The sequence below is a fragment of the Succinimonas amylolytica DSM 2873 genome, assembly GCF_000378405.1.
GTDB lineage: Bacteria > Pseudomonadota > Gammaproteobacteria > Enterobacterales > Succinivibrionaceae > Succinimonas > Succinimonas amylolytica.
Genome location: NZ_KB899636.1, coordinates 1,850,083 through 1,898,534 on the forward strand (window position 1 = coordinate 1,850,083; position 48,452 = coordinate 1,898,534).

At 51.7% G+C, this 48,452-nt stretch carries 29 protein-coding genes, 2 tRNA genes and 1 pseudogene; 24 read left to right on the forward strand and 8 right to left on the reverse strand.

From position 1 onward, the window contains the following. A pseudogene (locus F557_RS22960) lies at positions 1-224 on the reverse strand (hypothetical protein); the annotation flags it as partial. Positions 225-1,144: 920 nt separating this feature from the next. Between F557_RS22960 and glk the strand changes: the two are divergent. Together glk and F557_RS0108270 are read left to right on the forward strand one after the other, a co-directional pair. Beyond that, complete coding sequence (gene glk, locus F557_RS0108265) at positions 1,145-2,119, forward strand: glucokinase (RefSeq protein ID WP_019001768.1); 975 nt, start codon at positions 1,145-1,147, stop codon at positions 2,117-2,119. 386 nt (positions 2,120-2,505) lie between these two features. After that, on the forward strand, positions 2,506-6,000 hold the full coding sequence (locus F557_RS0108270; protein ID WP_019001769.1) for a mechanosensitive ion channel domain-containing protein: 3,495 nt from the start codon (positions 2,506-2,508) through the stop codon (positions 5,998-6,000). Between the two features lie 81 nt (positions 6,001-6,081). Here the strand turns inward: F557_RS0108270 and F557_RS22240 are convergent, their stop codons facing one another. After that, a complete protein-coding gene (locus F557_RS22240; protein WP_157617793.1) occupies positions 6,082-6,354 on the reverse strand; it encodes a hypothetical protein in 273 nt (90 codons plus the stop codon). Here F557_RS22240 and carA point away from each other — a divergent pair. The 10 genes from carA to F557_RS0108350 all read left to right on the forward strand — a co-directional run bounded on the left by carA (position 6,346) and on the right by F557_RS0108350 (position 25,534). After that, on the forward strand, positions 6,346-7,491 hold the full coding sequence (gene carA / locus F557_RS0108280; RefSeq protein ID WP_026297823.1) for a glutamine-hydrolyzing carbamoyl-phosphate synthase small subunit: 1,146 nt from the start codon (positions 6,346-6,348) through the stop codon (positions 7,489-7,491). The two genes, F557_RS22240 and carA, sit on opposite strands and share 9 nt — an antisense overlap. Further along, positions 7,492-10,719 (forward strand): carbamoyl-phosphate synthase large subunit, encoded by a 3,228-nt coding sequence (carB, locus tag F557_RS0108285; protein WP_019001772.1) that lies wholly within the window; start codon positions 7,492-7,494, stop codon positions 10,717-10,719. A 490-nt stretch (positions 10,720-11,209) separates the two neighbouring features. Continuing rightward, positions 11,210-11,716 (forward strand): hypothetical protein, encoded by a 507-nt coding sequence (locus F557_RS0108300; RefSeq protein ID WP_019001775.1) that lies wholly within the window; start codon positions 11,210-11,212, stop codon positions 11,714-11,716. Positions 11,717-11,799: 83 nt separating this feature from the next. Continuing rightward, complete coding sequence (locus F557_RS0108305) at positions 11,800-13,146, forward strand: CHASE2 domain-containing protein (RefSeq protein ID WP_019001776.1); 1,347 nt, start codon at positions 11,800-11,802, stop codon at positions 13,144-13,146. Positions 13,147-13,398: 252 nt separating this feature from the next. Then, positions 13,399-15,222 carry an autotransporter assembly complex protein TamA gene (locus F557_RS0108310; RefSeq protein ID WP_157617794.1) on the forward strand — a complete coding sequence of 608 codons (1,824 nt, stop codon included), beginning with the start codon at positions 13,399-13,401 and terminating at the stop codon, positions 15,220-15,222. 9 nt (positions 15,223-15,231) lie between these two features. After that, positions 15,232-19,305, forward strand: a complete 4,074-nt coding sequence (locus tag F557_RS0108315) for a translocation/assembly module TamB domain-containing protein (RefSeq protein ID WP_019001778.1) — start codon at positions 15,232-15,234, stop codon at positions 19,303-19,305. 329 nt (positions 19,306-19,634) lie between these two features. After that, positions 19,635-22,289, forward strand: a complete 2,655-nt coding sequence (gene pepN / locus F557_RS0108325; protein ID WP_019001780.1) for an aminopeptidase N — start codon at positions 19,635-19,637, stop codon at positions 22,287-22,289. Continuing rightward, complete coding sequence (locus F557_RS0108330; RefSeq protein ID WP_019001781.1) at positions 22,290-22,517, forward strand: DUF2835 family protein; 228 nt, start codon at positions 22,290-22,292, stop codon at positions 22,515-22,517. An 85-nt stretch (positions 22,518-22,602) separates the two neighbouring features. Further along, a complete protein-coding gene (gene pyrD / locus F557_RS0108335) occupies positions 22,603-23,616 on the forward strand; it encodes a quinone-dependent dihydroorotate dehydrogenase (protein WP_026297825.1) in 1,014 nt (337 codons plus the stop codon). 391 nt (positions 23,617-24,007) lie between these two features. Beyond that, positions 24,008-25,534 carry a fumarate hydratase gene (locus F557_RS0108350; protein ID WP_019001785.1) on the forward strand — a complete coding sequence of 509 codons (1,527 nt, stop codon included), beginning with the start codon at positions 24,008-24,010 and terminating at the stop codon, positions 25,532-25,534. A 351-nt stretch (positions 25,535-25,885) separates the two neighbouring features. Here the strand turns inward: F557_RS0108350 and F557_RS0108365 are convergent. From F557_RS0108365 to F557_RS0108380, 3 genes are all read right to left on the reverse strand, one after another. Further along, positions 25,886-25,977, reverse strand: a tRNA-Ser gene (locus F557_RS0108365). 405 nt (positions 25,978-26,382) lie between these two features. Further along, positions 26,383-26,649: a hypothetical protein gene (locus tag F557_RS0108370; RefSeq protein WP_019001787.1), complete on the reverse strand. Its 267-nt coding sequence runs from the start codon at positions 26,647-26,649 to the stop codon at positions 26,383-26,385. A gap of 320 nt (positions 26,650-26,969) precedes the next feature. Next, positions 26,970-27,061 (reverse strand) — tRNA-Ser (locus F557_RS0108380). Positions 27,062-27,251: 190 nt separating this feature from the next. On the opposite strand from F557_RS0108380, the gene F557_RS0108385 reads away from it, so the two are divergent. Then, positions 27,252-28,802: a TFIIB-type zinc ribbon-containing protein gene (locus tag F557_RS0108385; RefSeq protein ID WP_019001789.1), complete on the forward strand. Its 1,551-nt coding sequence runs from the start codon at positions 27,252-27,254 to the stop codon at positions 28,800-28,802. A 142-nt stretch (positions 28,803-28,944) separates the two neighbouring features. On the opposite strand, the gene ybaK is transcribed toward F557_RS0108385, so the two are convergent. After that, positions 28,945-29,433 (reverse strand): Cys-tRNA(Pro) deacylase, encoded by a 489-nt coding sequence (ybaK, locus tag F557_RS0108390; protein WP_245539391.1) that lies wholly within the window; start codon positions 29,431-29,433, stop codon positions 28,945-28,947. Between the two features lie 210 nt (positions 29,434-29,643). Continuing rightward, on the reverse strand, positions 29,644-30,060 hold the full coding sequence (locus F557_RS0108400) for a hypothetical protein (protein ID WP_019001792.1): 417 nt from the start codon (positions 30,058-30,060) through the stop codon (positions 29,644-29,646). A 502-nt stretch (positions 30,061-30,562) separates the two neighbouring features. On the opposite strand from F557_RS0108400, the gene F557_RS0108410 reads away from it, so the two are divergent. The 10 genes from F557_RS0108410 (at position 30,563) to F557_RS0108460 (ending at position 43,381) form a co-directional block, all read left to right on the forward strand. Beyond that, on the forward strand, positions 30,563-31,552 hold the full coding sequence (locus tag F557_RS0108410; protein WP_019001794.1) for an LpxL/LpxP family acyltransferase: 990 nt from the start codon (positions 30,563-30,565) through the stop codon (positions 31,550-31,552). A gap of 172 nt (positions 31,553-31,724) precedes the next feature. Continuing rightward, positions 31,725-32,921 (forward strand): amino acid aminotransferase, encoded by a 1,197-nt coding sequence (locus F557_RS0108415; RefSeq protein WP_019001795.1) that lies wholly within the window; start codon positions 31,725-31,727, stop codon positions 32,919-32,921. 416 nt (positions 32,922-33,337) lie between these two features. Further along, a complete protein-coding gene (locus F557_RS0108420) occupies positions 33,338-34,279 on the forward strand; it encodes a flagellin N-terminal helical domain-containing protein (RefSeq protein ID WP_019001796.1) in 942 nt (313 codons plus the stop codon). Positions 34,280-34,560: 281 nt separating this feature from the next. Next, positions 34,561-35,505 (forward strand): flagellin N-terminal helical domain-containing protein, encoded by a 945-nt coding sequence (locus tag F557_RS0108425; RefSeq protein ID WP_026297827.1) that lies wholly within the window; start codon positions 34,561-34,563, stop codon positions 35,503-35,505. A 433-nt stretch (positions 35,506-35,938) separates the two neighbouring features. Further along, positions 35,939-36,844 (forward strand): flagellin N-terminal helical domain-containing protein, encoded by a 906-nt coding sequence (locus F557_RS0108430; protein WP_019001798.1) that lies wholly within the window; start codon positions 35,939-35,941, stop codon positions 36,842-36,844. 294 nt (positions 36,845-37,138) lie between these two features. Then, entirely contained in the window at positions 37,139-38,152 is a 1,014-nt protein-coding gene (locus tag F557_RS0108435) for a flagellin N-terminal helical domain-containing protein (protein WP_019001799.1), read from the forward strand. 294 nt (positions 38,153-38,446) lie between these two features. After that, positions 38,447-39,460 carry a flagellin N-terminal helical domain-containing protein gene (locus tag F557_RS0108440; RefSeq protein ID WP_019001799.1) on the forward strand — a complete coding sequence of 338 codons (1,014 nt, stop codon included), beginning with the start codon at positions 38,447-38,449 and terminating at the stop codon, positions 39,458-39,460. A gap of 307 nt (positions 39,461-39,767) precedes the next feature. Continuing rightward, a complete protein-coding gene (locus tag F557_RS0108445; protein ID WP_019001800.1) occupies positions 39,768-40,664 on the forward strand; it encodes a flagellin N-terminal helical domain-containing protein in 897 nt (298 codons plus the stop codon). Positions 40,665-41,071: 407 nt separating this feature from the next. Beyond that, positions 41,072-42,097 (forward strand): alpha/beta hydrolase, encoded by a 1,026-nt coding sequence (locus F557_RS0108450; RefSeq protein WP_026297828.1) that lies wholly within the window; start codon positions 41,072-41,074, stop codon positions 42,095-42,097. 342 nt (positions 42,098-42,439) lie between these two features. Then, positions 42,440-43,381 (forward strand): flagellin N-terminal helical domain-containing protein, encoded by a 942-nt coding sequence (locus F557_RS0108460; protein ID WP_019001803.1) that lies wholly within the window; start codon positions 42,440-42,442, stop codon positions 43,379-43,381. 132 nt (positions 43,382-43,513) lie between these two features. Here F557_RS0108460 and F557_RS0108470 read toward each other — a convergent pair whose 3' ends face one another. Then, positions 43,514-44,425, reverse strand: coding sequence for a recombination-associated protein RdgC (locus tag F557_RS0108470; protein ID WP_026297829.1), 912 nt, complete (start codon positions 44,423-44,425; stop codon positions 43,514-43,516). A gap of 507 nt (positions 44,426-44,932) precedes the next feature. On the opposite strand from F557_RS0108470, the gene gyrA reads away from it, so the two are divergent. Then, on the forward strand, positions 44,933-47,917 hold the full coding sequence (gyrA, locus tag F557_RS19345; protein WP_019001806.1) for a DNA gyrase subunit A: 2,985 nt from the start codon (positions 44,933-44,935) through the stop codon (positions 47,915-47,917). Positions 47,918-48,452 lie beyond the last annotated feature (535 nt).

The window sequence follows — 48,452 nt, forward strand, 5'->3', positions numbered from 1 at the left end:
GTCTGCTTCTGAATGGTTGAAGTCTGCTTCTGAATGGTTGAAGTCTGCTTCTGAATGGTTGAGGTCTGCTCTTGAATGGTTGAGGTCTGCTCTTGAATGGTTGAGGTCTGCTCTTGAATGGTTGATGTAAGTTTTTCGATTAACGAATAAAGGTTGTCCAGTTTGGAAGTGTCAGTATCGTGCTGATTAGCAGGAAGATTGTTATTTGTGATCTTCGCTTCCATTGCAAATTCCTTCAGCACATCCCGATTTTTGTGTGCGATATGGTACGGATTCACCAGCACTTTTGTCAAGAATCCCCGAAGCCATAAAAAGAAGGTTTAAGACCTAATACAAAAATTCATCAATCAGTCCTCTTAACTCTCATTTGTCAGGGGTTTTGTTTCAGGTATGACAGTATTATCTGAAACAAAACTACAGCCTTTCTGCATTTTTATCAGCTTGATTTCTTTGTGCCGGCCGTGCGGTTACAGGACGTTCTGGCTAAATTTTGAGCGTTCTGAAAAGGTTCTCGCGGCACTTTTATATTGTACCACGGCAATAGAAAACGGTTTCATCTTTTTGAAGAAAATTTGCTGTTTGTGGCACATCTTTGTAATTTTTTTTCGGATGGCGCTGGAAGTTTTTATAAAAATGCTGAAATTTTGATAACGCCGCACAGTGAAATGAAAACATAAAAGGGAACCCGTGCATTAAATTCCACGGCGGTCAGAGTTTTTTCCGCGTATTGTTCCGATTAGAGTGTTTAGCAGCTCTTTCTGATTCCGGCGTGCCTGCCCCGGGGGAAAATCCGTCTTTGAAGATCCGGGGGCATGCAGATAAATCTGCCGGCGGCAATAATGGTTCTGTTTATGTCCGGTACCTGCTTTGCAGTTTCCTGAGAAAGCATTTGGGGTTGAAAATGTTTTCAGAATATCCGAGTCTGCAGCATCACCTGCAATCTCACAAAAAAGCTATAAAAATTTCATTACTTTTTGCCGTTTATGTAACATAATAAGCAGAATTAACGAAGAGATTCTCTGTTTTCCTTGCGGTATGCCGTGCCAGTTTTTCAGCCGGCTCAGAAGCAAGAGCAGAAGTGAGTCCTGAATGAATTTTTTTTGCAGTCCGGTTTTATTAAGTTGAGATTTGGGAGTTTATAAAAATGGCAAATTTTGCTCTGGTTGGAGATGTAGGCGGTACCAATGCCCGCCTGGCATTTTGCAATCTTGAAAACGGTGAGATTAGCAATGTTGAGGTATTTTCCGCTCTGGAAAACTCCAGCCTTGAGGATGTAATCAGGCTGTACTTTGGCAATCATGCCGATATCAAGGTCAAGGACGCCTGTATTGCCATTGCCTGTCCCATTACCGGCGATCATGTGGTGATGACCAACAATCCCTGGGAATTCTATATTTCTGAGATGAAGGCCAATCTGAAGCTGGATCATCTGGAGATCATCAACGATTTCACCGGCCAGTCCATGGCTATTCCGGTGCTGGGCAGCGATGACCTGGTGAAGATTGGCGGTGAGGAGCCCCTGAAGGACAAGCCGGTGGTGGTATACGGTGCGGGTACCGGTCTTGGCGTGGCACATCTTTTCAATTTTAAGGATACCTGGGTAAGCGTTCCGGGTGAGGGCGGCCATGTGGATTTTGCACCCAACAGCGAGGAGGAGGATTCTCTCCTGGCTGTGCTTCGCGAGGAGATCGGACATGTTTCCTTTGAGAGGCTGCTTTCCGGCATGGGCCTGGTGAATATTTACCGGGCTATTGTCATTTCTGACAACAGACAGCCGGAAGCACTGGAACCGAAGGATGTAACTGAAAGAGCTCTCCGTGACGATCCTGATACCGACTGCCACCGTGCTCTCAGCCTTTTCTGCGTTATGATGGGACGTTTTGGCGGTAACCTCGCTCTTAACATGGGTGCCTTTGGCGGTGTTTATATTGCCGGCGGCATTGTGCCTCGCTTCCTGGAGTTCTTTAAGAATTCCGGCTTCCGGGTGGCCTTTGAGGACAAGGGGCGCTTCAAGAAGTACCTTTCTCAGATTCCGGTATATGTCATTACCCAGAAGTATTGCGGACTTATCGGTGCCGGTGCCTACCTGAGACAGGCTCTGGGGATCAGAATTTCCTGATTCCGGGGCTCGTTTTAGCGGAAGAGAGGCCTCGCAGCAGCTTTTCCGGAGAATGAACTAATCAAAAGGGGGGCTGTCTGTGACAGTTCCTCTTTTTTGTGTGTCCGGTGCTCCGCATTAGCGATTCCTATCCCCCGGGAGTGTTACGGACGCGGCTCTGCTGCTGGCGGAAGGCTTGATGACCGGATAAAGCGGTCTCACCGCGTTTTTTTTTCGGTGTCTTTGCTGCGGCCGCCTTCCGGGAATTATTTCCGGCGGGACAGGTGTATTTTGCGGTTTCGATATGCTATATTTCAGTCAGATTCCGGGCGGGGAATCGGTGGCCCCGGCTTTCTCCCGGACTAATCCCGAAACTCTGAGACACTGTTTGTTACGTTTTTTGCTTTATGTCCAAGATTAAATTTTTCAGATATGCCGCAGTGCTGGCACTAACCATAATTGTCTGTCTGTCTGCTGTTCCTTTAGAATCCTTTGCCGCCGGCACCAGACCTGCAAAGACGAAAAAAGACCCGGAGCATGCGGCACTCTCTATTGATGCTGCTGATCGTGCCGGAGATGTTCCCGGAAGCAAAAAAGATAAAAACATTTCGGTTGTCGCCAGTGATGTCGATCCGAATGATCCCTCCAAAATAGGGGTTTCTGTCGGGGAGATCGATAAAATTATCCGGAATCTTCAGGAAAAGGAGAAAGACGGCAGCATAACTCCGGAGCAGCTTCAGAGTCTCGAGGATTATCAGGAAATCAGAAAATACAATCAGGAGATTCTGAGTGATGTAAAAACCATGGAGTGGGTCTATACCTTTATCAACATGGATCCGAAGAACAACCGTTATCTCAGGGAAAACAAAGAGTTCTTTAAGGAGCTTGAAGCCGATAAGAAGCTCCTTAACAATAAGATTTCCGACGCTGATCTGGCCCTTTTGATTGCCAAGTACACTTCCAAGAAGGAAAGTGCGCAGACTGCCTACAGCAGGGTGAAGAACTTTTATGACAATTCCAGCAGCTATATAGAGGTCTCTACTGCAAAAATCGGAGAGCTGGGCAATCAGATCCAGGAAAACACCAATCTGCTCAGAGAGCTGGATCGCAATGCCTACCCGTCCCGCTATCTCAGACTGAAGGCTCAGAATGCCAGCTGTTCGTCAAAGATCAACGTTACCCAGTTTATTCTTAATAATTACGAGATTTCCTATAAAAATCTGGCTATCGGGGTTAACTATCGTCAGGAAATTCTGGCCGCGGCCACTGAGTTTCTGGAAAAGACTAAGTCTTTCCATGCCGAAATGCGGCGGAAGCAGCTCAGCTCTACCATGGTAGAGGCCAGTGAAGAGGTTTCGGGAGCCAAGGATTATCCGGTGGTAGCACGGCTGGCGGAAATGAACCGCCGGATTCAGGAGGATATCGAGCTAGTAAACCGGGAGAATACTGTCTACGAGGCGGATAACGCCACACTCTCCCAGATGATTGCCGAGGCCAAGAGCTTTGACGAGGATCTTAAGAATCAGATTGCCTACTTCAAGGGAACGGTGAATCTGGCCCGGATTCTGCTGACCCAGACCAATTATTACCGGAAGATAGATTTTCCGGAGAATTTTACCGACAATCTTTCAGACCGCCGGATGATGATATACAACAACCGCAACGATCTTAACGGACTGGATGCCTTAAGAAAGAAAATCTACGCGGAGAATCAGGCGGAATTTATAAAGAATCCCGAAATTGAGAATCTGGTAAAGAAGCATCTGGACATCAGGATGAAGCTTCTTTCGGAGCTTAATGTTCTTCTCAATACCAATACCCGCAATGCCACCAATCTGCAGATTAATCACGATATCTATGAAAGAATCCGCTCCGGTCTCAACCAGCAGATCAAGAGCGCCCTGTTCTGGAATCCCTCCAACGTCAGTCTGGGCCGCAAATGGATCCAGAACTTTAAGGAAAAGGTTGAAAACAGGGATTTCATGCTGATGAACTATATTGTGAACGTCAGACTGATTGCTCCTTCCGTGCCATCCTGCATTAATTTGGGTTTTCTGATTCTCGCTTTTATCGTGTCTTTCTGGGCGGGATGGAAGCTGAACACCCGCAAGGCTGAGATTCTTGCCAATCTGGTAAAACCCAGAAAGGCCGGCTACGGCGATGCGCCACTGGCCGTTCTGGCAGATTTTATGCAAGCGCTTCTGGTATTTCTTATTACTGCTATCGCTGGCTATGCGCTTCTTTCGGTAACGGAATTCCGGGATGAGGTTACCCAGGAGCTTCTGGGCGGCCATAATTTTTATGAAACGCTCTGGGGGCTGGCGCTTTTGATTGCGGGAGCGACATTTTTTCTCAGAATATACCGCAAGGGCGGCCTCAACGAAAGGCTCTTCAATATTTCCTATGACCGGAGATTCTACTGCGGATACCGGAATATTTTTATCTGCGTATGTGCCATCTGGATTACCGTGCAGTGGCGGATCAATACCCAGAATATATTTACCTCCGATGTTACGGGACAGCTGATTCTGTTTCTGATATCAGCCTATCTGTCCTGTGAATTCCTGCGTCTCGTGATCATAAGCCTGAGAAGGAAGGAGGTGCTTTTCCGGAAGAAGTTTATTATCGCGGTGGCTCTGGTGCTGTGCGTTACCCAGATGGTGATAACCTTTATGGGGTATTACTATTCCGCGGTGCTGCTTTGCGAAAGGATAATCGTCTCTCTCTTCATTATTATGGGGTACGATCTTTTAAGAAGCCTGGTGAAGAGAACCTTCCGGGTGTATACCATAAAGAATCGTCTGAGACAGTGGAATGAGGAGCGCCTCAGACGGAGGGCCGGCGGAGATGAGAGTCCGGATGACGATGATGAGGACTCCCTGTTTATGGTGCAGAAGGATGAAATCAGTGCCTATCAGGTAAGTCAGCAGACCGTAACCATTGTGGATCACATATTCCTGCTCCTCCTGGTGGTTATTCTGCTCAGCTTCTGGGGAGATCTTTTCACCGTAACAAATTATCTGAAAAACTTCACCGTATACAGTATCGGAGTCGGCGAGGCCATAAAGGCGGTTACGGCCTTTGATATTCTGCTGGTAATATATGCTCTGGGTATCGGCACCATCGTCATAAAGAACCTGCCCGGAGTAATGGAGGTGCTTCTTTTCAATCACTGGGAGCTTCTCAGGAAGTACAATTATTCCATTACCACTATTATCACCTATCTGCTGATAGCGGTGGATGCTTCCTTTGTCTGTACCACACTGGGACTTAGCTGGGATAAGGTGCAGTGGCTGGTGGCGGCTCTTTCGGTAGGTCTGGGCTTCGGTCTTCAGGAGATTTTTGCCAATTTTGTTTCCGGTCTTATTCTGCTGTTTGAAAGACCGGTACGCATCGGGGATATCATTACTATCAATGATCATAGCGGTACTGTCAGCAGGATTCGTATCCGCGCTACCACCATTATGGATTTTGATCACAAGGAATATGTAGTGCCAAACCGCGCGCTCATAACGAGCGCTCTCACCAACTGGACCCTGATGGACACTGTTACCAGGGTGGCAGTCAAAGTGGGAGTGGGATACGATTCCGACATGGATCAGGTGCGGAGTCTTCTCATGGACATTGCCCGGAGAAATCCCTATGTCATGCGGGATCCGGAGCCGAAAATGTATTTCATGAGCTTCGGGGACAGCAATCTGAACGTGGAATTCTATGTCTTCACCAGAAAAACCGGGGACCGCTACCCGTGCATCGATACCATGAACAGCGATATTCTGAAAACCTTCAGAGAGCACAATATCGAAATCGCCTTTAATCAGGTCGACGTTTATGTCAAGAATGTAAAGGATGGCCAGGAGATCCGGATTGACAGTCTGGAGTCTGCAAAAGGCAGAACCTGAGTTTCGGAAGGTGCTGTTATTACCGGGCGGACGGCGGTGGTCCGGACAGCAGGGGAAGCGAGGTCCGGATCTGGTTCCGGTTCATTTTCCCGCAGTCTCCGTCCCGATTTTTTGTGCCTGCCGGAGGATGGAACAGCTGATTTTCGGAAAGCGGAATTCTGTTTTTGGAAGAAAAGCTAAAAAATCAATTAAAAGCTGTCGGCAGGATCTCATTTTGTGATATTTCTTGATAATTTTTGCCGATAGTATAAAATGCTCAAAATTTAACTTTGATTTTGCGTGTGTTTTTTCATGCAAAATCATGCCTTGCAGTTTTCCGTAAAAATAGTAATTCTGGAGGTCATCTTGACTCATTCTGCATTACTGGTGTTAGAAGATGGCACAGTATTCAGAGGTGTTTCATTTGGCGCTAAGGGCTGTGCTGTCGGTGAGGTTGTTTTTAATACCGCTATGACCGGTTATCAGGAAATCCTCACTGATCCATCCTATTCCAAGCAAATCGTAACACTTACATATCCTCATATTGGCAATTATGGCTGTAATTCCGAAGATGAAGAATCGCCTGATATTCAGGTTCAGGGGCTGGTAATCAGAGATTTGCCGCTTCTGGCTTCTAATTTCCGCAGCCAGACTCCTCTTTCCGACTATCTCACCAATCACGGCGTTGTCGGTATCTGCGACATTGATACCCGCAAGCTTACCCGTATCCTGCGGGAAAAGGGTGCCCAGAACGGCTGCATTATGGCCGGAGAGAATCTTGACGAGGAAGAGGCTCTCAGAAGGGCACGGGAGTTCCCCGGCCTCAAGGGCATGGACCTGGCCAAAGAGGTTACCTGCAAGGAAAAGTACGAGTGGACTGAAGGCTCCTGGAGTCTCGGTTCCGGATACAAAAAGCAGAATCCCGAGGATCTTCCCTACCATGTAGTGGCCTATGATTTTGGGGTGAAGCGCAATATTCTCCGCATGATTGCCGATCGCGGCTGCCGTATTACCGTGGTTCCGGCCACTACTCCCGCGTCAGAGGTTCTGGCTATGAATCCTGACGGGGTGTTTCTCTCCAACGGCCCCGGGGATCCGGAGCCCTGCACCTACGCTCAGGAGGCCATCAGAGAAATTCTGGATCGCGGTGTTCCGGTATTCGGGATCTGTCTCGGGCACCAGCTCCTTGGACTGGCTTCCGGTGCCAAAACCATTAAGACCAAGTTCGGGCAGCACGGTGCCAATCAGCCGGTGCAGAATGTGTTTGACAAAACCGTAGCCATCACGTCCCAGAACCATGGCTTTGCCGTGGACATGGACACCCTGCCGGACTGCCTCGAGGTAACCCATATCGCGCTGTTTGACGGCACTCTGCAGGGAATGCGCCGCAAGGACAAGCCGGCCTTCAGCTTCCAGGGACATCCGGAAGCCAGCCCGGGGCCTCATGATGTCGCCGGTCTTTTTGATCACTTTGTCGAGCTTATCAAACAATATCGTGAGGGGCAGAATTAAATGACCAAGCGTACAGATCTCAAGAGTATTCTTATTCTGGGGGCCGGTCCTATCGTAATCGGTCAGGCCTGCGAATTTGACTATTCGGGAGCCCAGGCGTGCAAGGCTCTTCGCGAGGAAGGCTACCGTGTTATTCTGGTAAACTCCAACCCCGCCACCATAATGACAGATCCGGAGATGGCCGACGCTACCTATATCGAGCCTATAAACTGGCAGGTAGTGGAGCGTATCATCGATAAGGAACGTCCCGATGCCATTCTGCCCACCATGGGCGGCCAGACGGCTCTTAACTGCGCCCTGGATCTGGCAACCCACGGAGTGCTGGAGAAGTACCACGTGGAGATGATCGGCGCCACCGCCGATGCCATCGACAAGGCCGAAAACAGAGACCGTTTCGACGAGGCTATGAAAAAGATTGGCCTGAGCTGCCCGAAGGCCGGTATTGCCCACAGCATGGAAGAGGCCTGGAAGGTGCAGAGCGTGGTAGGTTTCCCCTGCATTATCCGTCCCTCCTTCACCATGGGCGGCTCCGGCGGCGGTATTGCCTACAATCCTGAGGAATTCGAGGAGATCTGCAACCGCGGTTTGGATCTGTCTCCAACTCACGAGCTGCTCATTGACGAATCCCTGATCGGGTGGAAGGAATATGAGATGGAGGTGGTCCGGGACAAGAATGATAACTGCATTATCGTCTGCTCCATCGAAAACTTTGACCCCATGGGTATTCACACCGGCGATTCCATTACTGTGGCTCCGGCACAGACCCTTACCGACAAGGAGTACCAGATAATGCGCGATGCCGCTATGGCGGTGCTGCGCGAGATCGGAGTGGAGACCGGCGGATCCAACGTGCAGTTCGGTATTGATCCCCGGACCGGCCGCATGGTTATTATCGAGATGAACCCCCGGGTTTCCCGCTCCTCAGCTCTGGCTTCCAAGGCTACCGGTTTCCCGATTGCCAAGATTGCCGCCAAGCTGGCCGTGGGCTACACCCTGGACGAGCTTCGCAATGACATTACCGGCGACCGTACCCCGGCCTCCTTCGAACCGACCCTGGACTATGTGGTTACCAAGATCCCCCGGTTTAATTTTGAGAAGTTCCCGCAGGCCAATGATCGTCTCACTACCCAGATGAAGTCCGTCGGTGAGGTTATGGCCATCGGCCGCAACTTCCAGGAATCTCTGCAGAAGGCTCTCCGCGGTCTTGAAATCGGGAAGAGCGGTCTGGATCCGGAAATTGATCTTAAGGCCCCGGATGCCAAGGCCCGTATTGAACACGAGCTTCAGGATGCCGGAGCTGCCCGCATCTGGTATCTGGCCGATGCCTTCCGTGCCGGTATGAGTCTTGATGATGTTCACGAACTCACCGATATCGATCCCTGGTTCCTGGTACAGGTGGAGGAGCTGGTAAAAATCGAACACCAGATTTCCGAAACCGGCTTCTCCGGTCTTGACGAGGAGTTCATGCGCTTTATCAAGAAGAAGGGCTTCTCTGACATCCGCATCAGCCGGCTGGTAGGTGTTTCCGAGCGTGAGGTTCGCAAGCTGCGCAACCGCCTGGGCGTGCTTCCGGTATACAAGAGGGTTGATACCTGCGCCGCCGAGTTCGCCACCACCACTGCTTATATGTATTCCTCATATGACGAGGAATCCGAGGTTGCGGAAACCACCAAGAAGAAGATCATGATTCTTGGCGGCGGCCCGAACCGTATAGGTCAGGGTATTGAGTTTGACTATTGCTGTGTTCATGCCGCCATGGCGCTTCGCGAGGACGGCTATGAGACTATTATGGTCAACTGCAACCCGGAAACCGTATCCACCGACTACGATACCTCTGACAGACTGTATTTCGAGCCGGTAACCCTGGAGGATGTGCTGGAAATCGTCCGCGTGGAGAATCCTGAGGGCGTTATTGTTCAGTTCGGCGGTCAGACCCCGCTGAAGCTGGCACTGCCGCTGGAAAAGGCTGGCGTTCCTATCATCGGCACCAGTCCTGATTCCATTGACCGGGCCGAGGATCGTGAAAGATTCCAGCAGGCCGTTAACCGTCTCCATCTCCTGCAGCCTAAGAATGCCACCACCTTCTCCCTGGAGGAAGCGGTGCGCGAGGCCCAGGAAATCACCTATCCTCTGGTGGTGCGTCCTTCCTACGTGCTGGGTGGCCGGGCCATGGAGGTTGTTTATGATGAAATCGATCTCCGCCGCTACTTCAAGGAGGCCGTAAAGGTTTCCAACGAGTCTCCGGTGCTTCTGGACAAGTTCCTGGACAATGCCACCGAGGTAGATGTGGATGCGGTCTGCGACGGCAGGCACTGTGTTATCGGCGGCATTATGGAGCATATCGAGCAGTGCGGCATTCACTCCGGTGACTCCAGCTGTTCCCTCCCGCCGTATCACCTGTCGGAAAAACTGCAGAATGAAATCAGAAGACAGACTGAAAAGCTGGCCTTTGAGCTCAATGTATGCGGTTTAATGAACATTCAGTTCGCAGTTAAGGATGAGCAGGTTTATCTCATCGAGGTAAACCCCCGTGCTGCCCGTACCGTTCCCTTTGTGTCCAAGGCCACTGGTGTTCCTCTGGCCAAGGTGGCTGCCAGGATTATGACCGGCAAGTCTCTTGAAGAGCAGGGACTGACGGCCCAGGTTATCCCGCCGTACTATTCCGTGAAGGAAGTGGTGCTGCCGTTTAACAAGTTCCCGGGAGTGGATCCGCTCCTCGGACCGGAAATGCGTTCCACCGGTGAGGTTATGGGCGTGGGCAAGACCTTCCCTGAAGCTTTTGCCAAGGCTGAGATGGGCGCTAACAGCAGAATCGTCAAGGGCGGCAGGGTTCTTCTCTCCGTACGTGATTCCGACAAGTATCTCCTGCCGGATCTGGGAAGAAGGCTCATTAATGAAGGCTTTGAGCTTGATGCCACCCACGGTACTGCTCAGGTGCTGACTGCAGCCGGAGTGCCGTGCCGTCCTGTGAAGAAGGTATACCAGGGCCGTCCGAACATTCTGGACTACATGAAGAGCGGTGTTTATAACTATATTATCAACACCACCGAGGGACGTCAGGCTATCGAGGATTCCAAGACTCTGCGCCGCGGCGCTCTGCAGTTCAAGGTGGCCTACACCACTACCATCAAGGCTGCTCTGGCCTGTGCCGACGCCGTCGACAACAATGTTGACGAGACCCGTGAGGTGCATAGCATTCAGGAGCTGCACGCTCTTGTTAAAAGATAAGCGCTGATTTCTTTTCATCAGGGCCGTTTCCGGAAGGGAACGGCCCTTTTTAATTGCCGGGCATTTTCTGCTTTCTCCGCCCGGATACGTTTCAGAATCCGGAATTTCAGGCCCCGCCGGAAGACAGCCTTCCGGGACTTTCTCCGGAATATGAGACTCATGGAATTGCTGACAGAATTTTCTTTTCCGGGGGCTTTTGTCAGGTTTAAAATGAAGAATACTCTCCGGCCTTTTTTGGTGCCCCAGCTGACAGCCTGCAGACGAAAACTGGGCACTTTGCATGGCAGGGAGCTCCGGTCGGAATCAGGCACGAGTTTCCTATTCTGAAACCGCTGACAGTTTCAGCTGCCGTCTTTTTATTTTTCAGACTTCCTTCCGGGTGGCAGACGGTAGTGTTTTCGGGATTTCCGGGGTGCTGTAAATACCATGTTTCCGTGGGTGACGGATAATAAAACGCCGGTATTGTGAATAATCCGGCAGGAGAAGTGGCATGAACATAAATTCAGGATCTGGCGTTTCTTTTTTAGGTATGGGACTTTTTCTGGTTCTGCTGGGGGCTGCCAGTGCCGCTTCTTCAGAAAAAGCGTTTGGCTATGTCGAGCACCTGAAGGGGGGCTTTGACGGAAACGACAAATGTCTCTACCGGATTAATCGTAATGGCACGGTTTTATGTCCCCCGGAATTTCAGTCGTATGTTTATCTCGGAGATGTGGTGATTCCGGCCAGGGGGGCTGTTCTCAGGTTTGTGCCGCTTTCTCCCGATGGCCAGGAATTTGAATTTTCCGATCCGGTGCGGATCTCGAAACAGAAACCGGGAAGCCGGAAAGAGAGTCTGTCTGTAACAGACGCGATTAATGTGCCGGCCTCCCTGACAACAAACCGTAACCCCGGGCATGCAAAAGAACCTTCAAAAGACCCCGGAAACAGCGGAACCGGCAGTGCGGAAAAGGACACTGTTCTCATGGACCGTTCCGTCCCCCGCCTCCCCGGCCCCTGATTTCAGGACGGGGGAGGTTTGGCTGGCGGGGAAAATTCGGAGACTTTGAATAGCGGCACTGACAGATTGCCGGATGGAAGACTATGAAACTGCTTAGGTATATAAAGCTGCTGTTCGTGCATTTCTTTTTTTCAGAGAAGGTATTCCTGAGACGCACAATTTTTTATGTAAACGTTTTTCTGATGTCGGTGATCAGTATCTGCTTCCTTTTTCCCGAACGGTTCGATTTTGTCGGTTATTCCCTGGACAGCTCCTATGACCGGCTGACTGAAAATAACTACCGGTGGGCGATTCTTGAGGGAAACGAAGCGCAATCATTTTCTTCCGATATCAGGCTTATTGAATTTGATGAGACATACTACAGGGAGAGCTATACTCTGGGATACTGGACGCCCCGCAGCGCTGTGGCGGATACCCTGATTTCCGCAGTAAGGCGGGGGGCATCTGTGGTAATTTTCGATTTTGTGTTCCGGCGTCCGGCACCGGTTATTCTGAAGAACGGCAGTCAGTTTGACGATGATGCCGCATTTCTGGAAAGATTCCGGACAGCTGCGGAGGAAGCGAAAAAACGCCGTTCTATCATTATTATTCCGTATCCGAACACTCCCGAAATGAACCGTCTGGCTGAGGAATATCCGGACAGCGTGGCTTTTGCGAATTTTGGTGTCTGGGAGAGAAATGACGACCGGGTTGTCAGAAGGGCCAGATGGCTTGCTTCTGACAGCGGACATCTTTCGGTGGCGCTTCTGGCCTTTCTTCACAGTTCATTTCCGCCGGACAAAAGAGCCGGAGCGGAACGGGATATCCGGAGAGCTCTGGCCCGGGAAGACTTTGTGCCGGAAGTCATTCCGGAATCCCTGGCTGATCTTTTATCCGGAAGCAGCCTTCTCAGCTCCAGAATTGTTTACCGTTATCTTCTTCCGGAAAATATCCGGGCTCTGGATAAAAAGGCCCGGGTGGCCCAGCTCGGTGTTCTGTACCGTCCGGACCAGATAAACAGCACCTATGATTTTCCTGATCTGTCAGGCAGGATAGTTCTTATGGGAAGCACCTTTACAGAGCTTGGTGACGTGCATAAAACTCCGGTCGGCTCAGTAAGCGGTGTGGTTATTCTGGCCAATGTCGTTAATATGGTATTGAACGGGCAGTTCAGTCATGGCCACTTTCTTATAGATATCCTGATAGTGCTGGCCGCTATTATGATTTTTAGCTTTATTTTTGCCTACATGCCGTACACCATCAATCTGGTAATTACTATCGTTATTGCCTATTCGGTGCAGTATATCAGCATGCGGATCTATAATCTGAGCTTTTTTTACTGCAATGTCGGGTTTGCGATAGTGCTGGCGGGAATTCTGAATTGCATCTACGGGATAATTAACAGAGCAGCCGCTGTTATCAGATATGTCAGATCATCCGACAAAAAATAGAATTCCCCGGCAGGACTGATATCCTATGAGGCCGTTTTTTTTGCATTATACCCCGGTCGGTAACAGCTGATTACCGCCCGCACAGTTCCGGATGAAAGTGCCAAAACTCCGGCTGTCCCCGGGGGCTTTTGTGAGGACTGGCCTGAATTCCATGTGCGGCACACTTATTGCCTGTCCGGCCCCCCTCTTTTTTGAACTCGCCGCAAAAGTCAGTATAATGCACCTGTGTTTTCAGATATTTCGGGTTTTCTTATGGGACTCAGGTTTCCGGTACTTCTTCTGACCTGCATTATGCCGTTTGTGTGTTTTCCAGCTTTGGCGGATTCCTGCGGTGAAAACTGCCCTCCGGGACAGCAGGAGTCTGGCAGTCAGGATAGCGTTTCCCCCGAAGCCAGGGCCGATGAATCCAAAATCACCTACCTGGTAAAAGGTCTGGAAGGGGAGATTAAGGAAAACGTTGAAGCCTATCTCAGCACGCTTCCGGATTTCAGAAAGGTGAACTTTGCCTCCAGCGAGGAAAAGATTCTGGAGTCGGTGCGGAATGCGCTTAAGGTGTTTGGCTATTATTCCCCGAAAATCGAACTCGTATTCAGGAAAAGCACTTCGGCAGAGCTTACTGTTAAAGTGAGCAAGGGCAAGCCGGTGTTTATCAGAAGGAGCGATATTGTGGTGGTCGGGGAGGCTCTGAACGATCCTCTGTACATGTTTGGCCTCAGCAATATCAAGCTGAAATCCCATACGCCGTTCCGTCATACCGATTACGAGGATGTAAAATCCCTGCTGTTCAGCCGGGCTCTGACCATGGGCTATTTCGATGCCCATTTTATCAGCTCGTCGGTTATTGTGAACACTGACGAGAATACCGCAGATATTTTTCTGGTGCTGGATTCCGGACACCGTTACCGCTACGGGAAGATTACCTTCAAGGGGGATTCCCGGTACAAGGATATCATTGCCCCCCTGATAACCATCAAGGAAAATGACTATTTCAGCATGAACCGTCTTTCGGCCATGAGCGGTTCGCTCTACGACACGGGGTATTTTGAGTCAGCTGAGGTGGTGCCTGATATCAGTAAAAGCAACAATCCGGAGAATCTGGACTATGTTATTCCGGTGGACATCACGCTGACCCGCAGAAAATTCAACATTGTGGAGACCGGTATCGGCTACGCCACCGATGAAGGGCTGCGGGGGCAGGTCAAGTGGCTCATGCCTCTTATCAACGAGTACGGGCATTCTCTTAATATGCAGATGAAGCTTTCCCGTATAAGACAGGAGGCGCTGGTTCGTTATACCATTCCCCGCAAGGACCCGCTGAAGGATTACTATTATTTTCAGGCGCAGCAGGCCTATGACGACATCAACGACACCGATTCCACCATTTTCGAGGCTTCGGCGCATTACTTTTCGAAGCTGGGGCGGAACTGGCAGTACGACACCTATGTGGCCTTTCATACCGAGGACTACAAGCAGGGCATGGAAAGCGGCTATGCCCAGATTACCGGCATCGGCAGCTCCATGACCTATCTGAAATTTTTTCCGATGCAGGATCCCCGGGAGGGGCAGCGCTACATGATCCGGGCGTTCGGGGCCTCGGAGCATGTCGGTTCTGATGTAACGTTTCTGCAGCTTACGGGGCAGATCCGGTGGCTTTTCAGTCCCACACAGAATTCCCGTTTCCTTCTGCGCTTCGACGAAGGGGTGAATATCAGCCACGACACCAGCAAAATTCCTCCGTCATACCGTTTCTTCACCGGCGGTGACACCACTATCCGGGGTTTTGGCTACAAGACGCTGTCGGAAACATTCTCCAACGGCACCCTGAAGGGCGGCCGCTATCTCAGTGTGGCATCAGCGGAAATTCAGATTCCGGTCATCGAGGATCTCCGGCAGACCCTGTTTATTGATGCCGGCAATGCCCCCGACAAGTTTGAGGAGGATGAAGTGTACATCGGTGTGGGTACCGGAGTGCGCTGCGTGACCAAGATCGGCCTCATAAAGCTGGATCTGGGATTCGGTGTGTCAGAGACCTCCATTCCGTTCCACCTTCACTTCGGAATAGGTCCGGATCTGTAGGAGTTTATCATGGCACAGACAAACGGCAGAGTTAAGCGCTTTTCCTGGTGGCGGCTGTTATGGAAAATCATTTCGGTGACGGTGCGGGCGATAATCGGCTTTTCAATTCTGGGAATTGCTGCCGGTCTCATGATTATTTTTACCTCCCGGGGTACCAGTCTGGCCTGGAGCCTGGCTGCGGACAAGGTGGAGGGGCTCAGCGGCGAAATGGTGTCCGGACATCTGGGGCGGGGCTTCCATATCCGGAACTTCAGCCTGGATATTCCGGATGTAATCTCTGTTTCAGCCAGGGATTTTGAGATTCAGTATAATCTGGCCGGCCTGCTTCTGGGGCATTTTACCGTTGACGATCTTGTGGCCCAGGATGTGCTTCTCGTGATCGGAAACCGTCCTTTGGAAATGCCGCTTATCGGGGATTTTCTGGCAGCCAGGCTGCGGGAAACCGCTTCCTGGGTCCGGGACTATGAAACCGGCCGGATGATTCGGGTTAATCCCGAGGTTCCGGATCCCACAGCGGCAATTGCTCCCGCTCCGGCGCTGAATCCTGAAACTCCGCCTGAGGATACGGAGGAAGAGGCGGCGTCCGAGGAAAGCTTTATTTCCATTCCTCTTGATGTTCATGTGGATGCTGTCAGGGTAAAGAATTTTCTCATGCTTTCGGATGCCGTGGATGTAGCTGTTTCCGATCTTTATCTCAGAGCGGGACTTAAGGACGATACCGTTACAGTGCATACCGCCGATGCCAGCTATATCGATGTGCAGCTTCATGACGAGAGAATGCCGGATTCTCCGCCGTCGCCCCCGGTGCCTCTGATGAAGGACCCCTTTTCCAGAACCGAAATTGCAGATGCTGTTTCAAAGCTGCCCACAGTATTTCTTCCCATAAAAATCAGGGTGGATGCCCTTACCCTGGATTTTGTCCGCTATCATCAGACGGTTTATGACACCGGCGTTATGAGAGGCTTTCTGAAAGGGAGCTATATCGGGGCCGATATCAGCGTATCAGAGTTCCGGGTGGATCATCATCTCGGACATGCCGTGCTTACCGACAGTACTATGACGCTCAGGGACTATTACCCTATGGATGTGAATCTGAGCGCCTGGTCGGAAAACGACGAGTGGTTTGATTTCCTGGATCATCACAGGCTTGCCGCTACCGGAAAGGGGGATCTTGTCGATTTGAATGTTCATGCGGTCATCTCCGGCAAGGCGGATGTGACTGCTGATGCCAGACTGAATACTCTGGGGCCGTCCCTGCCTTTTGAAGCCCGTGTCAGCGGCAGGAATCTGGGCTGGCCGATTCTGAATCCCGAGTATTCCGCCGGAACGCTGGAGACTTCAGCCCGGGGCACTCTTGACGGAATAACTGCTGAAATCGCAGCCGGCGGTATCCGGGCACTGAACTATCCGGAGCTTAATCTTAAGCTTGCCGCCTTTACGGATATGGTTTCTGCTGATATTAAGAGCCTCAGTGTTGTCTCAACGGACAAAAAGCACGAGGTTAAGCTTAACGGTCATGCCGATTTTGACAAAATCTACGGCTTTAAGGGGGAGGTGAAGGCCCGGACCGATGATCTGTCCCGCTTTGTACCGGATTTCCCGGCCGCGCTGGAGCTTAGTCTCCGGCCGGAATTTGCCATGAAGGCCGCTGACAGTTCCTGGAAAACCGAAGTAAAGGATCTGGATCTTCAGGGCGTTCTCAAGGGGTATCCTCTTTCGCTTTCCGGAAGGCTTATCAGAGCTAACAGCAGCCTGGACGCCGAAATCCGGGGGCTTTCTCTGATTAACGGCGGCAAAAACTATCTCACAGCAGAGGGGGTTCTCGGACAGAAGTCGGATCTGGCTGCCGATATTGATCTTAAGGATCTCTCCCTGCTGTATCCCGATCTGAAGGGAGGTATCTCCGGAAAAGTCAGTATGACCGGAAGCCTTACCGCCCCCAATGCCGTGGTGAATCTGAAATCTCAGGAACTGGAGTTTGGGGATCTGAAGCTCAGAAAGCTGGATCTCGGACTGGATGCCGCCTCCCGGAACGAGCATCTGACGAAGGCGGATCTGGCTCTGAAGCTTGGCGAGCTGTTCTCCGGCGGCAGCAAATTCGTGGATACGCTGCATCTCAGTCTTAAGGGCGGCGAGGAATCTCATGATCTTTCCCTGAAGGCCAGAACCGTGGCCGGGCATCTTGATCTGGCCCTCCATGGCGGACTGGATGCCCGGAGAACCCGCTATCTTGCGGATGTTTCCAGACTCAGTCTGGTTACCAGAGAACTGACGACCGCTCTTAAGGACCACCTTGCAGTGGAGACCAGGCTGTCTCCGGATCTTCAGGTCAGGGCGCGGGAGCATTCCTGGCTTGTGAACGGCAACCAGCTTACCTTTCAGAATCTGGAATGGAATCCGGCTCAGGCCCGGGTAAAGCTGACGGCACCGGAAATCAAGCTGAATTCCTTCAGGGCCTTTATTCCGGAAATTATCAGTCTCCCGTTTTCAGCAGCCCTCAATGCCGATCTGACTCTGGTTCGAAACCGTCCGCAGGGCTCAGTTTCCCTGGAGATTCCGGGCGGCAGCCTGGTATATGACAGAAGAGAAATGACCTTTGACCGGGTGTCTCTGAATGCCGCCATCCGTCCCGACCGGCTTAACACCGTTTTTCTGGCAGATCTGGGAACGAACGGTTCTTTGAATGCCGAACTTGCGGTGACGGATCCTGCGGGGCAGAAGCAGTCTCTTTCGGGAACCTACCGGATTAACAGCATCAACCTCGGACTGCTTTCGAAAATGCTGGGGGAGGTAGCAGCATCCTCCGGTTATCTTGAAGGGAACGGGACCTTTGCGGGAAGTCTGACCAGCCCCGGTCTGAACGGCCAGATCCGGATTCGAGACATGAATGTTACTCCGGCGATGGATCTCGGCACCATTTCCGATATCAATACCACGCTGAGCTTTAACGGGCACAGTGCTGATATGCATGGCGGCTTTGTGATACTGGAAAAGAACGGCCGTTTTAATGGCAAGCTGACCTGGGATCCGGAGCTGGATGCCACTATTTCCCTGGATACCGATGACCTGCTGCTGGATCTTTTCGGGTACGGCCAGGGAATTGTAAAAGTGAACATCGCGGGACACTTTTCTGACAAGGTGAACGAGCTTTCCGGAAAGATTGCCATGCCCTATGCCAGGATCAAGGTGCGTTCCCTGCCGCCCAGCTCCCAGGCACTCTCCAAGGATGTGCATGAAATGGTCAGAACCGAGGACGGCGGGTACAGCTTTCAGCGCGGGGGAACGCTGCCCATGGGACTGGATCTTGATATCAGCATCGGCAATGACGTCAAGCTCACGGCTATGGGATTAAAGAGCGATATCCGGGGCAAGCTCCAGATAAAGCAGCCCCCCCGGAGACAGATGAGTCTGACCGGTGAGATCAGAGCCGAAAACGGGACGATTCATAAATTCGGTCAGGATCTGATTATCAAAAGAGGGCGTATCAGCTTTGTTGGCGATCCCTCAGAGCCCAATCTTGATATCCGCGCCATTCGCAATCCCCGTTCCATGGACAATGACAATATTACGGTGGGTATTGCGGTCACCGGCACGGCCTCCCGTCCGCATATCAAATTATTTTCCAAGCCGCAGCTGTCTCAGAGTGAGACTCTCTCCTACCTGCTCCGGGGCAAGGGCATGGATGCCAGTTCTGCCAACACCAATGACATGAGCACGCAGCTTCTTCTGGGAGCCGGGCTTATGCAGGCGGAAGGGGTGCTCAGCGATGTGGGAGAGAAGCTGGGACTTCAGGACATGGCTCTGGATTCCCGGGGCGACGGGGATGAAACCTCGGTGGAGCTCTCTGCCTATATTATGCCGAAGCTTCAGGTGGCCTATGGCTACGGTATCTACAATGCCATTTCCGAGTTCCGCATCAGATATGAAATGTTCCCGAAGTTCTATATTGAGGGGGTAAGCTCCCTGGAGCAGGCGGTGGATGCTCTCTATAAGTTTGAATTCAATATGGGCTCGGACGACAGCGATGGAGAGAAGGAAAAGAGCGCTGCCGCATCCCCGGAGAGCGGGACTGAGAAAAAATGACCGCTGCTTCTGCCTCCGGCAGGAAGGTCAGGTTTCCCGGGGCGGTTTTGTTCCCTATGCGGCTCCTTTCAGGAGTATTCCGGCAGGTCTGAAATTGCGGAGCTCTTCCGGAAAGCCCTTCGGTATTGCGGGGGCAGGGTTCCGGGGAGAGTCCGGCCGCCTCCCGGGTTTAGCATCTGCTACTGATGTCTTCTCCAGCTGTTTATGTAAATGTTTTCAGAAAAAATCCCGGATTTCGGCGGAGACGGTTATAATAGGGCGGACAGTTCAGGCCCGGGGCCGCATCTCCGCAAATACGCGGTTTTATCTTTATCTGGAGTTGGAAGTAAATGGCTGTATCCCGTCAGGAAAAACGTCGTCTTGATTATAAACCTCCCCTGTTTACCATTACCGATGTCGATTTAAGCTTCAGTCTGGATCTGACAAAAACCAGGGTTGTTCAGAAAAGCAAGGTTAAAAGACTTACCCCGGATCTTTCGCAGCCTCTGGTGCTTGACGGGGACGGCCTGAAACTTCTGGGGGTCAGAATCAACGGCCAGGAATGCTCCTTTACGGAGACCGCAAAATCCCTGACAATACCGGTTTCCGAAAAGGAATTCTGGCTGGAGGTGGTTACCGAAATATCCCCTGCCGACAATACCGAGCTTATGGGGCTTTACGTTTCCGACGGCAAGTTCTGCACCCAGAATGAGCCGGAGGGCTTCCGGAGAATTACCTACTTTCTGGATCGCTCCGATGTTCTGTCCCGTTATACCGTTCACATTTCCGCTCCCGCCGGACAGTATCCCTTCATGCTCAGCAATGGCAATCCGGTGTCCGACAGCACTCAGGACGGAGTGCGTACTGTAACCTGGAAGGATCCCTTTCCGAAGCCCAGCTATCTTTTTGCTCTGGTGGCCGGAGACTTTGACGAGCTTTCCCGGGAATTTGTTACCAGAAGCGGTAAAAAGGTGCAGGTGCGCCTTTATGTGGATCGGGGCATGGCACCCTTCGGCGATGCCGCCATCGATTCCGTACTCCGGGCCATGAAGTGGGACGAGGACAGATTCGGCCTGGAATACGATCTCAGCAGATTCAATGTGGTTTCCGTGGATTTCTTCAATGCCGGAGCCATGGAAAACAAGAGCCTGAATATTTTTAATTCCCGGTATGTGCTGGTGGATCCGGCCAGTGCCACGGATACCGATTATGAAAACGTGCTTTCGGTAATCGGACATGAATATTTTCATAACTGGACCGGGGATCGGGTTACGCTCCGGGACTGGTTTCAGCTGAGCCTTAAGGAAGGTCTGACGGTATTCCGGGATCAGGAATTTTCCTCGGATCTGGGATGCCGGGCCATTGAGCGTCTCAAGGCCATCAGGGTAATCCGGGGGCCGCAGTTTGCCGAGGATTCCGGCCCGATGGCGCATCCGGTGCGTCCTGATTATGTGATGGAGATGAACAATTTCTATTCGGCCACTGTTTATGACAAGGGGGCCGAGGTGATCCGGATGATTCATACCATTCTGGGCGAGGAAGGTTTTCAGAAGGGCATGCGGCTCTATATCTCCAGATATGACGGCAAGGCGGTAACCTGCGAGGATTTTGTTTCGGCCATGGAGGAGGCCACCGGCACGGATCTCCGGCAGTTCCGTAACTGGTACAGCCAGTCGGGAACTCCCGTGGTTACGGTGAGCATGAACTATGATGAAAGAACCCGGAAATGCGAGCTTACGGTAAAGCAGAAAACCCCGCCCACACCGCGGCAGCCTGAGAAGAAGCCTTTTGTCATTCCCATCAAAATGTCTCTTTATGACAGACAGGGCAACCGGATTCCGCTGATAAAAGACGGTGTCCCGGCGGCACCGGTGCAGATTGCCGATGAGGAAAGCCAGTCCTGGCTTTTTGAAAACGTGCCGGAACGGCCGGTGCCGGCCCTCCTGGAAGGCTTCAGCGCCCCCGTGAAGCTGGAATATCCCTATACCGAGGAGGATCTCCGCATTCTTCTCATGCATGCAGAAGACCCGGTATCCCGCTATGATGCGGTGCAGAGTCTTATAATCAATTATTTTTACCGTAATGCGGAGAACTTTGAAAGAAATCTGCCGTTTTCCGAACCTAAAGCGCTCATTGAAGCCTATCGCTATATTCTGAACAGCGATATGGATCGGCGTTTTGCCGCTTTTGTGATGACGCTGCCTTCCATTAATTCCGTTATCGAGAATTTCCGGGTGGTTAATCTGGATGCGGTGTTTGCGGTTTACCGGCATCTCAGGGATTGTCTGGTTATCGGACTCAGGGATGAGATTTCCCGTCTTTACGGGAGATCTCTTCAGGTTTATGAGGAGCGGGTGCGGACTCCCGGCTCCTATGCTGTAACCCCGGAACAGATGGGAGAACGGGCCTTGGCCGAATTTTTGCTGGATTTTCAGGCCCGTTCCCTGACGCTTTCCGGAGATGCGGCCGGTGCTGCAGCGCTGGTGCTGCATCATTACCGGATTTCGGACAATATGACCGACACCCTGGCAGCCATGAAGACCGCAGTGCGCTATGGTCTCAGCTCCGAGGCGGAGATCCTTGGGGACTTTGAGGAAAAATGGTCCGGGAATCCGCTGGTGTTTGACAACCTGTTTCGAGCCGTGGCCATGGCCCCCCGTCCTGATACCCTGAACCGGGTGCGGGATCTTATGAGGCACAAATGCTTTGACATCGGTAATCCGAACCGGGTGCGGGCTCTTATCGGGGCCTTTGCCTCCGGGAATCCGGAATGCTTCCACGCCATAGACGGCAGCGGCTACGAGTTCCTCACCGAGACGGTACGGCAGCTTAACAGGACCAACGGCCATGTGGCAGCCAGAATTCTTACCCCGATGCTGGCGTTGCGCCGCTTTGACAGAAAGCGCTGCGATATGATAAAAGGATGCTTCGAGAAGCTGCTTGGGGAACCGGATCTTTCAGATGCCGTATATGAGCTTATTGACAAATCTTTGAGGCATCTTTAAATGGCGGATAACGTTATTACCTTCAGTGTGTCTCTGAGTGCCGAGGAGGTGCTGGCTATGTACCGCGGGGAAATCCGCCGGGTCATGGTGGTGAGCGATACCGGACTCAGGATTGACATTAATGCCCAGCACTTCATGAATTTCACCACCCGGCAGGGGATTCACGGCCGTTTCAGGATTGTCCTGGACAGCAGCAACCGGCTGACCCGGATGGAGAAGATCGGCTAGGCTGCTGCCGGTAAGACTGGCTTTTTATTGAGTTTTCGGGTTGCTGGCCCGGTTTTCAGGAATGGAGACGAAAATGTTTTACGGAATGTACGAAGGACTGGTAAGGCCCTGTCTTTTTCAGCTGAACGCTGAAACGGCTCATAATGTCACCATGAAATTAATGAATTTTATGGGACAGAGTTCCCTCCTGACCGGACTGATCCGGCAGAATGTGGAAAAGCGTCCCCGGAAGGTAATGGGGATCGAATTCCCGAATCCGGTAGGGCTTGCTGCGGGGCTGGACAAGGACGGAGTGGCTCTGAATGCTCTGGGGGCTCTGGGCTTCGGTTTTGTGGAAGTGGGAACCGTAACTCCGAAGGCCCAGCCTGGAAATCCCGGGCCCAGGCTGTTCCGGGTCATTCCGGCCGAAGGCATTATCAACCGTATGGGGTTTAACAATCTCGGAGTAGACAACCTGGTAGCCAACGTGCGGGAAAGCAGCTATGAGGGAGTTCTGGGCATCAATATCGGCAAAAACAAGACCACGCCACTGGAGAAGGCCGACGATGACTATCTGTACTGTCTGGAGAAGGTTTATCCGTATGCTACCTATGTTACGGTGAACATCTCCTCCCCGAATACTCCCAATCTGAGAACGCTGCAGCACGGTTCCGCACTGGAAAGCCTGATTGCGGCTCTTAAAAAGAAGCAGGCGGAGCTAAAAAACAGGTACAGCCGCTATGTTCCCCTGGCTGTCAAGCTGGCTCCGGAGCTTCTGGATTCGGAAATTGCCGAGGTTTGCGGGATATTCCGGAAATACGGAGTGGACGGAGTGATTGCTACCAATACCACCCTGGATCGGGAAATGATACGGGATATGCCTCATGTGACCGAGGCTGGCGGATTAAGCGGCAGACCGCTGTTTCAGAAAAGCACGGCAAAGCTGAAAAAAATCCGGGAGGAACTTAAGGGGGAAATTCCGATTATCGGTGTCGGCGGCATTGATTCCCCGCTGGCGGCCCGGGAAAAGCTGGCGGCCGGTGCTGATCTTCTGCAGATCTACACAGGCTTCATCTACAAGGGACCGAAGCTCATCAAGGACATTGTGGAAAATCTCTGAAGACCGGTTTTCCGGGGCAGGCCTCCCTTAATCCCAGTCCGGCAGATAGAGTTCCGGACCAGGATTAAGAGGGGCTTTTTTTATTCCCGGAAAACATCCGCTATTTCTCCAGGAATCCCGAAACGGTACCGGACTTTTAAAGTAAACGCGGGCCCCTGTTTCGCGCTTTCCATGAAAAAAGCTTCTTTTTGTTCCGAATCCTCATTTTTTAGGAGGTGCCGCCGTGGCATCTTATGCGGGCACTGTCCCGCCGTGCTATAATGGCGGAGTTTTTACCCGGCGGTTTCAGGTTTGTCAGAATGTTTTTCCGGAAAGCCGCTACGGGGCAGATAATAATAAGGAGCGGGCTTGATCCGTTTCTGCGTTCAGCGAGTATTATAGGAGTTTCCTAATGACTGTAATAAAACAGCAGGACTTTATTGATTCCATCTATGAGGCACTGCAGTACATTTCTTATTACCATCCGGTTGATTTTGTCAGAGGTCTCAAAAAAGCCTACGACCGGGAGCAGAATCCGGCCGCCAAATCAGCTATTGCTCAGATTCTGGTTAACTCCAAAATGTGCGCCATCGGACATCGGCCGCTCTGTCAGGACACCGGCATTGTAACCTGCTTTGTAAAGATCGGCCGCAATGTTACCTTTGAGGGCGACATGCTGGTGCAGGACATGGTGAACGAGGGCTGCCGGAGAGCCTACTGCTCTTCTGAGAATCCTCTTCGTAAAAGTGTGCTGAAGGATCCTGCCGGAAACCGTGTCAATACCCGGGACAACACTCCTGCTGTAACCCATATTGAATTTATCGAAGGTGACAAGGTGGTTGTGGAAATTGCTGCCAAGGGCGGCGGGTCTGAAAACAAGACCAAGATGGCCATGCTGAATCCTTCAGATTCTATTGAGGACTGGGTACTGGATCAGCTTCCTCATATGGGGGCCGGCTGGTGTCCTCCGGGCATGCTGGGTATCGGTATCGGCGGTACCGCTGAAAAGGCAGCCCTTATGGCCAAGGAAGCTCTGATGGAGCCGATTGATATTGACGACCTTATCAGGAAGGGGGCCGAGACTGCTGAAGAAAAGCTTCGTCTCAGTCTCTATGACAAGGTTAACCGTCTGGGCATCGGCGCTCAGGGACTGGGCGGCCTTACCACTGTTATGGATGTGAAGGTCAAGAGCTTCCCGACCCATGCCGCCTCCAAGCCGGTATGCATGATTCCGAATTGCGCTGCCACGAGACACGTATCCTTTGAGCTCGACGGTACAGGACCGGTGGATCTGGTGCCGCCTTCTCTGGACGAATGGCCGGATATTGAGGTTGGCGGCAGCGACAATGCCAGAAGAGTTAATCTCGATACCGTAACCAAGGAGGAGATGGCTACCTGGAAGAGCGGCGAGACTCTGCTTCTCAATGGTACCATTCTTACCGGCCGCGACGCTGCTCACAAGAAGATCTGCGATCTTATTGCCGAAGGAAAGCCGCTGCCTGACGGAGTGGACTTCCATGGCAAGTTTATCTACTATGTGGGACCGGTAGATCCGGTAGGTGATGAAGTGGTAGGTCCGGCAGGTCCCACCACCTCCACCAGAATGGACAAGTTTGTGGAAACCATGCTGAGCAAGACCGGACTTTACGGCATGATCGGCAAGGCTGACCGCGGTCCGGCTGCCGTGGCCTCTATCAAGAATCACAAGGCTGTTTATCTTATGGCCGTAGGCGGTGCCGCCTATCTGGTGTCCAAGGCCATCAAGAAGGCCCGGGTGCTGGCATTCCCGGAGCTGGGAATGGAGGCTGTGTACGAGTTTGAGGTACAGGACATGCCGGTAATGGTGGCCGTGGATTCCGAGGGCAGCAACGTTCATGTTAACGGCCCTGCCGAGTGGCGTGAAAAGATCCTGGCCATTGACTTCAAGTATCTTGAATAGTATTTTCTGAGTTTGGGTCATGAACTCATGACTCCAGAAGGAGAGCTTTGTGAAAAATCGGAGCTCTCCTTTTTAATTGCCGGGGTTGCTGTTTCTGCTCCGGTTTAAGGATAATTTCAGTGAGTCTGCTGGAAAACCGTATTGCGGAATTCCGCGGGATCAGTACGTGCTGTCAGGAGCGACGGTAAGGGAATCCCCGGATCCGAAACAGAAATGACAAACATACAGGGCCTTACAGGTGAAACGCCACCACGGCAAAAATGCGGAGTTTTAATTCAAGGATCAGAGAACAAAAGATAAACAGAAAGAAAAGGAAAATAAAGAAAAACGGAAAAGCGGGCAGGAAAGTCATGGCGGTGAGGAAGGGATTTGAACCCTTGATACGGTTTATGCCGTATACACGCTTTCCAGGCGTGCTCCTTCAACCACTCGGACACCTCACCGCACCGGAAACGAATGCTATTTTACTGATTCTCAGAGGTAAAGCAATATTTTTTTGAAAAAAGTTACCTTCAGGGTATTTAAGCGGTGCTTTTTTAGTCGTTTTGTTTATTAAATGACCATCTGAAAACAAAAAAAGCTGGATGGGGCGGTAAAAAAGTCCTGTACGGGAATGGAGCAGGCCTGAGGAACTCATTAATGAAGGGATCTGGGGGATGGGAAGTCCGGGGCAGAAGCCTCTTTTATGAAGAAAATTTATGGGGGAACCAAAAACCGGTTTTAAAAGCATTCCCTACATTCAGGCTCTCTGAAATCTAATAGTCCTTAGGTGTAAAAGAACCCAAAAATCCGATTGTCTGTGGGGGCGTGCCCCGCACTCCAGGGTGCAGTTTACGCCCTGTAGGCTTTTAAAACCTTAATTCATCAATGTCAGAAATCTGCTTTCTAAGGTCGCTAAGCTCCAGGTGAAGTCGCCATCCTCTTTCTGTTTCGCATACCTCACCTTCTCTGAACCCGATTTTACGATGGTAAATTTCCTTGCTAGGATCGCATTCCCGGGCTCTCAGAACCTTACAAGGAAAGTCATCGGCATCAATTGTTACCTCCAGGTTAGGGTGCTGTTCCCACAGTTCCTTTAAGCTAATCCAAAGAGTATTGTCTTTTCTCACATCCATTCTGATTTCCTCCGGGCTGTATTAAACAGTCAGTCCTGCTTTATTCTGTTTTTGATATATTATAAGCTAATAATCAAGTATTATTTCTTTCTGGTGGGTAATTTCTCGAATTTGAGCGCATTCTTTTTAATCGTATGTAACTGACGGTTAGAAATGCTTTAATCTTCATAACTGAAAATTATCCTGTCAGATCATGATAGCCTGGAATCAGATGCCGTGCCATGAAAGAGACGCAATGCGATGAGGGCGGGGCAAGAAGAAAAAACAGAATGAAGAGCAGGGAGAAGCAAGAAAAAGATTTAAAAGGAGGGAAAGAAATCTGGCGGTGAGGAAGGGATTTGAACCCTTGATACGGTTTATGCCGTATACACGCTTTCCAGGCGTGCTCCTTCAACCACTCGGACACCTCACCGCACCGGAAACGTGGCCTATTGTACCTGATCGAAATTTTAATGCAAGAGTTTTTTTTCCTGGCGCCGTTTTTCAGCAAATTCCCCGGTGGATCCGTTCTTTAGTCTTCTGAAAAGGGAAGCGGATCGGCTTCCGGGGAGGAAATTTGCAGTCATATAAGGCACTGCGATTATAATGGCAGGAGCTGATAATTGCCGGATGCCGTAACAGGTCCGGATTCCGATATTTCCGAGGTTTTTATGAAAGTTCCCGAAAGCTGCCGCTGTTTTTCATGTAATGGCATGATGATTTTTGACATTGCTTCGCAGGAGCTTAAGTGCGGGCACTGCGGCACCCATCTCCCCGTTCCGGAGTATGACCGCCGCTCCCGGGAATCCGGATCGGGTACCGGTGCCGCAGAACCGGTCGGTGCTCCGGAGAAAAACCGGAAGCGTCCGGGACGCCGTCAGGTTTACTCCTGCGCCTCCTGCGGCGGTGCGATTTATCCCGGTATTCTGAGCGCTTCTGAAAAATGTCCGTTCTGCGGAGCGGTCATTGTTTTTTCAGATCGGATCAGCGCCGCGGAGGAGCCGGATTTTATTATCCCATTTCAGAAGGACCGGGAATATTTTCTTAAGGAATACCGGAAGCTCCTGAACCGGCGGCATTTTATTCCGCGGAGTTTCCGAACCGAGGCCCGGGAAAACGGTATTGCTGCCCGCTACATTCCCTTCTGGATATACGATGTTGCGGCCTCGGGCCGGGCCCGGATTCTGGCCGAGAAAATTGTTAAAAAGAGTGAGCACTGTTTCGAGCATACGGCATTTGACTGCTCCGGTGCCGGAAGCCGGGAGTTTCACGGGGTGCCCCAGGACGGGACCACGGAGCTGGATGACCGGGAATCCCAGAGCATCGAGCCCTATGACATGACGCGGGGTGTACCGTTCAGTGCCGGCTATCTCTCGGGGCTGGATGCCAGAATTGCGAACCGTAATGCCGGAAGAAGCTTTGCGGAGGCAGAAAGGCGGGTAACTGTTTCCCTGGATCGCCTGCTAATGCCGGAAGGGGAATACGATGCCGTAAGCTTTGCCGAAAGACACTATAAAATCACGCCTTTGTCCGTAAGATATGCCATGCTACCTGTATGGCGGCTGGAAATGAGCTACCGTGGGAAATGCTATCCCTATGTTATGAACGGACAGACCGGAAGGCTTACCGGCGATTTTCCGGTAGCGCTCGGCAATGCCGGATTCGGAGTGTTTCTTCTGACGGTGCTGGTCATTACCGGGGTAATTGAGCTGGGCTTTCTGGCCGACAGTCTGCCCGGATTTCTGCAGCTTCTGGTTCCTCTGCCGATGCTTTTTCTGGCAGGAGGAATCTGGTATGTGCTTTACCGGACCCGGATCCCTTTTGTGTTCGAGCATTCCGGAGTGGCGTACGGCGGCGGTTTTCTGGCGTTTCTTATTACTGCCGCCGAGCTTCTGAGGCTTATTTCTGCGGGAGACGATGGAGAATCGGCACTTATGATCGGGTTTGTGCTGGCGGTAGGGTATTTTTTTCTGCTCTGGGCATCTCTTAAATCGCGTCTGGACGATGAAACGGGAGACAGCCTGTCCGTAAGAGCCCGGGATGCGGATGCCTACGCGGTTCCGGAAAAGGATATCCGGGGGGAGCAGACGGTTTCTGTGGCCGGTACCTATATTTCTAAAACACGGAGTCTGAGAAAGGATTACTATGCTGCGAAGAGTGAAGGCGGGAAATAGCAGAAAAGCCATCTGACAGTGCACGACAGGCAGCAGTTATGAATGTGAACGGCCGGTCCCAGCAAGGAATCTGAATCCTGAAAAACGGCGTTATGGTCTCAGAAAGCCCGGTATTCCGGGAAAACGGGGCGGGAAGAACCGGCTACTGGGGCTCTGTGATGTCCCCGGTGAGGGCTCCGAGAGCGGAAATCAGATCCGCAGGACTGAGGCCGACGGAAAACCCGCGTCTTCCGCCGCTTACCAGTATTTCCGGAAGGCCCAGCGCCGACGCTGCCAGAATGGTGACGGTGCGCCGCTTCTGGCCGAAGGGGCTGATGCCGCCGCAGACATAGCCGGTGAGTCTTTCGGCATCCTCGGGCTTTACCATTTCGGCATTTTTCACCCCGGCGATTCTGGCGGCGTTTTTCAGGTTCAGATTGCAGTTGACCGGGATTACCGCAGTGATGTAGGTCTTTTCATGATGAATGAGCAGGGTTTTAAAAACCTCGTTCTGATCCCTGTTAAGCTCGTTTGCGGCGATATGCCCGAAATCGTGCTTCGCGCCATTGCATTCGTATTCGTAGGTCTTATAGGAAATCTTCTTGCTGTCAAGGAATCTGGTGGCAGGTGTCTGCATGTCGGAATACTCCATTCTGTTGCCGTGCCGGTGTTTCGGGGCTCAGAGCCGCATCCGGGTTCCGGTCTTTTACTGTCACATGATACCACAGAGCGATTCTCTTATTACAGACCGCAGCAGATATTCCCGGTGCCGGAACTGTAACGCGGAGCTGTCTCGGGAAAAAAAGAACGGGAAAGGAAAAGGAAGCCGGGAAAAGGAGGCTTCCGGGGGCAGAAGAGCCGGCTATTCCTGCTCAAGCTTCTGAAAAACTTCAGTGCAGCCGAAGAATTCAGCGATTTTTTCAGAGGTGGCGTGGCTTCCGTTTTCGTAGCCGATTTTTATGGAGATCCTGCCGGAGACGGCATCACCGTTTATCAGCGAGAAATGAAGATATCTGACTCCGTATTCATCCTGATCCTCAATGGCTTCCAGCTCGGCCCTGGCAAAGGTGAAATCAAAGCGCAGATCGGTTTTCCAGTATTCGTTAAGATTGGCCAGCACAAACCTGACGGTGTCGCCGTTCATAATGCGCGTTATGGAAAACTTCTGATCGATAACGATGGTACTGTCGTTGGGGAAGGACACAAAATTGAAGGAATTCAGGTACGACTGACGCCTGCTTAGTTCGCCGCTGATGCTGTCGTTATGGTTATCGGACATTTACGGTTGCCTCCCCGCGCCGCCGCTTTGCTGTGATAATGGTGGATACTGGTGTTTGCCGGTGAGTTTTCGTGCTGGGCAGTGTGAAACGAATCTCCCGAAAAACGTCTATATTTTAAGCCTTTTATCCTTTTTGTCACGAAGATCCAACAATCTTATAGCTAAATCGTGAAGTGTTTTTACTTTCAGATCCCGGGGGGCCGGATTTTGCGATAAGGAGCAATACTGATTTCTGATGATTTTCCGGCTTGCTGATTATTTTCAGGGCCCGGTTCCGGCTCCGGAAGTACCTTTTTACTGAAAATCGGAGCGGTGATGCCATTCCGGAATACAGCGGATATGCTATATTTAGCGATGCGGAACAGCTGTTCCCTCCCGGCATGTTTCGGGATCGGAGTTCCTGCCCGGAAAGCCGGAGATCTGCCTGAAAATGACAGAGACGGAGCAGCGTTTTTTTACAGTGATAATTAGGAACACTCAAGGCTGAAACAGGGAATGCCGTATGACCAGCAACAATGATAATCCGTCCCGGGAGACTGCGGGAAAACAGCCCTCATCCGGGAATTCTGACCGGAAGTTTGACAGGTCATTCCGGAAGGAATACCTTCATCCCCGGTTTATCCCGGTCTGGATTCTTCTGGGAATTGCCGGAATTCTGGCCTTTGTTCCTCCGGTGATCCGGGATCTTGCAGCGGATTTTCTGTACCGGCCCCTGATGCGGCTTCCCTTTAAGCAGAAGAAGATTGTGCGTGTCAATCTCAGACTCTGTTTTCCTGACAGCACCGAGGAGGAGCTCGATCGCATCACCGCTGATTTTTTCCGGGTGGGGCTCAAGGTCGTGCTGGGCTACGGGGAGGCTTTTTTCAGATCGCAGAGCTATCTTCGCAAAACCTATATGGTCACCGGCGAGGAGCATTTCCGGGAGGCTCTTTCTCTCGGAAAGCCCGTGATTTTCATGGCCCCCCATGCCTGGGCCATTGATCATGCCGGCCTTTTTCTTTCGGCATCGGGGCTTACCATGTGCACCATGATGCACACCTCCAGGAATCCGGTCTATGACTGGTTTATGAATTCCATGAGACTCAAGTTCGGCGGCAAGGTTTATGAAAGAGGCGCCGGACTTAAGTCCATTGTGCGGGCTCTCCGGGACGGCTATCACTCCTTCTTTCTTCCGGATCAGGATCTCGGGACGGCGAATTCGATTTTTGTCAGATTTTTTGCCGAAGAGAAGTGTACCCTGACGGTAATGCCCCGGCTGGCCAGAATGGCAGATGCGGTGGTGGTGCCCATGTTTTCCTGCTACAACGAGGAGCACCACAAATACGAGGTGGTGTTCGATCGCTATTTTGAGGGCTATCCTTCAGGGGATCTGGAGGCGGATGTCAGAAGAATGAATGCGGCCATCGAGAAGCTGGTTACCGGAAGAGAAAAGCAGTATATGTGGTTTCTGAAATTCTTTAAAACCCGCCGGGACGACCGGGGCGTCTACTGAAAAGTCCCGGAAGGTCCCCGCAGATACGGGCCGGCCTCCCGGGAGGTTTTTTGCGGTTTCGGTTGTTTTAATGTGATCAAGGTTTTATAATTCCCTTCTGGAAACGGTTAACCAGACGCGGAAACCTGTCCGGTTTTTCAGACTATCATCCTGAACAATATTGGGTATAAACATGTTTTTTGAAAAAATTGCAGCTGCTCCGGCAGATCCTATTTTAGGTCTTACAGAAGAGTTCAAGAACGATTCCCGCGCCGAGAAGATTAATCTCGGTGTCGGCATTTTCAAGAATAACGAAGGCCAGACTCCGATCCTTAAGTGCGTTAAGAAGGCTGAGGAAATCATTCTTGCCACCGAGAAGACCAAGAGCTATCTGCCCATTGTTGGCGCTCCGGAATACGGCAGACTGGTACGCGAGCTGGTTCTGGGAAAGGACAGCGAGATTCTGGCAGCAGATCGTGCCCGTACTGCTCAGGCTCCCGGCGGCACCGGCGCTCTCCGTGTTGGCGCAGATTTCCTGAAGCAGCAGAATGTAACCGCCAAAATCTGGATTTCCGATCCTACCTGGGCCAATCATATGCAGGTATTCGGCAAGGCAGGTCTGGAAATCGGCCGCTATGCCTACTATGACAAGGCTACCCAGGGTCTGGATTTCGAAGGTATGAAGAACGATCTGAGAACCAAGGCCAAGGCCGGAGATGCAGTGCTGCTTCATGCGTGCTGCCACAATCCTACCGGTATTGATCCTGATGCCGCTCAGTGGGAGGAACTGGCTAAGCTGGTTGCCGAACTCGGTCTTCTGCCGTTCTTTGATTTTGCCTATCAGGGCTTCGGCAACGGCATTGATGAGGATGCCGCCGGTATCAGAGCCTTCCTTAAGTACAATCCGGAAGTTCTTATCGCCAGCTCCTTCTCCAAGAACTTCGGCCTTTATAACGAGCGTATCGGTGCCATTACCGTGGTGTCTGCCACCAAGGACGATGCTGATCGCGTGTTCTCCCAGCTCAAGATTGCGGTTCGTGCCAATTTCTCCAATCCTCCGGTCCATGGTGCCAGCATTGTTACTACCGTTCTTTCCACTCCGGAGCTGCGTGCTCTCTGGGAGGAAGAGGTTAAGGAAATGCGTGACCGCATCAAGGAAATGCGTTCCCTCCTGGTGGACAAGCTTAAGGAACGCAATGCCAAGGTTGATTTCAGCTTTATCAACAACCAGTACGGCATGTTCTCCTTCTCCGGACTTAGCAAGGAGCAGGTAGCCCGTCTCAAGTCCGAGTTCGGTATTTACATTGTCGGCAGCGGCCGTATCAGTGTGGCAGGCATTACCACCTCCAATATTGATCCGCTCTGCGATGCCATTGTAAAGGTGCTCTGATTCCCGGAGCCTGCGGGTTTTGCGCTAATCCGGGGCAGCCGGAACAGACAGTGATTTCCGGGACTCCCCGGTAACAGTCAGAAAAGAGGCCGTGTCCTGCGATGCGGCCTCTTTTGCTGCCGGTCAGTAAAAGAATCCGGGAAGCTCGCAGTTTGTCAGGATGACAGCAGGACTGTATTTGATGGGCTGGTCTCAGGAATAAATCAGCCGGAACGGGGAGCGTTTTTTCGGAGAGGGCAGTTTAGACAGAAGTTTGATTTCTGTCATAAATTCAAGTGTTTTTTTAGCGATTTCGGCACTCTCTTTTAAAGTTTTGAGGGGATTAACCGATAAGGGTGAGTCGGTATGGTAAATTGAGACTGACGATCAATGATTAACAGTCTTCAGCATGAAACAGTATTTAAGAGGCAGCGTATATGGCTATGTATGTAAACACCAATTCGTCATCCCTGAATGCCCAGCGCATGATGGCAAATTCAACCAATGCGCTGGATACCTCCTACAAGAGACTGGCTTCCGGTCTCAGAATAAACAGTGCCAAGGATGATGCTGCGGGACTCCAGATTTCCGACCGTCTGACCTCGCAGGTAAACGGGCTGGATCAGGGCAACAGAAATGCTCAGGACGGCATTTCTCTGGCACAGACCGCCGAAGGTGCCATGGATGAAATGGTAACCATGTATCAGAGAATCCGTACTTTGGCGCTGCAGGCTGCCAACGGCACCAATTCCGCTGATGACCGGAAGGCCATTCAGCAGGAGGTCTCCTCTCTCTGTGCTGAAATTGACCGTATCAGCAACGATACCACCTGGGGCGGCGAAAAGATTCTTGACGGCACCAAGGGAACCGGCACCAAGGGACAGGTGGATTTCCAGGTGGGAGCCGATGCCAATCAGGTTATTTCAGTAAATCTGAAGGCTACAGTGAAGGACAAGAATAATGCAGACCAGACTGCAGGTGGCTGGTCTGTAAAGGATCTGGCCACAGCCTTTGGCACTGCCGGAGACGATGTATTTAAAGACATTACTGCTACAGATTTTTCTGGCAGCGAGGGCAAGGCATTTGATGTGGAAAACCATGCTCAGGATGTTCTTGGCTGCGTTGATAAGTTTATTGCCGCGGTGGATGCCAAGAGAGCCGAGTTCGGTGCGGTGCAGAACCGTCTGGAATCCACTATCAGAAACCAGAGCAATGTTTCGGAAAACGTGGCTGCAGCCAGAAGCCGGATTCGCGATACCGACTTTGCCTCCGAGTCGGCAGCTATGACGCAGCAGAACATTATTCAGCAGGCATCTCAGAGTATTCTTTCTCAGGCCAATCAGAGACCTCAGGCTGCTCTCAGTCTTCTGGGAGGCTGATTCTGAGAAGTTCCAGAGTACCAAAACCGGGCATGTCCCGGTTTTTTAGTTTTCGGGGCGGAATATTCCGGCACAGTGTGCGGGTGAGGCGGCATCGTTCTCCTCCGAAATATTGTGAGCCAGACCGGTTCCGGAACTTAAAATGGTAAAGATCCGCGGGAAACGGCCGCTCTTTATGCAGGGATAGAGTCAGAATATAAAAAAGAAGCTCCGGAGCGTCCAGGATGCTGCGCCGGTGTCTGAACCGCGTTTACCGGGGACTTCTTCTCAGGATATCAGCTATGGCTATTTACATTACTACAAATACAGCCTCGCTGTTCGCTCAGCGAATGCTGGCAAATACCCAGAATGCGCTGGATGCATCCTACAGGCGCCTGGCCTCCGGACTTCGGATCAACAGTGCCAGGGATGATCCTGCCGGACTTCAGATAGCGAACCGTCTCACCTCTGAAATTGAAGGGCTGACCCAGGGCAACCGCAATGCCCAGGACGGTATTTCCTTTGCCGCGGTGGCCGAGGGAGCCATGGACGAAATGACCAGTATGTACCAGAGGATCCGCGTTCTGGCACTTCAGTCCGCCAGCGGAACTATGTCATCCCGGGATCGGCAGGCTCTTCAGGAGGAGGTGTCGTCTCTTTGCGCTGAAATTGACAGGATTTCAAAGGATACCACCTTCGGCGGTGAGAAGATTTTTGAGAGAGAGGAGGGGAACCGGAGTATTTCCTTCCAGGTGGGGGCCTATGCCGGGCAGACCATTTCCATGTCGCTAGATGCCGGCTTTACCAGAAAGAATGATTCCGGCGAGGCTGAAACAGTCCGGGCCGGAAAATGGTCGGTGGCTGCTCTGGCTGATGCCATGGGGATTTCCGAGGGACTGACCTCCTCGGATCCCCTGCAGTATTCCGGTTCTGACGGCATGGCCTTTGATATCTCCACTCAGGAGGGGGCTACGAAGGTGCTGGAACACATTGACGGCTTTATTGCGGCCGTTGACAGCAAGAGAGCCTATTTCGGGGCCATTCAGAATCGTCTCGATTCCACAATCAGGTACCAGAGCAACACTATTGAAAATCTTTCCCAGGCCCGGAGCCGCATCCGGGACACTGACTATGCTGCGGAGATTGCGAACATGATGCAGCAGAACATCATGCTGCAGGTGGTACAGGCTATTCTAAGCCAGGCAAATCAGCGGCCGCAGATGGCTCTGAAGCTTCTTGGTATGTGATGCCCGGCGGTACGTTCCGGCGGATTTGTCTGTTCTTGTGAAAGTCCCGGTAAAAGTTCCATTGTAAGTCCTGCTACCAGACTTCTGTGTGCTATGAGACACTGATCCTTGTCTGGACGTTTTTTTTTTTTCTATGGGGCGAGCTTCGTCTGCGCTTTTCAGGGCTGTCAGATATGGGGAGCGCTGAACTATAGCGCAACGGTACGGATGACAGTGGCAGGTAACCTTGGAATCAGAAATAGCCGAAAAGTCGTTACGTAGCCTCATTCTGTTTTAGACTGTGATCTCTGTCTGATTATTGGTGAATATTTAACCAGAACTGTTAAGTTTTTGAGAAAAGGACCGCTAAGTAGTCATGAATCAGGGATTATCCCCCTGAAATATAACAATCCAGCCCCATGATGGCTGAGTTAAAAAATGAGAGGAAAATAAAATGGCTCTGTATGTAAACACCAACGTTTCGTCGCTGAATGCCCAGCGCATGATGGCTAACTCCACCAATTCCCTAGATACCTCCTACAAGCGTCTGGCCTCCGGTCTCCGTATCAACAGTGCCAAGGACGATGCCGCAGGTCTCCAGATTTCTGACCGTCTGACCTCTCAGATTAACGGTCTCAATCAGGGCAACCGCAACGCGCAGGACGGTATCTCCTATGCCCAGACCGCTGAAGGCGCTATGGACGAGATGGCAAATATGTTCCAGAGAATCAGGACTTTGGCTCTCCAGTCTGCCAACGGTACCAACAGTACTGAAGACCGTACGGCACTTCAGCAGGAAGTAACCGCCCTCTGCGGGGAAATCGACAGGATCAGCTCCCAGACCACCTTTGCCGGCGTTAAACTGCTGGATGGCACCGCTACTGATGTAGCATTCCAGGTAGGAGCTGATAGCAATCAGACCATTTCTGTGAACATGAACAAGTTTAGAAAGTCTGACGGAACAGATGCCACATTGGCGGCCGGCGGCTGGACTGTGGCAAATATGAATACTGCCATTAACGGAACCAGTCATACCTTGACCGCCGCCGGAGCTTTTGATATCTCCGGTGCTGATGGTACCAAGGCTCAGGCTGTTCTGGGAACTATTGACAAGTTCATCGCTGCCGTGGATGCCAAGAGAGCTGACTTCGGTGCCGTGCAGAACCGTCTGGAATCCACTATCCGGAACCAGAGCAACGTTTCCGAAAACGTCAGCGCAGCCAGAAGCCGTATCCGCGACACTGACTTCGCTTCCGAGACTGCTGCCATGACCCAGCAGAACATTATCCAGCAGGCCTCCCAGTCCATTCTGAGCCAGGCTAACCAGAGACCGCAGGTAGCACTGAGTCTCCTGGGGTAACAGGCGGAAAGTAGCTGAATTCAGGGATAAAACGGCCGGACTTTATGTCCGGCTTTATATTTTCGGGGTAAGGAAGGAACAGAATTTTCCGTTACCATATTGTCTGGTGCCTGGCACTTTAAGTCTTATGTGACGGAAGACTCATTTTTTAATAATCCCGGTCCGGGAAACACCGGTTTCGGTAAAGATTCCTGAAAAGATTCCGCTAAATGGTCATGAGCGGCAGGACCGCAGACATATTTCAAAAGGTTCCCATGAAAGGAACCTGCAGCATAAGATTGAGAGGAAAACAAAATGGCACTTTATGTTAATACCAATGTATCGTCCCTGAATGCCCAGCGCATGATGGCCAACTCCACCAATTCCCTGGATACCTCCTATAAGCGTCTGGCTTCTGGTCTTCGTATCAACAGTGCCAAGGACGACGCCGCCGGCCTCCAGATTTCCGATCGTCTGACTTCCCAGGTTAACGGTCTTAACCAGGGTAACCGTAATGCCCAGGACGGTATTTCCATGGCACAGACAGCAGAAGGCGCCATGGACGAAATGGTCTCCATGTACCAGCGCATCCGCACACTGGCTCTCCAGTCTGCCAACGGCACCAACAGCTCTGAAGATCGCACTGCTCTTCAGCAGGAGGTTGATTCCCTGTGCGCTGAAATTGACAGAATTTCCAAGGATACTACTTTCGGCGGCAGTGATCAGCGCCTCCTTACCGGTGAAAAGTCTACTGTTGTAGCTACCTCAGGCCTGTCAGCCGGTTCTGCAGCCGCCCATAACAGAACTAGCTCGACTGTGGATTTTCAGGTAGGTGCAGATGCCGAACAGAAGATCTCTATAGAGCTTAGCCTGAAATCCGGGGCCAACAAGCTGGGGTTCAGTGTGGCTGATGTGGCTCTTGCCAATGGCTTTTCGGATGGAAAATATCTGGAGGCTGACGTTGCGGGGCAGGCGGATAAGGGAAAGGACAGATTTCTGAAGCAGGGCGCTACCACTGCCAATGCCAGTTTTGACATTTCCTCTGCCAAAACCGCCCAGAACACTCTGACACACATTGATAAGTTTATTGCCTCTATCGACAGCAAGCGTGCCGAACTGGGTGCTGTGCAGAACCGTCTGGAATCCACTATCCGGAACCAGAGCAACGTTTCCGAAAACGTCAGCGCAGCCAGAAGCCGTATCCGCGACACTGACTTCGCTTCCGAGACTGCTGCCATGACCCAGCAGAACATTATCCAGCAGGCCTCCCAGTCCATTCTGAGCCAGGCTAACCAGAGACCGCAGGTAGCACTGAGTCTCCTGGGGTAACAGGCGGAAAGTAGCTGAATTCAGGGATAAAACGGCCGGACTTTATGTCCGGCTTTATATTTTCGGGGTAAGGAAGGAACAGAATTTTCCGTTACCATATTGTCTGGTGCCTGGCACTTTAAGTCTTATGTGACGGAAGACTCATTTTTTAATAATCCCGGTCCGGGAAACACCGGTTTCGGTAAAGATTCCTGAAAAGATTCCGCTAAATGGTCATGAGCGGCAGGACCGCAGACATATTTCAAAAGGTTCCCATGAAAGGAACCTGCAGCATAAGATTGAGAGGAAAACAAAATGGCACTTTATGTTAATACCAATGTATCGTCCCTGAATGCCCAGCGCATGATGGCCAACTCCACCAATTCCCTGGATACCTCCTATAAGCGTCTGGCTTCTGGTCTTCGTATCAACAGTGCCAAGGACGACGCCGCCGGCCTCCAGATTTCCGATCGTCTGACTTCCCAGGTTAACGGTCTTAACCAGGGTAACCGTAATGCCCAGGACGGTATTTCCATGGCACAGACAGCAGAAGGCGCCATGGACGAAATGGTCTCCATGTACCAGCGCATCCGCACACTGGCTCTCCAGTCTGCCAACGGCACCAACAGCTCTGAAGATCGCACTGCTCTTCAGCAGGAGGTTGATTCCCTGTGCGCTGAAATTGACAGAATTTCCAAGGATACTACTTTCGGCGGCAGTGATCAGCGCCTCCTTACCGGTGAAAAGTCTACTGTTGTAGCTACCTCAGGCCTGTCAGCCGGTTCTGCAGCCGCCCATAACAGAACTAGCTCGACTGTGGATTTTCAGGTAGGTGCAGATGCCGAACAGAAGATCTCTATAGAGCTTAGCCTGAAATCCGGGGCCAACAAGCTGGGGTTCAGTGTGGCTGATGTGGCTCTTGCCAATGGCTTTTCGGATGGAAAATATCTGGAGGCTGACGTTGCGGGGCAGGCGGATAAGGGAAAGGACAGATTTCTGAAGCAGGGCGCTACCACTGCCAATGCCAGTTTTGACATTTCCTCTGCCAAAACCGCCCAGAACACTCTGACACACATTGATAAGTTTATTGCCTCTATCGACAGCAAGCGTGCCGAACTGGGTGCCGTGCAGAACCGTCTGGAATCCACTATCCGGAATCAGAGCAACGTTTCCGAAAACGTCAGCGCTGCCAGAAGTCGGATCCGCGACACTGACTTCGCTTCCGAGACTGCCGCCATGACCCAGCAGAACATTATCCAGCAGGCCTCCCAGTCCATTCTGAGCCAGGCCAACCAGAGACCGCAGGTAGCTCTGAGTCTCCTGGGGTAACAGGCGGAAAGTAGCTGAATTCAGGGATAAAACTGCCGGACTTTGTGTCCGGCTTTCTCTTTTAGGGGTAAGGGGGAACTGAAATTTCTGTTATCGTATTATCTGGTGTGGGTGATGTTAGAGTCATTGTGACAGAAAACACATTTTTCTAATTACGCTCTGATAAATGCCGGTTTTGGTTAAAGTTTGGGCAGTGTTTTCCGCTAAAAGGACATGAAGCGCGGAACATCTTTAAAGCAATATCCTGCCGCACAACTATAAAAACAGTGATTCCGGAACAGGAATCCCATTTGAGAGGAACAAAATTATGGCACTTTACGTTAATACCAATGTATCGTCCCTGAATGCCCAGCGCATGATGGCCAACTCCACCAGTTCTCTGGATACCTCCTACAAGCGTCTGGCCTCCGGTCTTCGTATCAACAGTGCCAAGGACGATGCCGCCGGTCTTCAGATTTCTGACCGTCTGACCTCCCAGATTAACGGCCTTAATCAGGGCAACCGCAATGCTCAGGACGGCATTTCCTTCGCCCAGACTGCTGAAGGTGCCATGGACGAAATGACCAATATGTACCAGCGGATCCGTACCCTGGCTCTCCAGTCTGCTAACGGCACTAACAGCACCGATGACCGCAAGGCTCTCCAGCAGGAAGTTAAGGCCCTGTGCGCGGAAATTGACAGAATTGACACTGATACCACCTGGGGCGGCGAAGCTCTCCTCTCCCGTGGTTCCATATCCTTTCAGGTTGGTGCTGATTCTGGGCAGACCATTTCCATTGATACCAAGGGTAAGATAGGCGATGAGGCTATTGCCAATTGGCATGTGCAGTCTGTGGCCAATGCTATTAAAGCCTCAGAAGGTGATGACGGGGAGGCAGTTGCCAATTATGTCACCGACGGAGCTCTGGATATTTCCACTGCTGACAAGGCACAAAAGGTACTGGCCAATATCGATAAGTTCATTGCTGCAGTGGATTCAAAGAGAGCTGAATATGGTGCTGTGCAGAACCGGCTGGAGTCCACAGTCAGAAATCAGAGCAACGTTTCCGAAAACGTCAGCGCAGCCAGAAGCCGTATCCGCGACACTGACTTCGCTTCCGAGACAGCTGCCATGACCCAGCAGAACATTATCCAGCAGGCCTCCCAGTCTATTCTGAGCCAGGCAAACCAGAGACCGCAGGTGGCTCTGAGTCTTCTCGGATAAGGAGATAATGCAAGGAAAGATCCGGGCGGATTCCTTTAACAGGGGGCTTCCGGGTCGTTCCAGGAAAACCGGTTTGTTTTTCCTCTTAAATATAAACTTAATTTGAACCTTTTGACGACCTCTTTTTCGGGGTCGTTTTTTTATGTCCGGTGCGGCCGGACAAGGGTTCTGGATGATTCTTTCGGGAAATAGTTCCTTCCGGTTTCTGTATCCCTGAGGCAGTGTTTTCCATAATCCGGTATTTTCTTGAAGGCGGTTATATTCTGACCGGGATCAAAGGTTTAGCGCTGAAAAGGGGACAAGTTTTCCGGAAGAGCATATTTTTCTAAGCGGTACGGGGGCCGCGCCAGGCAATATGCCGCATAAATCCCCGGGCCTCTGGTACATATGACAAAAGAGATCCTTTTATGAAAACACCTATTAATCCGTTCAGACTGCTAAGGACTGGAATGCTTGCGGCCGCGACAGGGTTTTTGCTGGCAGTTTCCGCCTGCGGAACGCTGCCGGAGCCATCATCCCTGAAGGGGCTTTCACTGGAAGGTCAGTCCCGTCAGGAATATATCGCAGAAAGGATAAATGGCTACTTTCATCCGGCGGCGGGAGAGGTTCCGGTGCCGCCATTTGCCGCACCTTCAGGAATTTCCCATCGGTGTTTTAATGCGAACGGAGTAAAGCTTGAGACGCTTTCCCGGGAAGGGGCTGCCGGAGGGCGGGTGGTACTGCAGTTTCACGGGGGCGGCTATATCCTGCCACTTACCGATCTTTACCGGATGTGGGGCGTAATGCAGCTTGAGCAGGCAGCCGCCGGAATGCTGGTTATGGTGGATTACCGCATCTCTCCCGGACATCAGTATCCGGCAGCCCTGGAGGACGCTCTCAGCGCTTACCGGTACATTTTGGAACAGGGCGTCAGGGCCGGAGATATTGTAGTTATGGGGGATTCCGCCGGCGGTAATCTGGCTCTCGCCCTGGCGGTGCAGCTCCGGGAGCTGGGACTGCCGGAACCCGGAGCCATGGTGCTGTTTTCTCCCTGGACCGCCATGACTGCGGATTATCCCTCCCGGGAAACTAACAGAGAGCGGGATCTGGTGCTGGGAGTTACTGCCAATCCGGTGATGTATCATGAGGTGCGGCAGCCATCCTATGCCGGGGCTGTTCCCCTGGCCGATCCCCGGCTTTCTCCGGTAAATGCCGACCTTTCAGGTTTGCCGCCGCTTCTTATTCAGGCCGGGCAGTATGACATGTTTATGGATGAGGCGATGGATCTTTTAAGAAAGGTCAGCGCGGCCGGCGGCGAGGCCCGGTTTACCGTTTATCCCGGCATGCCCCACGATTTTCAGATATTCATGCCGGAGCTTCAGGAGAGCATTGATTCCTTCCGGGAGGTGGCTGATTTTATAGATGCTCATTACCGGGCCGGTGTAAAGAGGTGATGTCCGGGAGTTTGGTATGGTCCTGTTTCTTTTCCGGCAGTCTGCTTGAATAATGCTCATGTCGCTCTGCGGGAGTTTGGCCGCTCTCCTGCTTCAGATAAAGAGTGTCATATTTCTGAAAATGCTGATGACGGCCGCTTTTTTGATCTCTTTCAAAAAATCTGCTATTTCCCGGAATTTCGCGTCCGATTTGGTTAAAGTCCCTGATGTTCTGGCCGCTAAGCGATCAGAGGGAGTATATGTTCCCCTGATTAGTATTATAAAACCGGCGGCAGCACTGTTTTCTGCCGTTTGGGATATGACATAGCTAAACTGAGAGAAATAAAATCCGGAGGTGCTGTTATGGCTCTTTACTTAACCAACATAGCCTCAATCAATGCTCAGCGCATGCTGGCGAATTCCACCAATGCCCTGGATACCTCCTACAAGAGACTGGCATCCGGCCTGCGTATCAACAGTGCCAAGGATGATGCTGCAGGGCTTCAGATTTCAAACCGGCTGACCTCCCAGATCAACGGTCTTAATCAGGGTAACAGAAACGCCATGGACGGTATTTCCTTTGCGCAGACTGCCGAGGGAGCCATGGATGAAATGACCACCATGTACCAGCGGATCCGTACCCTGGCACTCCAGGCCTCCAACGGCACCAATTCCGATGAGGATCGCCAGGCTATTCAGCAGGAGGTCTCCTCGCTCTGTGCCGAAATCGATCGGATTTCCAAGGATACCACCTATGGCGGCATGAATGTTTTTGAGAGAGGCTCATCCGATCAGACCATATCCTTCCAGGTGGGGGCCAATGCCAATCAGACCATTTCCATGAATCTGGCTGCGAAGTTTCAGAAGCCCAAGGATGGCGGCGGCACCGAGGAGGTTACGGCGGCAAAGTGGTCGGTAAAGGAGCTGGCGGCTGCCATGGGGGTTACGGACGGCATTGCCGACTGTGACAGTGATGATTTTTCAGGATCGGACGGGAAGGCCTTTGATGTCAGCACTCAGGCCGGAGCCCAGAATGTCCTTGCCAATATTGACAAGTTTATTGCCGCAGTGGACAGCAAGAGGGCGGAGTTCGGAGCCGTGCAGAACCGGCTGGAATCCACTATCAGGAATCAGAGCAATATTGCGGAGAATGTTACTGCTGCCAGAAGCCGGATCCGTGATACCGACTTTGCTGAGGAAACCTCTAATATGATTCAGCAGAACATTATCCAGCAGGCAGCGCAGGCGATGCTGAGCCAGGCAAACCAGAGGTCCCAGATGATTCTGAGTCTCCTGGGTGGGTAGTGCGGACACAAAAAAATCCGGATCAGCCGGATTCCTTTGCAGGCGGAGGGAGAGCTTCGAAAGAGCTCTCCCTGTTTTTGCTTCAGTTCCCGGGCCTGGACAGTGCCGTTCTCGGAAGCATTTTCTGCCGTATTAGTCCTCGGCCGGCATCATGAGTCCGCCGAAAGCCGCGATCATAGCAGGGATCATCTTGCAGTATTCGCCGGACATCAGGGCCAGATCAGCATCAATCTGCACGGCCGGATCGTCGGAGACGGTCACATTCTCTTCAAGTACGGTGTCGGAAAGCCGGATTCTCTTGAAGCTGAAGTCGGAGTCGATAATAAAGGAGATTTCCTCGTTAAGGGAAAGAGCCAGGCTGGTTACCATCTTTCCGGCTTCGAGATGGGTCTTGATTTCGTCGCTGGAAAGATCCTGCTTCTTGGCTCTGATAATGCCGTTTTCAGACTTGAGCTCGGTTTCGTCCCCGATAATCACCCCGTCCGGGGCGTCATCCTTGGAGAGCCAGTCGGTCAGGCAGGAGCTGATGTCGTTGTTAACGGCAATCGGCTTGGCCGGGAATGAGTTCAGTCCCTTGCGGAGCAGGGCCAGAATATCGTCGCAGACCTTGCCGCTGGTGGAATTTACTGCCACGTAGCCGTACTGGGCGTTGATCCACAGCCAGACCTCCTTGTGAATCGGGAAGGCCTTGGGCAGGAGCTCGGTGATAATATCGGCCTTGATATCGTCGCGTTCCTTTTTGCGGACAGTGCGGGCCTGGGTGCTCTGAATTTCGTCAATCCGATCCGCCAGCATTTCGTTCACCACGCTGGAAGGAAGCATCTTCTTTTCAAAAAGGCAGCGGAAGAAGTAATCATTGCCGATTTTGTGAACCAGCATTGGTTCCTGGGTTTTGTTGCCCATAACGTCAGTCCAGCCGAAACGAACCAGATCCTGACCCTGACACGGCTGAAATTTCTGCTTTGAGATAAGTTCGTTTAATTCATCAGGCGAATATTTAAAGGGGGTTTCAAGATGATAAACCCTCATGCTCTTAAACCACATCTGGTCAGTACCTCTTTGCTGTATTGTTAATCTTGAATTGCCCGGGGCTGCAGGAGAGCCGGAAGCCGGCCGCTTCGGAATTTCCGGTGTCCGCTGTGAAACAGCGGGGCGGGAAAGCCGGAACCCCGATCCGAAGTCTGGGAAGTTTACCACTTTTTCGGAAAACCTTGTAGACGGGGCTGGCGAGAGTGCGGTACTGGGCGTATTTTAAGCCTTAAAATTTCCGGAAATCTGATTCCGGAAGTTCTTTAAAGCTTCCATGCAGGGATTGACGGCTAATATACAGATCTTTTATTGATCTTGATGAGATGTCTATACTGATATAATATCTAACTCTTTAAAAATAATTCATAAACATGTCTTTCCGTCTTCCGGAAAACTCCTGTCAGGGGCCATGATTCTGCACTTGCCCGATGAAGTGTGATTTTTTCAGAGGCCGGAAGGGCGGATGTGCTATAATGCACGGGTTATATTTTATGTTTTGTTTGTTTTGTGAGAATCAGTGAAATGAGCGATAACGGGAACAACAATCCTCCTGAGGATCAGAACTCCGAAGAGCAGCAGCCCCGGACCGAGGATTCGCGTCTTCAGCCATTGAATATCAGAACGGTAAAAATTACCGAGCAGTTAAAGACGGCATTTATCAATTATGCCATGAGCGTAATTGTGGACAGAGCGCTGCCGGACGTGCGGGACGGTCTCAAGCCGGTGCACCGCAGATGCCTTTATTCCATGTATATCAACGGTTTTGACAGCTCCGGGAAAACCGTGAAATCAGCCAAGGTGGTGGGCGATGTTATCGGTAAGTATCATCCCCACGGCGATACTTCGGCCTATGACACCCTGGTTCGCATGGCTCAGGACTTCTCTCTCAGGTATCCTCTGGTAATCGGGCAGGGAAATTTCGGAAATCTTGACGGTGACAAGGCTGCGGCCATGCGTTATACCGAAATCAAGATGTCCCGTCTTACCAATGAAATGGTAATGGATCTCGGTCCCCGCAACGATTTCAAGGAAACCGTCGATCAGGTGCCTAACTATGACGGCTCCGAGCTTATGCCCTCAGTTATGCCGAACCGCTTCCCGAACCTTCTGGTCAACGGTTCCTCCGGTATTGCTGTCGGCATGGCCACCAATATCCCCAGCCACAATATGCGGGAGGTTATCGATGCCACCCTGGCCCTGATGGATAATCCGGATATCGGCACTGATGGTCTTATGAAGCACATTCAGGGTCCGGATTTTCCGACAGGCGGTATTATCTACGGTGTTTCCGGCGTAAGAGAAGCCTATGAAACCGGTCATGGTTCCATTATCATCAGATCCCGCACCCACATTGAAGGAAAACCGGGCGAGAAGCAGAGCATTGTTATTGACGAAATTCCCTATAACGTCAACAAGAAGGAGCTGGTAACCCGCATCAATGCCTGTATCCGGGAAAAAATTATCGAGGGCATGACCGATGTCAACGATTACTCCGGCCGCAAGCATGACGTGCGTATTGTTATCGAGCTTCGCAAGGGCGAGGCGCCGGAAATTATCCTGAACCAGCTGTTCAAGCGTACCAACATGCAGATCAGCTATGGCATTAACATGCTGGCTCTCAACGACGGGCACCCGGAGGTAATGAATCTTAAGCAGATTCTGGGAGCCTTTATCAAGCATCGCCGGGAAGTGGTTACCCGCAGAACCGTGCATGATCTCAGACGTTCCCGGAGCCAGGCCCATCTTCTGGAAGGCATTCTGGTGGTGCTTTCCAACATTGATGAGGTGATCCGGATCATCAGGGAATCCCAGAACAAGACTGAGGCCAAAGAGGGGCTCATGAACCGCGGCTGGAGCTTCTCCCTTCTTGACAACCTGATTGCCAGAGCCGCCGATGGCTCCGAAATCTGCCGGCCGGAGGATCTGGAGGATCCTTCCTATGGCATTCATGACGGTCTTTACCACATTTCGGATCGTCAGGCAGAGAACATCCTCAACATGCCGCTCCATCGTCTCACCGGCATGGCGTACAACGAGGTTCAGGACACCTACACGGATCTTGTGGCTAAGATTCGCGGTTTCCTGGCAATTCTGGAAAACGACGCTGTTCTGGAGGATGTTATCAGAAAGGAGCTTATCCAGATCCGCGAGGACTACGGAGATAAACGCCGCAGCGAAATTCAGGGCGAACGTCCTGAAATTACCATGGAGGATCTGATCGTTCCTGAAACCGCGGTGATTACCATGTCCCGTACCGGCTATGTGAAGTACCAGCCTCTGGCTGAATACCGCGAGCAGAAGCGCGGCGGCCGCGGCAAGAGAGCCGCCAGGGTTAAGGACGAGGATGTTATCGATAATATTTATATCGTTAATACTCATGATACCATTCTCTGCTTCTCCTCCATAGGCAAGGTTTATCCTCTTAAGGTTTACGAGCTGCCTACCTCTTCTTCACAGTCCAAGGGACTCCCGATTGTCAACCTGCTGGCACTGGAGGAGAACGAGCGTATTATCAGCATTCTGCCGGTAGATAAATTCGATGACGAACGCTACCTGATGCTGATTACCAAGAAGGGTCTTATCAAGAAGACCCGGCTGTCCCTCTTCAAGAATCTCAGAAAGAACGGCATTCTGGCTATCAGATTCATGGAAGGAGACAGTCTGGCAGGAAGTGCCATCACCGAAGGCAAGGATGTTATCGGGGTGTTCTCGTCCAACGGCTATGCCGTGGTATTTAACGAATACTACGGAGCCCAGGACGGCGCTTTCGATGAGGACAGCGATGCTCCGGAAGCCGAAGACGATACCGCCGAGGATATTCCTGAGGCAGAGGATACTGAAGATTCCGATGACGATGTTTCCGTTTCTGCGGAAAAGGATATCTCCTCCTACTGGAATCCGGCTCCCGATGCCAGGTGCATCCGTCCTTCCGGACGTTCCTCCAGAGGCGTGCGTGCCATTAAGCTCGCTCCGGGAGCCGAAGTGGTTTCCATGGTGGTCTTCAAGCAGGACGGCGGCATGGTGCTTACTGTTTCCTCCAGCGGTCTCGGCAAGCTTACTCCGCTTTCCAAGTACCGTCTCTGCAGCCGTAACTGCAAGGGAGTGATATCCATTAAGCTGACACAGCATAACGGCAGTCAGGCGCAGGTTGTCGGGGTGCTCCAGGTGCAGAAGGATGATCAGATCGTTCTTATTACCAGCGACGGCATTCTGATCCGTACCAAGGTAGAACAGATCAGAGTCTGCGGCCGCTTCTCCCAGGGCGTGAAGCTTATCAATATTTCTGATAATTCAGAGCTCATTGCCGTAGAGAAGGTTCTGAGCGAGGATCTGGAAAACGATGCCGAGATCCGCGGACTTAACGTTCCTGACAGCGAAAACACCGGTGCATCCGGAGAAGCTCCGGAAGCCTCCGGAGATACCGCCGCTTCAGAGACTTCCGGGGATAACCCGTTAGCCGCATCTGAGGCAGCTCTTCAGGACGGAGATTCTGTACCGCAGGAATAAGGGAGATTTTTTCCGATAAATTGGAAGGGCAGGACCGGTCAGGGTTCTGCCCTTTTTGTGTGCTCGGCATGTTCTATATCTGTAGGGTGAAAGTCCCGAACACGACCGCTGGTGGTAAGTGTTAGCGAATTGCAAGGTGGTTACAGTAATGTAATAGCTGAAAGAAGCAATAGTGAAATCCCGAACTGACGTACAGGAATCACTTCAGGCAGGCAGAGTGGATAAGAGTGCAAAATAACTCGAAGTCCGATAGCCAGACGGAAACTCTGAATGTAAAGGTGGCAGTGGTGGGAGGAAAGATGTAGGGCTTACCCGAGGAGATCCTGTCAGCTCATTAATGGGTAGTAACAACGAATGGCAGGAAGTCAGCAGAGGCCGTAGTAGCGAGGAGTATGCGTGTGAAGGGCCGAACAAAACGAGTGTGAAAATTTAAGGAACGCAGCCAGAGTCCAGAAAACAAGGCATAAGACATAAGCGACGGCCGGCCTGCAGGGAAAGATAGCACGGAATGTGAAGGATACCTCAGGGGTGAGAT

What these genes read in the sequence shown, in the direction of transcription:
- glk (WP_019001768.1), top strand. Translation starts at nt 1,145, where the DNA reads ATGGCAAATTTTGCTCTGGTTGGAGATGTAGGCGGTACCAATGCCCGC.
- F557_RS0108270 (WP_019001769.1), top strand. Translation starts at nt 2,506, where the DNA reads ATGTCCAAGATTAAATTTTTCAGATATGCCGCAGTGCTGGCACTAACC.
- F557_RS22240 (WP_157617793.1), bottom strand. Translation starts at nt 6,354, where the DNA reads ATGAGTCAAGATGACCTCCAGAATTACTATTTTTACGGAAAACTGCAA.
- carB (WP_019001772.1), top strand. Translation starts at nt 7,492, where the DNA reads ATGACCAAGCGTACAGATCTCAAGAGTATTCTTATTCTGGGGGCCGGT.
- F557_RS0108300 (WP_019001775.1), top strand. Translation starts at nt 11,210, where the DNA reads ATGAACATAAATTCAGGATCTGGCGTTTCTTTTTTAGGTATGGGACTT.
- F557_RS0108305 (WP_019001776.1), top strand. Translation starts at nt 11,800, where the DNA reads ATGAAACTGCTTAGGTATATAAAGCTGCTGTTCGTGCATTTCTTTTTT.
- F557_RS0108310 (WP_157617794.1), top strand. Translation starts at nt 13,399, where the DNA reads ATGGGACTCAGGTTTCCGGTACTTCTTCTGACCTGCATTATGCCGTTT.
- F557_RS0108315 (WP_019001778.1), top strand. Translation starts at nt 15,232, where the DNA reads ATGGCACAGACAAACGGCAGAGTTAAGCGCTTTTCCTGGTGGCGGCTG.
- pepN (WP_019001780.1), top strand. Translation starts at nt 19,635, where the DNA reads ATGGCTGTATCCCGTCAGGAAAAACGTCGTCTTGATTATAAACCTCCC.
- F557_RS0108330 (WP_019001781.1), top strand. Translation starts at nt 22,290, where the DNA reads ATGGCGGATAACGTTATTACCTTCAGTGTGTCTCTGAGTGCCGAGGAG.
- pyrD (WP_026297825.1), top strand. Translation starts at nt 22,603, where the DNA reads ATGTACGAAGGACTGGTAAGGCCCTGTCTTTTTCAGCTGAACGCTGAA.
- F557_RS0108350 (WP_019001785.1), top strand. Translation starts at nt 24,008, where the DNA reads ATGACTGTAATAAAACAGCAGGACTTTATTGATTCCATCTATGAGGCA.
- F557_RS0108370 (WP_019001787.1), bottom strand. Translation starts at nt 26,649, where the DNA reads ATGGATGTGAGAAAAGACAATACTCTTTGGATTAGCTTAAAGGAACTG.
- ybaK (WP_245539391.1), bottom strand. Translation starts at nt 29,433, where the DNA reads ATGGAGTATTCCGACATGCAGACACCTGCCACCAGATTCCTTGACAGC.
- F557_RS0108400 (WP_019001792.1), bottom strand. Translation starts at nt 30,060, where the DNA reads ATGTCCGATAACCATAACGACAGCATCAGCGGCGAACTAAGCAGGCGT.
- F557_RS0108410 (WP_019001794.1), top strand. Translation starts at nt 30,563, where the DNA reads ATGACCAGCAACAATGATAATCCGTCCCGGGAGACTGCGGGAAAACAG.
- F557_RS0108415 (WP_019001795.1), top strand. Translation starts at nt 31,725, where the DNA reads ATGTTTTTTGAAAAAATTGCAGCTGCTCCGGCAGATCCTATTTTAGGT.
- F557_RS0108420 (WP_019001796.1), top strand. Translation starts at nt 33,338, where the DNA reads ATGGCTATGTATGTAAACACCAATTCGTCATCCCTGAATGCCCAGCGC.
- F557_RS0108425 (WP_026297827.1), top strand. Translation starts at nt 34,561, where the DNA reads ATGGCTATTTACATTACTACAAATACAGCCTCGCTGTTCGCTCAGCGA.
- F557_RS0108430 (WP_019001798.1), top strand. Translation starts at nt 35,939, where the DNA reads ATGGCTCTGTATGTAAACACCAACGTTTCGTCGCTGAATGCCCAGCGC.
- F557_RS0108435 (WP_019001799.1), top strand. Translation starts at nt 37,139, where the DNA reads ATGGCACTTTATGTTAATACCAATGTATCGTCCCTGAATGCCCAGCGC.
- F557_RS0108440 (WP_019001799.1), top strand. Translation starts at nt 38,447, where the DNA reads ATGGCACTTTATGTTAATACCAATGTATCGTCCCTGAATGCCCAGCGC.
- F557_RS0108445 (WP_019001800.1), top strand. Translation starts at nt 39,768, where the DNA reads ATGGCACTTTACGTTAATACCAATGTATCGTCCCTGAATGCCCAGCGC.
- F557_RS0108450 (WP_026297828.1), top strand. Translation starts at nt 41,072, where the DNA reads ATGAAAACACCTATTAATCCGTTCAGACTGCTAAGGACTGGAATGCTT.
- F557_RS0108460 (WP_019001803.1), top strand. Translation starts at nt 42,440, where the DNA reads ATGGCTCTTTACTTAACCAACATAGCCTCAATCAATGCTCAGCGCATG.
- F557_RS0108470 (WP_026297829.1), bottom strand. Translation starts at nt 44,425, where the DNA reads ATGTGGTTTAAGAGCATGAGGGTTTATCATCTTGAAACCCCCTTTAAA.
- gyrA (WP_019001806.1), top strand. Translation starts at nt 44,933, where the DNA reads ATGAGCGATAACGGGAACAACAATCCTCCTGAGGATCAGAACTCCGAA.